This window comes from Streptomyces sp. NPDC001663 (assembly GCF_042893105.1).
Classification (GTDB): Bacteria; Actinomycetota; Actinomycetes; order Streptomycetales; family Streptomycetaceae; genus Streptomyces.
This window is the reverse complement of sequence record NZ_JBIAUR010000014.1, coordinates 1-56991: the sequence shown is the minus strand read 5'-3', so window position 1 is coordinate 56991 and position 56991 is coordinate 1. Positions and strand designations below refer to the sequence as shown.

50 protein-coding genes and 2 pseudogenes (1 of these 52 only partly in view) are annotated in these 56991 nt (G+C 70.0%); 35 read left to right on the top strand and 17 right to left on the bottom strand.

Going from position 1 to position 56991, the window contains the following annotated elements; translation table 11 throughout:
* Nucleotides 1-1801, bottom strand: partial view of a glycoside hydrolase domain-containing protein gene (locus tag ACFY1L_RS37820; RefSeq protein WP_388834912.1) — the 5' portion only. Its footprint begins 380 nt before the window's first position; only the first 1801 of its 2181 coding nucleotides appear in the window; the start codon lies at nt 1799-1801; the stop codon falls past the left edge of the window.
* Between the two features lie 218 nt (nt 1802-2019).
* On the opposite strand from ACFY1L_RS37820, the gene ACFY1L_RS37815 reads away from it, so the two are divergent.
* The 4 genes from ACFY1L_RS37815 (at nt 2020) to ACFY1L_RS37800 (ending at nt 5349) form a co-directional block, all read left to right on the top strand.
* Nucleotides 2020-2760, top strand: coding sequence for a FadR/GntR family transcriptional regulator (locus ACFY1L_RS37815; protein WP_388835594.1), 741 nt, complete (start codon nt 2020-2022; stop codon nt 2758-2760).
* A gap of 106 nt (nt 2761-2866) precedes the next feature.
* Complete coding sequence (locus tag ACFY1L_RS37810; RefSeq protein ID WP_388834909.1) at nt 2867-3487, top strand: bifunctional 4-hydroxy-2-oxoglutarate aldolase/2-dehydro-3-deoxy-phosphogluconate aldolase; 621 nt, start codon at nt 2867-2869, stop codon at nt 3485-3487.
* 41 nt (nt 3488-3528) lie between these two features.
* Nucleotides 3529-4449, top strand: coding sequence for a sugar kinase (locus ACFY1L_RS37805; RefSeq protein WP_388835591.1), 921 nt, complete (start codon nt 3529-3531; stop codon nt 4447-4449).
* 15 nt (nt 4450-4464) lie between these two features.
* A complete protein-coding gene (locus ACFY1L_RS37800) occupies nt 4465-5349 on the top strand; it encodes an SMP-30/gluconolactonase/LRE family protein (RefSeq protein ID WP_388834906.1) in 885 nt (294 codons plus the stop codon).
* A 43-nt stretch (nt 5350-5392) separates the two neighbouring features.
* On the opposite strand, the gene ACFY1L_RS37795 is transcribed toward ACFY1L_RS37800, so the two are convergent.
* The 7 genes and pseudogenes from ACFY1L_RS37795 to ACFY1L_RS37765 all read right to left on the bottom strand — a co-directional run.
* A complete protein-coding gene (locus ACFY1L_RS37795) occupies nt 5393-7228 on the bottom strand; it encodes an RICIN domain-containing protein (protein ID WP_388834903.1) in 1836 nt (611 codons plus the stop codon).
* A complete protein-coding gene (locus ACFY1L_RS37790; RefSeq protein WP_388834900.1) occupies nt 7222-9366 on the bottom strand; it encodes a beta-galactosidase in 2145 nt (714 codons plus the stop codon). The genes ACFY1L_RS37795 and ACFY1L_RS37790 overlap by 7 nt, the downstream gene beginning before the upstream one ends.
* Nucleotides 9367-9395: 29 nt before the next feature.
* Nucleotides 9396-10322, bottom strand: a complete 927-nt coding sequence (locus ACFY1L_RS37785; protein WP_388834897.1) for a carbohydrate ABC transporter permease — start codon at nt 10320-10322, stop codon at nt 9396-9398.
* The gene (locus ACFY1L_RS37780; protein ID WP_388834894.1) at nt 10319-11197 is read right to left on the bottom strand and encodes a carbohydrate ABC transporter permease; all 879 of its coding nucleotides are present in this window, start codon (nt 11195-11197) and stop codon (nt 10319-10321) included. Before ACFY1L_RS37780 ends, ACFY1L_RS37785 begins: the two co-directional genes overlap by 4 nt.
* 1 nt (nt 11198) lies before the next feature.
* Nucleotides 11199-12578 carry an ABC transporter substrate-binding protein gene (locus ACFY1L_RS37775; protein ID WP_388834891.1) on the bottom strand — a complete coding sequence of 460 codons (1380 nt, stop codon included), beginning with the start codon at nt 12576-12578 and terminating at the stop codon, nt 11199-11201.
* 306 nt (nt 12579-12884) lie between these two features.
* Nucleotides 12885-13958 (bottom strand): LacI family DNA-binding transcriptional regulator, encoded by a 1074-nt coding sequence (locus tag ACFY1L_RS37770; protein WP_388834888.1) that lies wholly within the window; start codon nt 13956-13958, stop codon nt 12885-12887.
* Between the two features lie 197 nt (nt 13959-14155).
* Nucleotides 14156-14263 (bottom strand): annotated as a pseudogene (locus ACFY1L_RS37765) (carbonic anhydrase); the annotation flags it as partial.
* Nucleotide 14264: 1 nt separating this feature from the next.
* Between ACFY1L_RS37765 and ACFY1L_RS37760 the strand changes: the two are divergent.
* Nucleotides 14265-14568 (top strand): annotated as a pseudogene (locus ACFY1L_RS37760) (XdhC family protein); the annotation flags it as partial.
* Here the strand turns inward: ACFY1L_RS37760 and ACFY1L_RS37755 are convergent.
* The 3 genes from ACFY1L_RS37755 to ACFY1L_RS37745 form a co-directional block, all read right to left on the bottom strand.
* Nucleotides 14555-16468 (bottom strand): glycoside hydrolase family 15 protein, encoded by a 1914-nt coding sequence (locus tag ACFY1L_RS37755; protein ID WP_388834885.1) that lies wholly within the window; start codon nt 16466-16468, stop codon nt 14555-14557. The pseudogene ACFY1L_RS37760 and the gene ACFY1L_RS37755 sit on opposite strands and share 14 nt — an antisense overlap.
* Before the next feature lie 125 nt (nt 16469-16593).
* Nucleotides 16594-17922, bottom strand: a complete 1329-nt coding sequence (locus tag ACFY1L_RS37750) for a phosphatase PAP2 family protein (protein ID WP_388835588.1) — start codon at nt 17920-17922, stop codon at nt 16594-16596.
* 974 nt (nt 17923-18896) lie between these two features.
* A complete protein-coding gene (locus ACFY1L_RS37745) occupies nt 18897-19778 on the bottom strand; it encodes a helix-turn-helix transcriptional regulator (RefSeq protein WP_388834882.1) in 882 nt (293 codons plus the stop codon).
* A gap of 247 nt (nt 19779-20025) precedes the next feature.
* Between ACFY1L_RS37745 and ACFY1L_RS37740 the strand changes: the two genes are divergently transcribed.
* From ACFY1L_RS37740 to ACFY1L_RS37660, 17 genes are all read left to right on the top strand, one after another.
* Nucleotides 20026-21462 carry an MFS transporter gene (locus ACFY1L_RS37740; RefSeq protein ID WP_388834879.1) on the top strand — a complete coding sequence of 479 codons (1437 nt, stop codon included), beginning with the start codon at nt 20026-20028 and terminating at the stop codon, nt 21460-21462.
* Between the two features lie 286 nt (nt 21463-21748).
* Complete coding sequence (locus ACFY1L_RS37735) at nt 21749-21922, top strand: DUF3500 domain-containing protein (RefSeq protein ID WP_388834876.1); 174 nt, start codon at nt 21749-21751, stop codon at nt 21920-21922.
* A 145-nt stretch (nt 21923-22067) separates the two neighbouring features.
* Complete coding sequence (locus ACFY1L_RS37730) at nt 22068-24347, top strand: MMPL family transporter (protein ID WP_388834873.1); 2280 nt, start codon at nt 22068-22070, stop codon at nt 24345-24347.
* Between the two features lie 117 nt (nt 24348-24464).
* Entirely contained in the window at nt 24465-25670 is a 1206-nt protein-coding gene (locus tag ACFY1L_RS37725) for a sensor histidine kinase (RefSeq protein WP_388834870.1), read from the top strand.
* Nucleotides 25667-26347 carry a response regulator gene (locus ACFY1L_RS37720; protein ID WP_388834867.1) on the top strand — a complete coding sequence of 227 codons (681 nt, stop codon included), beginning with the start codon at nt 25667-25669 and terminating at the stop codon, nt 26345-26347. Before ACFY1L_RS37725 ends, ACFY1L_RS37720 begins: the two co-directional genes overlap by 4 nt.
* A 71-nt stretch (nt 26348-26418) precedes the next feature.
* On the top strand, nt 26419-26853 hold the full coding sequence (locus ACFY1L_RS37715) for a serine hydrolase domain-containing protein (RefSeq protein WP_388834864.1): 435 nt from the start codon (nt 26419-26421) through the stop codon (nt 26851-26853).
* Nucleotides 26854-27145: 292 nt separating this feature from the next.
* A complete protein-coding gene (locus ACFY1L_RS37710; RefSeq protein WP_388834861.1) occupies nt 27146-28207 on the top strand; it encodes an NAD(+)/NADH kinase in 1062 nt (353 codons plus the stop codon).
* Nucleotides 28208-28478: 271 nt separating this feature from the next.
* Nucleotides 28479-29891 carry an alpha/beta hydrolase gene (locus ACFY1L_RS37705; RefSeq protein WP_388834858.1) on the top strand — a complete coding sequence of 471 codons (1413 nt, stop codon included), beginning with the start codon at nt 28479-28481 and terminating at the stop codon, nt 29889-29891.
* An 838-nt stretch (nt 29892-30729) separates the two neighbouring features.
* Nucleotides 30730-31626 carry a TauD/TfdA dioxygenase family protein gene (locus ACFY1L_RS37700; RefSeq protein WP_388834855.1) on the top strand — a complete coding sequence of 299 codons (897 nt, stop codon included), beginning with the start codon at nt 30730-30732 and terminating at the stop codon, nt 31624-31626.
* On the top strand, nt 31623-32513 hold the full coding sequence (locus ACFY1L_RS37695; protein ID WP_388834852.1) for an ABC transporter permease: 891 nt from the start codon (nt 31623-31625) through the stop codon (nt 32511-32513). Before ACFY1L_RS37700 ends, ACFY1L_RS37695 begins: the two co-directional genes overlap by 4 nt.
* Nucleotides 32510-33250 (top strand): ABC transporter ATP-binding protein, encoded by a 741-nt coding sequence (locus ACFY1L_RS37690; protein WP_388834850.1) that lies wholly within the window; start codon nt 32510-32512, stop codon nt 33248-33250. Before ACFY1L_RS37695 ends, ACFY1L_RS37690 begins: the two co-directional genes overlap by 4 nt.
* 109 nt (nt 33251-33359) lie before the next feature.
* The gene (locus tag ACFY1L_RS37685) at nt 33360-34415 is read left to right on the top strand and encodes an aliphatic sulfonate ABC transporter substrate-binding protein (RefSeq protein WP_388834848.1); all 1056 of its coding nucleotides are present in this window, start codon (nt 33360-33362) and stop codon (nt 34413-34415) included.
* A 38-nt stretch (nt 34416-34453) separates the two neighbouring features.
* Nucleotides 34454-35749, top strand: a complete 1296-nt coding sequence (locus ACFY1L_RS37680) for an LLM class flavin-dependent oxidoreductase (protein WP_388835585.1) — start codon at nt 34454-34456, stop codon at nt 35747-35749.
* Entirely contained in the window at nt 35742-36488 is a 747-nt protein-coding gene (locus ACFY1L_RS37675; protein WP_388834845.1) for an ABC transporter ATP-binding protein, read from the top strand. Before ACFY1L_RS37680 ends, ACFY1L_RS37675 begins: the two co-directional genes overlap by 8 nt.
* Nucleotides 36485-37300 carry an ABC transporter permease gene (locus ACFY1L_RS37670; RefSeq protein ID WP_388834842.1) on the top strand — a complete coding sequence of 272 codons (816 nt, stop codon included), beginning with the start codon at nt 36485-36487 and terminating at the stop codon, nt 37298-37300. The genes ACFY1L_RS37675 and ACFY1L_RS37670 overlap by 4 nt, the downstream gene beginning before the upstream one ends.
* 36 nt (nt 37301-37336) lie before the next feature.
* The gene (locus tag ACFY1L_RS37665) at nt 37337-38941 is read left to right on the top strand and encodes an FAD-dependent oxidoreductase (protein ID WP_388834839.1); all 1605 of its coding nucleotides are present in this window, start codon (nt 37337-37339) and stop codon (nt 38939-38941) included.
* Nucleotides 38938-39270 (top strand): 4Fe-4S binding protein, encoded by a 333-nt coding sequence (locus ACFY1L_RS37660; RefSeq protein WP_388834836.1) that lies wholly within the window; start codon nt 38938-38940, stop codon nt 39268-39270. Before ACFY1L_RS37665 ends, ACFY1L_RS37660 begins: the two co-directional genes overlap by 4 nt.
* Before the next feature lie 30 nt (nt 39271-39300).
* On the opposite strand, the gene ACFY1L_RS37655 is transcribed toward ACFY1L_RS37660, so the two are convergent.
* The gene (locus tag ACFY1L_RS37655) at nt 39301-40086 is read right to left on the bottom strand and encodes a helix-turn-helix domain-containing protein (protein ID WP_388834834.1); all 786 of its coding nucleotides are present in this window, start codon (nt 40084-40086) and stop codon (nt 39301-39303) included.
* 70 nt (nt 40087-40156) lie between these two features.
* Between ACFY1L_RS37655 and ACFY1L_RS37650 the strand changes: the two genes are divergently transcribed.
* Nucleotides 40157-40975, top strand: a complete 819-nt coding sequence (locus ACFY1L_RS37650; protein ID WP_388834831.1) for a phytanoyl-CoA dioxygenase family protein — start codon at nt 40157-40159, stop codon at nt 40973-40975.
* Nucleotides 40972-41256, top strand: a complete 285-nt coding sequence (locus tag ACFY1L_RS37645) for a hypothetical protein (protein WP_388834828.1) — start codon at nt 40972-40974, stop codon at nt 41254-41256. Before ACFY1L_RS37650 ends, ACFY1L_RS37645 begins: the two co-directional genes overlap by 4 nt.
* A gap of 96 nt (nt 41257-41352) precedes the next feature.
* Here the strand turns inward: ACFY1L_RS37645 and ACFY1L_RS37640 are convergent, their stop codons facing one another.
* Nucleotides 41353-41994, bottom strand: coding sequence for a TetR/AcrR family transcriptional regulator (locus ACFY1L_RS37640; RefSeq protein ID WP_388834825.1), 642 nt, complete (start codon nt 41992-41994; stop codon nt 41353-41355).
* An 85-nt stretch (nt 41995-42079) separates the two neighbouring features.
* On the opposite strand from ACFY1L_RS37640, the gene ACFY1L_RS37635 reads away from it, so the two are divergent.
* On the top strand, nt 42080-42850 hold the full coding sequence (locus ACFY1L_RS37635) for an SDR family NAD(P)-dependent oxidoreductase (protein WP_388834822.1): 771 nt from the start codon (nt 42080-42082) through the stop codon (nt 42848-42850).
* A 53-nt stretch (nt 42851-42903) separates the two neighbouring features.
* On the opposite strand, the gene ACFY1L_RS37630 is transcribed toward ACFY1L_RS37635, so the two are convergent.
* The 3 genes from ACFY1L_RS37630 to ACFY1L_RS37620 all read right to left on the bottom strand — a co-directional run bounded on the left by ACFY1L_RS37630 (nt 42904) and on the right by ACFY1L_RS37620 (nt 46374).
* Complete coding sequence (locus ACFY1L_RS37630) at nt 42904-44244, bottom strand: jacalin-like lectin (RefSeq protein ID WP_388834815.1); 1341 nt, start codon at nt 44242-44244, stop codon at nt 42904-42906.
* 197 nt (nt 44245-44441) lie between these two features.
* Nucleotides 44442-45455, bottom strand: a complete 1014-nt coding sequence (locus tag ACFY1L_RS37625; protein WP_388834812.1) for an ABC transporter permease — start codon at nt 45453-45455, stop codon at nt 44442-44444.
* A 40-nt stretch (nt 45456-45495) separates the two neighbouring features.
* Nucleotides 45496-46374 carry a substrate-binding domain-containing protein gene (locus ACFY1L_RS37620; RefSeq protein ID WP_388834809.1) on the bottom strand — a complete coding sequence of 293 codons (879 nt, stop codon included), beginning with the start codon at nt 46372-46374 and terminating at the stop codon, nt 45496-45498.
* A gap of 437 nt (nt 46375-46811) precedes the next feature.
* Here ACFY1L_RS37620 and ACFY1L_RS37615 point away from each other — a divergent pair, with 437 nt between their 5' ends.
* Nucleotides 46812-47573: an ATP-binding cassette domain-containing protein gene (locus ACFY1L_RS37615; protein WP_388834806.1), complete on the top strand. Its 762-nt coding sequence runs from the start codon at nt 46812-46814 to the stop codon at nt 47571-47573.
* A gap of 261 nt (nt 47574-47834) precedes the next feature.
* Here the strand turns inward: ACFY1L_RS37615 and ACFY1L_RS37610 are convergent, their stop codons facing one another.
* Nucleotides 47835-48242, bottom strand: coding sequence for a hypothetical protein (locus tag ACFY1L_RS37610; protein WP_388834803.1), 408 nt, complete (start codon nt 48240-48242; stop codon nt 47835-47837).
* A 173-nt stretch (nt 48243-48415) separates the two neighbouring features.
* Here ACFY1L_RS37610 and sigJ point away from each other — a divergent pair, with 173 nt between their 5' ends.
* From sigJ to ACFY1L_RS37565, 9 genes are all read left to right on the top strand, one after another.
* Nucleotides 48416-49366: an RNA polymerase sigma factor SigJ gene (gene sigJ / locus ACFY1L_RS37605; RefSeq protein WP_388834800.1), complete on the top strand. Its 951-nt coding sequence runs from the start codon at nt 48416-48418 to the stop codon at nt 49364-49366.
* Between the two features lie 166 nt (nt 49367-49532).
* A complete protein-coding gene (locus tag ACFY1L_RS37600) occupies nt 49533-49847 on the top strand; it encodes a DUF6400 family protein (protein ID WP_388834797.1) in 315 nt (104 codons plus the stop codon).
* A complete protein-coding gene (locus ACFY1L_RS37595) occupies nt 49834-50091 on the top strand; it encodes a hypothetical protein (RefSeq protein WP_388834793.1) in 258 nt (85 codons plus the stop codon). The genes ACFY1L_RS37600 and ACFY1L_RS37595 overlap by 14 nt, the downstream gene beginning before the upstream one ends.
* Nucleotides 50092-50287: 196 nt before the next feature.
* Nucleotides 50288-52069, top strand: coding sequence for a hydrogenase maturation protein (locus tag ACFY1L_RS37590; protein WP_388835582.1), 1782 nt, complete (start codon nt 50288-50290; stop codon nt 52067-52069).
* 63 nt (nt 52070-52132) lie between these two features.
* Complete coding sequence (locus tag ACFY1L_RS37585; protein ID WP_388834790.1) at nt 52133-53221, top strand: hydrogenase expression protein HypE; 1089 nt, start codon at nt 52133-52135, stop codon at nt 53219-53221.
* Between the two features lie 83 nt (nt 53222-53304).
* Nucleotides 53305-55089, top strand: coding sequence for a nickel-dependent hydrogenase large subunit (locus tag ACFY1L_RS37580; protein ID WP_388834787.1), 1785 nt, complete (start codon nt 53305-53307; stop codon nt 55087-55089).
* Nucleotides 55086-55580: a hypothetical protein gene (locus ACFY1L_RS37575; protein ID WP_388834784.1), complete on the top strand. Its 495-nt coding sequence runs from the start codon at nt 55086-55088 to the stop codon at nt 55578-55580. Before ACFY1L_RS37580 ends, ACFY1L_RS37575 begins: the two co-directional genes overlap by 4 nt.
* Nucleotides 55577-56209: a DUF5947 family protein gene (locus ACFY1L_RS37570; RefSeq protein WP_388834781.1), complete on the top strand. Its 633-nt coding sequence runs from the start codon at nt 55577-55579 to the stop codon at nt 56207-56209. Before ACFY1L_RS37575 ends, ACFY1L_RS37570 begins: the two co-directional genes overlap by 4 nt.
* The gene (locus ACFY1L_RS37565; RefSeq protein WP_388834778.1) at nt 56206-56880 is read left to right on the top strand and encodes a DUF6084 family protein; all 675 of its coding nucleotides are present in this window, start codon (nt 56206-56208) and stop codon (nt 56878-56880) included. The genes ACFY1L_RS37570 and ACFY1L_RS37565 overlap by 4 nt, the downstream gene beginning before the upstream one ends.
* Nucleotides 56881-56991 lie beyond the last annotated feature (111 nt).

Below are 56991 nucleotides of genomic sequence, written 5' to 3'. Positions count from 1 at the left end.
CCACGGCGTCGTCCGCGGCCTTGTCGCCGATGTTGTAGGCCCGGATCTCCCACAACAGCGGGCACTGGATAAGGGCCTTGCGCATGCCGTAGGTACGGGAGAGGGACGTGGTCAGCCAGTCCAGGTCCATCACCGCCTGGAACGACTGGGTGGTGGTGCGGGTACTGAGGGACAGACCGCCGTCACCGCCCTGCTCGGGCACCCCCATAGAGTTGACGAGGTAGTTCTGCACGTCGGCCAGGAGCACGCCCTGGAACGTCTTGTCGAACCGACCGTCCAGGTGGCTGTCGTCGTCTTCCTCGAGGAAACTGCTCTGCCCTTCGTCACGGCCGGAGGCGATGTCGTTGTCGATCGTGATGGCGCCTTCGCCGGTGCCCACGGAGATCGTGGCGATCTGGTCGAACGACCAGTCGACGGGATGGGGGTAGCCGAGGTTCCCGGAGAAACCCGTGGACATGTCGCAGAGGAAGCTTGCCGTGGTCAGCCCCTCGGCGCCGACTCGGCTGCACACGTTGCGCGGGGCGTAGATGCCGATGTGGTACTCGGGTCCGTACTCGTCGACGGTGGCCTTGATGCCCCGAAAGTGGGGCAGGACGCTTTCGGTCACCTCGTGGTCGAGGGCGTCGAAGTCGACGGCGAAGTAGATGCGGGTGCCGGGCCTGAAACCGTAGTGGCGGGCCCGCTGGATCGCCGCGTGGGCGTCGGCGATGCCCTGCGCGCGCCGGAAGTAGGCCGCTTCGCCGCCGTAGGTCTGGTAGATGGGAAAGACGTTCAGGCCATGCGCGGCGATGACCTTGAGTTCGCCGGGCTGGAGCTGCTTGTTGAGGGTGGAGCCCGGCACGTTGGAGAGATAGCGGCCGATGTAGCGGTAGCCGGCCGCGTACAGGGCCGCTGCGCGGGCGGCGGTGACTTCGGTGACGGTGTCGCAGGCGGTGCCGGCGCGGGTGCTGTCGCCCGTGGACACCAGGAGGGAGGCCCAGGTCGGGAAGTCGCCCTGGCCGTTGACGGCAAGCCGTACGAAGCTCTGGAAGTCCCTGACCCGGGCCGCGAGTCCGGCGTCGAAGCTGCCGGTGAAGGAGACGCCGGGTCGCCGGTTGAAGAGCATGGCCGCGCTGAACAGGCTGACCCAGGTGCCGGTGGATCCCTCGGACACCGTGTGCTGGCGCAGTCCCTGTCTCGTGGCGGGGCCGAGGGCGCCGGTGGCGACGTCGTCGCTCATGCCGAGCTCGTACTGGATGGCGCGGACGAGGGCCTTCTGTACGTCCCGCGAGAAGTTGCCGTCGCAGGGGATCACGAAGAAGTCCCGGCGGCCGACGTAGCGGCCGTTGAGCCACTGCTGGACCGTGCGTATGGCGTCCGTGCCGCCCTCGACGACCACGTAGGCGTCCATGGTCAGCAGGGCCTTGAAGACCTTCGGGGTCAGTCCGTCCCCCGGGTAGACACCGTCGACGCCCATGTTCCGCTTGAGCTTGGCTACGGACTGTGCGACGCGATCCGTGTAGTCCCCGTTGATCTCGTCGCCGTCGTATCCCTTGCAGTACAGGCCCGACTGCACGATTCGGTAGATGTTGCCGTGCCGGGTGCCGGCGTCGATGACGGGAAAGCGGGACTGCAGGGCCGCCAGCGTGGCCGGTCCGAAGCTGTCGGCGAGAGTGGTCAGGCCCAGCTCGTACTGGAGTGCGCGGGTCAGCGCGTACATCACCGTCCAGCTGGTTCTGCCGTTGACCTCCACCTTCGGGATGCCGTCGATGTTGTAGGAGTTGATGAATCTCTGAGCCTGTTCCACCATCTCGTCGGCCATGGCCGGCTCCCCCCGCACCGGGCTCGGACGGCTCAGCGGTGCGCCCAAAGCCTCGGCGACGGGCGACGGGGCCGGCAATCAATTCGAACTGGGTCTAACCGTGAGGGACTTGCATCGAGATATATTCGTAATTAATTGAAAGAGCTATGGTGGGGCAGATGCAGGAGTCCTCGTGAGTGGCGCGCACAGCCCGACAGGACCTGGCGGAAACGGAGAACGTGGTGACCCATCCCCCCAAGGGGCTGCACGGCCAGGCCGTGGAGGAGCTGGGCCGGCGCATCATCCGCGGCGACTACCCCCCGGGCTCCGTGGTGGACCCGGTCAGGTTCGAGACCGAGCTCGGCGTCAGCAAGACCGTGGTGCGCGAGGCGATGCGCGTGCTGGCCTCCAAGGGCCTGCTCGAGTCGAAGCAGAAACGCGGTACGACCATCCGGCCCCGCGCCGACTGGAACCTGCTCGACAGCGACCTGCTGCGCTGGCAGGGCAGCAGCGCGCCGACCGACGGCTTCCTGGAGGACCTCGCCGAGGTCCGCGCGATAGTTGAGCCCGCCGGAGCCCGTTTCGCCGCGGCCCGCCGTACCGCTGACGACCTGGACGCGATGCGGCAGGCACTGGAGGCGATGGCGGCGGCGGGGACCGACGCGGACGCGATGGTCGAGGCCGACCTGGCCTTCCACCGCGCCCTGCTGGAGGCGGCGCACAACGAACTGCTCAGCCGCATGGAGGTCGTCATCGAGGCCGGTCTGCGCGTCCGCGACCGGATCGTGCACGGCGCCCGGCACTTCTCCGACTCCATCCCCGTCCACCAGGAACTGCTGGACGCGGTCGAGGCGGGCGACCCGGACGCCGCCGTGGCCGCCGTCGAGTCACTGCTGGCGCAGGCCTCCGACGACCTGGCGGCCGTACGGGCGGACCAGGACGAAGTCGGGACGGACCCGCTGCCGAAGGAAGGTCCTTGAAAACAACGGGACTTGAGACGTTCCTGGTGGCTCCTCGCCGGCTGTTCACCGAATGGTGAGTCACCGACCGCTCCCTGATCCGCACACACAAGGAAAGCCCGCTCCCATGAACCTCGTGGAATCCCTCCGATCCCACCGCCTGCTGGCGATCGTCCGCGGCAAGGACGCCGCCGCCGCCCTGCGCACCGTACGCACCCTCACCGAGGAGGGCATCGCGGCCGTCGAGGTCTCGCTGACCACCGCCGCCGCCCTGAGCGTGATCCGGCAGGCGCGCGCCGAACTCGGCCCCGACGCGCTGCTCGGTGCCGGCACCGTGCGCACGGCCGCGGACGCCGCCCGCGCCGTGGACGCCGGCGCCTCGTACCTCGTCACCCCGGCCCTGGTCGACGGGCTGCAGCCGTACGGCATCCCCGTGCTGATGGGCGCGCTGACGCCGACCGAGATCGAAACGGCCCTCGCGCGGGGCGCCGACGCGATCAAGCTCTTCCCCGGTTCCCTCGGCGGACCCGGGTATCTGCGTGCCCTGCGCGACCCGTTCCCCGAGGTGCCCTTCGTGCCCGTCGGCGGCGTGGACGCACAGGCCGCCCGCGACTACCTCGACCGGGGCGCCCTCGCCGTCGGCGTCGGCTCACCGCTCGTCGGGGACGCGGCCGACGGCGGCGACCTGGACCAACTCCGCGCCCGCACGGCCGAGTTCCGCAAGGTGGCCGCCGGGGAGACGCCGTGACGACACCGGTTCCACCCGAGGTGGTGACCTTCGGCGAGACGATGGCGGCGCTACGGGCCCAGGGCGCGCTGCGACTGGGCGGCAGTCTCGGACTGTCCGTGGCGGGAGCCGAGTCCAACGTCGCGATCGGTCTCGCCCGGCTCGGGCACCAGGTGCGCTGGGCCGGCCGGGTCGGCGCGGACGAACTCGGCGCCCTGGTGCTGCGCACGCTGCGCGCCGAGAGCATCGACACCGACCACGCGGTCGCCGACGACACCGGCCGGCCCACCGGACTGCTGCTGACCGAACCCCGCCTCGGCACCCTGACCCGGGTCAGCTACTACCGCGCCGGTTCGGCGGGTTCGGCCGTCTCGCCGGCCGACGTACTGCCCGCGCTGGCCCCCGGAACCCGCGTCCTGCACCTGACCGGCATCACACCGGCGCTCGGCCCGTCGGCGGCCGAGGCCGTCCTGGCCGCCGCCGCGGCAGCGCGCGAGGCCGGCATCACCGTATGCCTCGACGTCAACTACCGCTCCCGGCTGTGGACTTCGGACCACGCCCGCACGGCCCTGCGGCCGCTGCTGGCCCACACCAACTTGCTCATTGCCTCCGAGGACGAGCTGCCGCTGGTGCAGCAACGGCCCGAGGCCGGCGAACCCGAAGCCGTGCAAGACCTGTTGGCGGCAGGCATCGACGAGGTGGTCATCAAGCGCGGTGGACGCGGCGCGACCGCCTTCACCGCCGACGGGGCAACTGACTGCGAGGCTCGACAAGTTGACGCCGTCGACCTGGTCGGCGCCGGCGACGCCTTCGTGGCCGGATACCTCTCCGGACTACTCGACGGCGCGGACATCCCGGCCCGTCTGCACCGGGCCGTCACCACTGCGGCCTTCGCCGTCGCCACCCGGGGCGACTGGGAGGGCCTGCCGACGCGGGACGAACTCGGCCTGTTCGACCAGCCCGACGGCACGACCATCCGCTGACCCAGGAGACCGAGCATGACATTCACGGCAGCGCCCGCGACGGTCGTCGTGGACGGGGGCTACGAACTCGCCGAGGGCGGCCGCTGGATCGACGGCCGGTATGTGTACGTCGACATCCTCAGCGGCCGCCTCTTCGAACTGCGCGACGGCACGGTCCCGCACCAACTGGCCGGCCTGGACATGCCGTTGGGCGCCGTCGCCCCAGTGGCCGACCGGCCGGGCACCTGGATCGCCGCAGCGGGTACCGGGATTGCGCTGCTCACGGCCGACGGCGCAGTGGAGTGGCTGGACCGCCCCGAGGACCGTACGCACGTCCCCAGCCGGATGAACGACGGCGCCGCCGACCCCGCCGGTCGCTTCTGGGCCGGCAGCATGGCCTACGACGGCAGCCCCGGCGCGGGCTCGCTCTACCGAACGGATCCCGACGGCACGGTCGTACGCGTCCTCGACGGCCTCACCATCGCCAACGGCCCGGCGTTCACCGCCGACGGCACGACCCTGTACTTCGCCGACACGGCCGCCGGCACCATCTTCCGTTGCCGGGTCGACCTCCTCTCCGGCGACCTCTCCGGCGGCCCGGAGACTTTCGCCCAACTGCACCACGGCGAAGGCAGTCCCGACGGAATGACCGTCGACGCCGAGGAGGGTCTGTGGGTCGCGATGTGGGGCGCCGGCGCGGTCCGCCGCTACCACTCCGACGGCCGCCTCCTCCACACCCTGACCGTGCCCGCCCCGCACCCGACCTCGGTGTGCCTGCACCCCGGCGAGGACCGGCTCTTCGTCACCACGGCCCGGTACGGGGTGACAAACCCGACCGTGGCTTCCGGCGCGGTGCTGAGCGTCCCCGTACCGGTCCGGGGAACGGCGGCCTGCTCCTGGCGCGGACGTGGGGTGAGCTGACGGACGCCCACCCCACGTCGGATCACGCTCACCCCACGTCAGGTCAACGGTGGGCCCGTTTCACGGATGCCGTGGTCTGCCGGACGAGCTGCCACTCCTGCGAGCCGTCCGTGACCGCGTTCTGCAAGGTCAGCGCCGCCCCGCGGGACGCACCGGTCACGTACAGGCTCGTGTTCTTGACCGCCTGGAACTTGTAGTAGCCGTCGGCGGTCTTGATGAGGTTCCAGCTGCCGGTCGGGCTGTTGTCGACCCACTGGCCGATGCGCTGGCCGACCGTGGCGTTCCCCGTCCAGATCGCCGCCGCGCGCCCTCCGGACTTGTTCAGCAGCGTGGTGCCGCCATTGGGTTCGGTCACGACGTGCCAGTACTGGGTGTCCTTGTTCGCCGCCGAGCCGGCGTCCTCCAGCACGACGTCCGGCACGTCGCCGTTGCCGATGTTCGCGTCGTTGGTCTTGCCGCCGGTGCCGATCACCTGGCCGGTCCTGCGGTTCACCAACTGGTAGTAGGCGCCCGCCGAGTGGCCGAGATCGACCTCGGCGTAGGCGATCGTCGACGCGCCCTGGTTGTTGAGGATCGCGATACGGCCGGTGCCCTGCACGTACTGCAGGTTGCGGCTGTAGCCGGCCGGCGACGTCGTCTGGTACTCCGTCCACACGCCGTTGCTGCGCCCGCTGTCGTTGACCCAGACGTTGCCGCTGCCGGCCGCGTTGTACACCAGGCGCCCGTCGGGAAGCCGGACGATGACCGGGCTGCCGTTCACCGCGAGGGGATGGGAACCGCCGGTGACCGGAAGCGAAGTGACGGGGTTGGCCGACGAACCGGCGTAGAACTTCAGCGGATTGTCCGCGACGGCGTACCGGATGTTGACCCCGCCGCCCCAATACTCGTACGTGAGAAGCCACTTGCCGTCAGTCATCGGCACGACGTTCGTCATGCCCGGCCGCCCGCCCCCGATCTCCGTCTTGCCGCCGCCCATGTCCTGCGTCAGGCCCGCGACGTCGACGACCGGCCCGCTCCACTGCGCACTGCGGCCGTCCCAGGTCCGGTGGGCGAGAATCTGCCCGCGCGAGTCCGTGGCGGTGTCGTTCGCGGGGTCAAGGGTCGGGGCTCCGGTGGTCGGGTCGAAGCCGGTGTAGTCGTTCTCGTCGGAGTAATAGCAGACGAGTCTGCCCTGGTAGACCATCAGATACGGCTCCCAGAGGGGATCCACCTGCTTGTATGTGTTCGCGGTGGCGACGTTCTGCCCGATCGCGCCCGCGCTGCCGCCCTGCCAGCCGCCGGTCGCGATGACGTTGACGACCTTCCAGGTGGCACCTTGGTCGGTGCTGGAGTACAGGGCGATGGCCAGGTTCTTGCGGTCTCCGTCGTTGGACGGCGTCCAGTTGGGGTCGGCCGCCTTGTGCTCCTTGTAGTAGTAGTCGTCGCCCGACACCACGTCGGCGAGAAGCAGCGTCCCCGCCTTCAGATTCCCCACGTCCTGCGGCAGCGTGTAGAGGTACGGGTTGGTCCAATTGCTCGTGTATTTCGCGTACTTGGGGTCGCTGGAGAGGTAGGCGGGAGCCTTGACCTCCGACAGCGGCTGCCACGACGTCCCGTTGTCGTCGCTCTTGTAGACGGGGAGCGTCTGTTCGTCGGCGCTTCCCGTCGCCGGTACGACCGTGGACTTCTCGAACGCGGCCACCAGTCGCCCGCTCGGCAGCTGCGCGGACTTGGGGTAGATCGCGCAGTTGCCCCGGCCCTTCAGGCACGGTTCGTTGCCGAGCTGATAGAGGATGCCGCCCGTCGGGTTGTACGCCTGTGCACTGGCCAGGGGCACCGCCACCAGCGCTGATGCCGCGGCGAAGGTTCCCAGCGTCCTGCCCAGTCTTCTCTTCAGCATTGACCCTCCTTCTCGGTGACGAAGACCCGCACGTCCCAGGCGCCGAGCTCCAGCGCGCTGCCTGCGGGGATGTGGCTGCCGTCCAGCACGTCGGTCAGGTCCAGCGGGGCGTGCACGGTGGCCGGCTCCCAGCTCCAGTTGTGGAGCACGTGGACGCGGCGCCGGTCGGTGGAGGTGCCGGTGGTCGCGGTGACGGACGCCGGCAGGTCCTGCCACGGGGTGCGCGCACTCGGTGCCAGCCAGGTGGCCAGGGCCTGGGCGAGGTCGCGGCCGGGCACGGTGCCGACGTAGGTGATACGGCCCTCGCCGTGGCGCCGCGTGGTGACGGCGGGCCAGCGGCCGAAGTGCGGGTGGTCGTACGTGACCAGCACGTCGGCGTCGGTGACGGTGAGGCCGTCGGCCCAGCGGGTGGCGGTGGCGTTCTCCGGCAGCCGCAGCGGGCCGTCGGGGACGGCGCGGACGGGGACGTCCCGCACGAGGTTGCTGAACTCGTCGTACGTGACCCCCGCGGCCTCGGCGAGGCGGCCGGGCGCCGGTTCGGTACGGGCGCGGGCCTCGTGGTCGGCGTAGCCCGTGCGCGGGCCGAGGACCAGGTGGCCGCCCGCCGCCGCGTAGGCGCCCAGCCAGTCGAGCGTGGAGTCGGCGGCGACGTAGAACGCCGGGACGACGAGGACCGGGTGGCGGGAGACGGCCTCCTCCGGCGAGAGTCCCTCTCGCTCACCGCGCGGGTCGTGCAGCTGTCGGGCGTGGACGATCCGGACCTGACGGCCGGTGTCGAAGGCGCCGCGGTAGAAGGGGTCGAGGATGCGGTGGTAGGCCGCCGGGTCCGGGCCGCCGTCCGGCTTGGCCAGCGGCGGGTACTTCTGCATGAGCCACTTGCTCGGCGTCGAGTACACCAGCGTGATGTCGGCGTCCGGTTCGAGCCCGGCGACGAGCGGGCCGGCGGCCTCGAACTCGGCTCCCAAGCGGGCGAGTTCGGCGTACGTCCGTCCGGGCCGGCCGGTGTGCGGGAGAATGCCGCCCCAGTAGGTCTCGGCGCCGAAGTGCAGCGTGTGCCAGTGCCAGTACTCGATCATGCGCGCGCCGCGTGCGACGAGCGCCCAGGCGGCCTGGCGCCACTGGCCGTCGTAGGCGGGCCGGTTGTGCCACGGTTCGCCGATGGAGCCGGCGTTGGTCTCGGTGACCAGGAAGGGTTCCTGGCGGGAGGAGAACATCCAGTCGGCGGTCTGGTACAGCGCCCAGACGCCGGTGGTCTTCCAGATCTGCTCGTGGCTCTCGGGCGTGGGGTCGGGCAGCAGCAGGCCGTCCTGCATGTCGTAGTAGGGGTTGCCGGAGGCGATGTCGAGGCGGTCGGTCAGCTCGTCGTCCTCCACCGCGGCGCGGGTGTAGGAGATGCAGGTGGTGACGTACTGTCCGGGGCGGGCGTACTCGCGGACGATGTCGGCCTGCCAGCCGATGAACTCGGTGACCTGACGGGCCTGGAACTCCCGCCAGGCGACGTCGTACTGGGGCTGCGCGTTGCCGTCAGGGGTCCACAAGTCGGCCCAGGTGGACAGCCGGTGGGACCAGTACACCAGGCCCCATTCGCGGTTGAGGGCCTCGACGTCGCCGTACTTCTCACGCAGGTGGTCCACGAAGCGCTGGAAGACGCCGTGGTTGTGGAAGAGCTCCAGACCGGGCTCGTTGTCGACCTGGAAGCCGATGACCGCGGGGTGGTCCGCGTACCGGGCGACAATCCTGCGGATGATCCGCTCGGCGTGGAAGCGGAACGCGGGGTGGGTGAAGTCGACCTCCTGCCGGGCGCCCCAGCCGATGCGCTCGCCGGTGCGCCGCTCGCCCGTGACCTCGGGGTACTGCCGGGCCAGCCACGGCGGCACCGCGTACGTCGGGGTGCCGAGGACGACGGAGATGCCGCGCTCGTGGGCGCCGTCCAACACCGGTTGCAGCCAGTCGAGTTCGAAGCGGCCGTTCTCCGGTTCCCAGGTCGACCAGACCGACTCGCCGACCCGGATCACGGTGAAGTGCGCCGCAGCCATGAGGTCGAGGTCGGTCTTGAGGCGATCCTCGGGCCGTTCGTACGGCTGGTATTCGTGGTAGTACGCGGCACCGAACAGGACGCGGGCAGGCAGAGCCGCCATAAAGGGAACCTCCGGAAAAGTAGGGGGAGTTACTGCTTGACGCCACCCGCGGCCAGACCGCTCTGCCAGTACCGCTGGAGCACGAGGAAGGCCACGACGAGGGGAACGATCGAGATCAGTGAGCCGGTGACGACGAGCGCGAACATGTCGGTGCTGGCGCCGCCTCCGCCGTTCTGCGCCTGCGCGGCCCAGGAGGAGAGGCCCACCGTGATCGGGTACAGGTCCGTGTCGTTGAGCATGATCAGCGGCAGGAAGTAGTTGTTCCAGGTCGCCACCAGCGTGAACAGCAGGACCGTCACCAGGCCCGGTGCCAGCAGCCGTAGCGCGATCCGGAAGAAGATCCGCGCCTCGCCCGCGCCGTCGATGCGGGCGGCCTCCAGAAGGCTGTCCGGGACGGCGTCGGCCGCGTAGATGCGCATCAGGTACAGGCCGAAGGGGTTCACGAGGGACGGCAGGATCACGGCCCACGGAGTGTTGACCAGGCCCGCCTTCGCGAAGAGCAGATACGTCGGGATCGCCAGGGCCGTGGCCGGGACCATGACGGCCCCGAGGACCAGGTTGAAGGCGAACCGGTCGCCGCGGAAGCGGAACTTGGCGAAACCGTACCCGCCGGCCGCCGCGAGCAGCGCGGCCCCGACCGCGCTGACACCGGCGTACAACGCTGTGTTCAGCAGCCAGCGCACGAAGACCCCGTCGTCCTGGGTGAACGTGTCCTTGACGTTCGTCAGCAGTTGCGGGGTGTGCGAGAACCACAGGCCGAAGCTGTTGAACAGGTCCTGGGTGCTCTTGGTCGAGGCGATCAGCAGCCAGAACAGGGGGAGCAGGAAGTAGGCCAGGGCGGCCAGCATGGCGATGGTGAGGGGAGTGCTGCGCCCGGCCCTGCGCTTTCGTGCAGGTGTGGTGCGCACCGGTTTCGCAGCCGTCGGCGCGATCGCCTCGGGAGCTGTGGTCGTCACGGTGTCCTCCTGCGGTTCGCGGTGAGCAGGACGCCGTAGGAGACGATCACGATGACGAGGCCGAGGAGGAAGGACACCGTGGCCGCGTAGTTGACCTGCTGGCCGGTGAAGGCGAGGGAGTAGGCGTAGAGGTTGGCGGTGTAGGAGCTGCTGATGACGTCCGGGGCGATCTTCATCAGCAGGCTCGGCTCGTTGAACAGCTGGAAGCTGCCGATCACGGAGAAGAGGAGGGTGAGCAGGAGTGCGGGTCGCAGCGCCGGGAGTTTGATGGACCAGGCGATCCGCCAGGCGCCGGCCCCGTCCATCGCGGCCGCCTCGTACAGCTCCTGAGGGACGGTGCGCAGGGCGGCGTACAGGATGATCATGTTGTAGCCGACGAACTCCCAGGTCACGATGTTGGCCAGGCTGCCGAGCATCCAGCCGTCGCTGAGGAAGTGCGGGACCGGCAGGTCCAGCTTGCGGCTCAGCTGGGCGAACGGGCCGAAGTCCGGGCCGTACAGATAGCCCCACATGAGCGTGGCGACCACGCTCGGCACGGCGTACGGCACGAAGATGCCCAGCCGGATCACGCGCGCGAGTCGCAGCAGGCCGCTGTCGAGCGCCAGGGCGAACAGCAGCGCCAGCAGCAGCATCACGGGGACCTGGACGACGAAGAACAGGGCCACCCGGCCTACGCCGTGCAGGAGTTGGGAGTCGCCCAGGGCCTGGACGTAGTTGTCGAGTCCGACGAAGACGGTGCCGCCGATGAGGCGTTCCTGGAAGAGGCTGAGGTAGGCGGCGTAGCCGAGCGGGGTGAGGAAGAGCAGCAGGAACAGCACCAGGAACGGGGCGACGAACAGCGGCCCCGCCGAGCGGTGACGGCGCGTGGCGGCCATCTCAACTCCCCTTGACGGTGAAGCCCTGCTTCTTGGCGTACGTCGTCAGCCGCTGCTGCCAGGTGCCGAGCGCGGCGACCGTGTCGGACTTGTCGGCGAGGGACTTGCCGACCGTCTCGGTCCAGTCGGTCGCGGCCTGGTCGAGGAACGGCGGCCACTGGAACGACGTCGAGACCGTGTCGCTGATCTCGGCGAAGACCTGGTTGACCTTCTGGCCGCCGTAGAAGGAGGGCGCGGCGCCGGTGAAACTCGCGTCCGCCAGCAGGGACTTGGTCGCCGGGAAGAAGAGCTGCTTGGTGGCGAACAGTTCGGCGCTGGCCGGGTCGCTGTTGAGGAACTGGGCGAACCGGGCTGCCGCAATGGGGTTCTTGGTGGAGCGGATGACCGCGGTGGTGGAGCCGCCCCAGTTGCCCGAGACCGGGTTGGACGCGTCCCACTGGGGCAGCGGGGCCGCACGCCACTTGCCCGCGGTGGACTTGGCGGAGCCGGAGAGGAAGGCCGGGCCCCAGGCGGCGGTGAGCCAGGTGGCGTACTTGCCCTTGTTGAAGCCGGCGTACCAGGCGTCGGTGAAGTCCGGGTCGGTGCTGATGACGCCGTCCTTCGCGAGGCCGCCCCAGTAGGCGGCGAGCTTCTTGGAGACGGCGTCGTCGACGTCGATGGAGAGGGTGCTCTTGCCGGAGACCGCGTACGGCTTGGCGCCCGCCTGCCACAACAGGCCGTGCCAGGCGGCGGGTTCGTTCGCCGAGAGGTTGGTCAGGTAGACGTCCGGGGCCGCCTTGTGGAGCTTGCGGGCGGCGGCCGCGAACTCGTCCCAGGTCCCCGGGACTTGGATGCCGTGCTCGTCGAAGATGTCCTTGCGGTAGAGCATTCCCATGGGGCCGGTGTCCTGGGGGATCGCCCAGACCTCGCCGCCGGGGCCGCTGACCTGCCCCCAAGTCCAGTCGACGAACTTGTCCTTGAGTGCCGAGGCGCCGTACGGGGCCAGGTTCAGCAGGCTGTTGGTGATCGTGTACGTGGGGATCGCCTGGTACTCGATCTGCGCCAGGTCCGGTGCACCGGTGCCGGCCTTCAGGGCCGTGCGCAGCTTGGTGTAATGGGCCACGCCCTGACCGGCGTTGACGACCTTGACCTTGATCGCGGGGTACTTCTTCTCGAAGAGCGCCACCTCTTGCTCGATGTTCGGGGCCCAGGTCCAGAACGTCAGCTGGGTCGGCGTCTTCATCGCCTTGTCGATGTCGGCCTGGCCGACCGGCTTGGCGGAGCCGGACGAACCGCCCGAGTCACCGCCGCCGCAGGCGGTCAGGGCGGCGCCGAGTGACACGGCTCCCGTGGTGGCCAGGAACAGCCGACGGCTCATGGGTGAAGGACTGGATGTGGGCATGGTGAACTCCCGCCGGTGGCAAGGGTGGAGGCACGCCTGGCGAGGGCGTGCGCAGGCATGGGGAGGGAACGGCTCGCGCGAAGAGGCGGACGCGGCCGGAGAGAAGGGGTGGTGACGGCTCCGAGGCAGGTGCGCGGGTCTGGCTGACGGACCTACTGGATCAAGCGCCCACCGGGCTCAGGGCACGCCCGCGGTCACCTGTGTGATGCGGGTGCCCGGACGGGCTTGGACACGAACGATGCGGCGGCCCGTCCCGGGGCGGCGCAAGGGGCCGTGACTCACAACTGTGCGGGCTGGTAGGCGTGTTCAGTGACTGGTGGAGGCACCTCCGTTCGGGCGAGGTGGCGCGGTCGAGGCGCGGACGATCAGGTCGACCGGTGGGTTGGTCGAGGTCAGGGGGTCGCCGTCCGGGTTCTCGATGGCGTGCACCAGGCGCTTGAGTCCTTCCTGGGCCACGGCGTCGAAAGGCTGTCGCACGGTGGTCAGGGGAGGAGTCACATATGCGGCGACCGGGATGTCGTCGAAACCCACGACGCTGATGTCCTCCGGTACCCGGCGCCCCGCCTCCGCCAGCGCACGGATCAGGCCGATCGCCATGTCGTCGTTGGCGGCGAACACCGCGGTGACGTCAGGGTTTTCGGCGAGTTCGCGGCCCGCCGCGTAGCCGGACGCGGCTGACCAGTCGCCCTCGACGACCGCAGGCACGTCCCGGCCCTGGGCGGTCAGCGTCGTGCGCCACCCCTCCAGGCGGTCCCGGGCGGCGTACCAGCGCTGCGGACCGGCCAGGTGATGGACCGTCACATGCCCGAGCGCCAGCAGGTGTTCGGTGGCAATACGGGCCATCAGGTCGGCGCCGACCCCCGCGGTGAGCACCGCGGGCGCGGTGACGGGCGGTGGCGGTGCGCCGAGGATGAGCACCGGTACGTCGGCGCGGAGCGGATGGGCTGCGCCGGCCCCCTGCTCGTCGATCGGCTCGGAGATGACGATGCCGTCCACGCCCTGGTCCAGGAGCGAGTCCACGGCACCGGCGATGCCCGCCGGGTCGCCCTCCATCGTGTTGACCACGCGCAGCGCGTAACCCGTGTCGCGGACGACCCGCTCGACGCCGATCAGGAGCGAGGCCGGCCCGTACAAGGCGGTCCCCAGGGTGACGACGCCGATCGAGCGGGTCCGCCCGGACGCCAGGGCCCGGGCGGCGTTGTTGCGCCGGTACCCGAGCTGTTCGGCGGCGTCCAGCACCCGCCGGCGCACGTCGGCGGAGACGTACGGCTCGTCGTTGAAGACCCGCGAGACGGTCTTCTGCGAGACGCCGGCCAGACGGGCGACGTCCACACTGCGCGGCGCGGCGGAGTTCCCGCCCCGTCCTGTCCCTCGCGTCATGGCATCTCCCGGTGACCGCACGATCCAGCGCAATCATGTCAGACCGTCGCCGGTCTGACTGCGCAGTCATGTCTGCGCTGTCATGTCTACGCAGTCAGAAGAGTGCCGTCAAGAGTCCGGAACGCATCCGTGACAACGACCCACGGCGCTGCCACGGCGAAATGCCTGCCGGGCGGCGTCGTGGGCCGTTGTCGCCGTCAGGCGGACGGAGCGCCGGTGAGGACCTCCACGCGGCCGGTGTCGAGCGAGTAGTAGGCGCTGACCACGGCCAGTTCGCCCTTCTTCACCATCGGGGCGAGGTCCTTGGCGGTCGACTTCGCGGCCGCGCTCAGCTAGGCCGGCCGCTTCCTTGGCTGCCGGGTCACCGTGTGCGACGCCCGTCCCGTCTTTGCCGTACCGCAGTCTGCGTCCTCACCCACGACGCCAAGTTCGACATTCCGTTGCTGCGGCTGGCACTTGACCTGCCCCGCGGCTATGTCGGCGCGCGCACGCCCGAGGAGACGGCATCTCGATCACCGCGGAGATCATCGCCCACGCCAACCAGGGCACGGGCCTGCCGCTGACCCTGGGCACGGGTCCGATCCACCGGAGCCCCGTCACTGTCGGCTGACGGAGGGCGATGGATCCTCGGGCACCGTGAGGCCATGTGTGACCGGGTGGCCGTGGTCGCCGTAGCCCGGTCCGGTCTGCTCCTTCTCCAGTTCCTCGTCGAGTGCCATGGCAGCGGTGACCAGGGCGAGGTGGGTGAACGCCTGCGGGAAGTTGCCGAGTTGTTCGCCCGAGGGGCCGATCTCCTCGGCGAAGAGGCCGACGTGGTTGGCGTAGGTGAGCATCTTGTCGAAGGCGTGGCGGGCCTGGTTGAGCCTGCCGCTGCGGGCGAGTGCCTCGACGTAGAAGAAGCTGCACAGGTTGAAGGTGCCCTCCGAGCCGCGAAGGCCGTCGGGGGATGCCTGCGGGTCGTAGCGGTAGACGAGGCTGTCGCTGACGAGTTCCTCGTCCATGGCGTCCAACGTGCTGAGCCAGTCCGGGTCGTGGGGGGAGACGAAGCCGACCCTCGGCATGAGCAGGAGTGAGGCGTCCAGGACCTCGGTGTCGTAGTGCTGCACGAAGGCCTGCCGCTTCTCGTGCCAGCCGCGCTCGACGATCTGGCGGAAGACCGCGTCCCGCACACCCCTCCAGCGGTCGAGGTCGGCGGGGCGGGAGAAGGCGGTGGCCGCTCGGACACCACGGTCGAACGCCACCCAGGTCATCAGCCGGCTGTAGGTGAAGTTCTGCCGGCCGCCGCGCGTCTCCCAGATGCCTTCGTCGGGCTGGTCCCAGTTGTCGGCGAGCCAGTCCAGGACGCTGGTCAGTGCACTCCAGCCACGGAGTGCACCCATGTCACCACCCACGCTGAGCGCGTCCGAGGCCTCGCCGTAGATGTCGAGTTGGAGCTGGTCGGCCGCCGCGTTGCCCGCCCGTACCGGACTGGACCCCATGTAGCCCTCCAGGTGGTCGAGGGTCTCCTCCGTCAGGTGGGGATCGCCGTCGACCCGGTACATGATCTGCAGCGGGTCCGAAGAGGCGGCGGCACCCGTGGCCTCGATGCGCCCGCGCAGCCAGCGGCGGAAGGCAAAGGCCTCCTCCTTGAAGCCCAGGTCGATCAATGCCCTGACGGACAACGACGCGTCACGGATCCAGGTGTAGCGGTAGTCCCAGTTGCGCTCACCGCCGACCTGCTCGGGCAGGCCCATCGTGGCAGCGGCGATCGGCGCACCGCTGGGGGCGTACGTGAGCAGTTTGAGCGTGATCGCCGAGCGGTTCACGATGTCCTGCCAGCGGCCCCGATACGTACACGAACGCAGCCACGACAGCCAGAAGGTGCGGCACGTCTCGAGCGCGTCCGCGATGTCCCCGAGGGCGGGTCGGGCCGGGGCGGGGGCGCCTCCCGCCGTGCTGGTCAGCACGATTGCGGCCGCCTGGCCCGCGGACAGGGTGAAGCGGGCGGTGATGTCATCGCCGTCCGGGCGGAGGATGACCCCGGAGCTGGACTGCACATGCAGATCCGTCCCCGGGCCACGGAAATGGGCCGAGTGGTCGTCGGTCTGCGAGAGCGTGTGCGAAGCGCGCCCGTAGTCGAAGCGCGGCCGGCAGGTGAAGGAGAAGGGCAGACTGCCCCGGACGACCCGTAGGACCCTCAGCAGACGGTGCGTGTCCGTGGGGGCCGAGGAGTCGATGGGCACCATGAAGTCGGCCACTTCACCGACTCCGCCGGGCGCCATGAACCGCGTGACCAGAATGGCCGTGTCGGACAGGTACAGCTGTCGTACGGTCATGCCGTCGTCGTCCGCGAGCTCCGCGGCCAGACGGCAGTGCCCTCCGCGCTCGCTGTCCAGGAGTGAGGCGAAGACACTGGGCGAGTCGAAGCGGGGCGTGCACCACCAGTCGATGGTTCCGCCGGACGACACCAGGGCGGCGGTCTGAAGATCGCCGACCATGCCGTGTTCCGCGATGGGCGGGTATCGGTTCACGGGGTCTCCCTGCTCGGTCCGAGACGCCGTGGCGGCACGCGCAAGCGCCCGTCAGCGACCTGTGCAGGCCAAGCTTTCGGCAGCGCCGTGGCCCTCGCCTCACCCAGGGCGGGTGAAAGGGCGACTCAGACCGATTCGGGTTGCGGTTCCAACTGCCGCGCCGGTGCGATCCTCGGCTCCCACGCTGTGATGGTCCGTACGTAGCCGTAGATCACTGAGATCATCGCCAGCAAGAGAACTGGTCCGAAGACCCACGGGTGTTCGGCCATCTCCAACGGCAGATAGCGGTACGACAGCAGGAGTGCCGTGAAGACCGTCGTGCCGTAGGCGACGAGTTGGATCCCTGATCGATCCCAGCCGCGGTTGTGCGAGCGCAGAGCCGCCTCGATGGTGAGTGAGAACACCACGCCGGCGATGAGATCCACGCCGTAGTGGTAGCCGAAGCCCAGCGTTGCGGTGAGCGTGGCGATCAGCCAGAAGGTGCCCCCGATTCGCAGAACCCTCGAGCCCTTCCGGGAATGAATGAAGATCGCGGTGGCCCACGCGGTGTGCAGGCTGGGCATGCAGTTTCGTGGGGTGATTCCGTCGAACGGCATGTGGTGCGGGGCACCCACCGGCGGCAGCGATTTCGGCCACAGATCGGCCACCGCCCATTGCACGCTGGGCTGCGGTTCCGACCACAGGCTGAGCGACGCCCAGTGCTCGGTGCCGGTGCCGTAGGCGAAGACCGGTCCGACCACCGGGAAGATCATGTAGATGGCCGGCCCGAGGAGGCCTATCGCCAGGAAGGTGTGCACCAGATGGTGGCTCGGGAAGCGGCGCTCGACCGCCACGGTGCGCAGTTGAAACAGCATGACGACGACCGCGGCCAACGCGAGCTGACCGTAGACGAAGTCGAGGAAATTGAATCCGACCCGGCCGGTGGCCGTGACGATCCGGCCCACCAGCCACGACGGTTCGCCCAGCGCGTGATCGGCGGTCGCCACGTACTGGTCGAGCACCACCGGCCGGGATTGCGAGGTGATGAACAGCCAGGTGTCCCCGGCCTTGCGGCCGGCCACCACCAGCAGGCCCAGGCCGACGCCCTTCAGCAGCAGAACACGTTCCTGGCCGGTACGGCGGGTGATGGCGATGACCCCGTAGCCCAGAAGCACCCAGAACGCGCCGTTGCCGAAGGGGTGGCCGTCCGTCATGTCGGCGTCGACTGCCCACCGGACCACCAGGAAGACGACGTCGATACCGATCGCGACACCGAACGCGATGAAGCGTTGTCGCCAGGTGAGCACCATCGCCATCAGTGCCATACCGGTGTACAGCAGAAAGCCTGATTTAGGAGGGTAAATCAACTCTCGTGCTTGGTTGGTGATCGGTCCCGGCAGGCCGTAGTGGCGTGCGGCGATCTCCAGTCCGAGGAGAAAAACGAGGGTCACCAGGGCCACTGCGGCCCACAGTATGGCCCGTGGCTTTATTCGCGAAAACACCCGCGATGAGATAGGTATCAACGATTTGACCGGTTTGTTAGATGTTGAAGGGACGGGTTACTTATCTCGCTCGACGGCATGGCTTTCTGGTGAAGGGCGGACGAAGAGGGTGTACGTGGCGAGTTCGAACATGTTATCGGAGTGGGGCGCGTTTCTCTGAGGTCTCTGTGCTGTTTCTAAGTACGTAGAGCCGGATCACCGGTGGGTTGGTTGCTCGGTCGGCCGAGCTGGACGCCTGTGTGGCCCTCCAGGGCCTGGATCGGGCGAGCTTGGGGGCGCTTAACCGGGGTCGACTGCATGTCTCGAGGTCCCTTCCCGGCGGGACGGGACGAACGCCGCGCCATCAAGACCCTCCTCAAGCCCTGACCCGCCCAAGTCCCCTCGTGGGCGTGAGCCTGCCTTCGCCCTCGTCGGCCCCGGCCTGGCCGCTGCCCGCCGCTTCGCCCCCGTCGGCCACACCGTCACGCTCATCTTCCGCAACGCCCGGAAGTGGGAGGAGCTGACAGGCGAACTCACCCGCGACGGCACCCAGACCTGAGGCTGCTGCGGCGCCACGGTTCGAGGGGCACACGGCAGCGGTGGGCGGTAACTGCCGTGTGCGGACAGGGACAGAGAGGGGCACGGGTCGTCACGTGTGTGCCGCGGGTGCTGCCGGGTGTCGGGCGGCGCGAGCCCGTCCGGTCTTCGTCGCTGGCCCTTGCCGCGCCCGCCGACGGGTCACGCGGATCGACATGGGAACGCGCCGTGTCCCGCTTGGTCGCGGGCCTCGTCAGACAGGACGCGCACTACGACACCGATCAGCTGCCCGGGCCGAAGTTCGGGTATCTCGGACGCGGTGTGAGCCATGGCCACCGCTGCAGTGGCCTGCCCCTGCTGATCGAGCCCGGGGAGGGGCGGTACCCTCCCGGCCGTACCTCTTCCGGGCGTTCCCCTCCGGCCAGTCGGCGTCACACCGCCGCGGACGCGTCCTCGGCCTCCGGTTCGGCAAGGCTGCCCAGCAGTCGCAGAGCGGCCTCGGAGGGGGAGCCGGGCTCGGCCGTGTAGGCGATCAGGCGCTGGCCGGACGAGCCGGGGATGACGAGGTTCTCGAAGCTGAGGTCCATGGCGCCGACCAGCGGATGACGCAGTTGCTTCACTCCCGAGGTGCAGGTGCGCACCGGGTGGCGCGCCCAACGGGAGGCGAACTCGTCGCACTGGAGGGTGAGTTGACCGACGAGCTCGGCCAGGCGGCGGTCGTCCGGGTGCCGTCCGGCGACCAGCCGCAGCGAGGCGACGGCGAGCTGGGCCTCCTCGTCCCAGTTGATGTACAGCTCCCGGTAGTGATCGTCCAGGAAGAGCATCCGCGTCACATTGGGGCGGTCGCCCTGGGTGCCGGGGCTCTCGGCCGGCAGGTGACCGGCGAGCAGGGCGTGGCCCAGCCGGTTCCAGGCGAGGACGTCGTTGCGGCGGTCGAGGACGAGCGCCGGCACCTCCGCCATGGCCGCCAACAGCTGGCGTGCCGACGCACTGGCGTGCTCGACGCGGGGTGTGGCAGGGCGGGAGACGGCGGCGGCAGGGCGGGCGAGGGCCTTCAGATGCGCCGTCTCATCGTCGGTCAGGCGCAGGGTGCGGGCGATCGCGCCCAGCACGCCGTCCGAGGCGCTCATGGCGCGGCCCTGTTCGAGGCGGGTGTAGTGGGTGATGCTGACGCCGGCGAGCATGGCCAGCTCCTCCCGGCGCAGACCGGTGACGCGGCGGCGGGTCGGATGCGGCGAGATGCCGACGTCCTGTGGGCGCAGCGCGGCGCGGCGGGACTTGAGGAAGTCCCCGAGCTCGGACGGAGCGTCCATCGATGCCTCCGGTTTCCTGGGCGTCCGGCCGCGCGGCTCCCGGCACCGGTGTCCGGCGGGCGCGGGTCGTTCCTTCATGATGCCCGCCCGCCGCTGGGCTGATGAGCCGTAAGGGTGGTCATGTCATGACCACCCTTGTGGTGGCTGCGCGAAACAGGGTTCTGGTTGGGGCCCTCAGCGGAGGCCAGCCTCTTTCTCACGCGGTGCGTGACCGACGCCCGCGCACGAGAGAAAGGGTCTCGACCTCATGTCCGTCACTGATTCGGAGACGGTCGGCTCAGCTGTCGGCACGGCACCGGACGTCCTCACTCCCCGTCTGCGACTGGTCCTGGTGCTGCTGCTCGCCGCCCAGTTCATGCTGGCGGTGGACTTCTCCATCCTGAACGTGGCGCTGCCGGTGATCGGTGAGGGCCTGGGCTTCTCGCTGGCCCATCTGCAATGGATCGGCACCGCGTTCGCCCTGTGCGCGGCGGGCTTCACCCTGCTGTTCGGCCGGGTCGCGGACCTGTTCGGCCGCCGCCGGCTGTTCCTCGGCGGTCTCGTGGTGCTGGGCGCCGCCTCGCTGGTGGGCGGCCTGGCACAGAACCCGGAGGTGCTGATCGCGGCGCGGGTCTTCCAGGGCCTGGCCACCGCTGCGGTGACCCCCGCCGGGCTGTCACTCATGACGACCTCGTTCCCCGAGGGCCCGCTGCGGGAGAAGGCGCTCGGCCTCAACGGGGCACTGATGTCAGCCGGGTTCACCACCGGGGCGATCCTCGGCGGTCTGCTGACCGACCTGCTCTCCTGGCGCTGGGCCTTCTTCATCAACGTGCCGGTCGCCCTCGCCGTGCTGGTCGTCGCCCCGACGGTCATCAGGGAGTCCCGGCCCGACGAGCGCCCGAAGCTGGACGTGCCCGGAGCCGTCAGCGTCACGCTCGGCCTGCTGGCCATCGTCTTCGGCCTCACCCAGGCAGGTGAGGCCGGCTGGGGCTCGTCGTCCGCGCTGCTGCCGTTGGCGGCTGGAGTGGCGTTGCTGATCGTGTTCTGGGTTGTCGAACGCAAGGTGGCCGCACCGCTGGTGCCGCTCAGTGTGCTCGGCAAGCGGTCGGTGGCCTGGGGCAATGTCGCCGGTCTGATCGCGTTCCTCACCGAGACGTCCCTGGTCTTCCTGCTGACCCTGTACCTCCAGGAGGTGCTCGGCTTCTCCCCGCTCGCCGCCGGTCTGTCATTCGGTGTGCTGGGCGTCGGCACGGTCGTCGGCGGCTCTGTCGCCCCGAAGGTCATCGGGAAGTACGGCAGCAGGCAGACGCTGATCGTCGGTGGCATCCTCCAGACCGTGTTCACCGCTGCCCTGCTCGGCCTCGGTGACGACCGCTCCTGGATGTGGCTGCTGCTCGTCGCCACCTTCGCCGGCGGCGTCGGCAACATGCTGGTCATTGTCGGCTTCATGGTCACCGCGACCTCCGGGCTGGCCGACCACGAGCAGGGCCTGGCCACCGGGCTCGCGACCATGACCCAGCAGATCGGCATCACCATGGGCACGCCGATCATGAGCGCCATCGCCACCGCCACGATGACCGGGACCGGTGCCGTGGCCATCCTCGGGGGTCTGAAGGTCGCGATCGCGGTCAACGCCGGCCTCGTGCTCTTCGGCGCGCTCACCAGCGCCCTCTTCCTGCGCGGTGCCCGGTCGAGTGCGCAGTGACTCACGGTCGACGGCAAGCGGATCGACGACCTGTTCACGACCCACTCCACCGGCGTCGCGACCGCCCCCGTCGTCACCGCGGCGAACGCGTTCCTGGCCGGTCTGTCCGACGCCCAGACGAGCCAACGTCGATGGAGACCGACGGTGAGACGGTGACGGTCTGCCACGAGGAGGTCGCTGCGAGCCTGGCCTTCGTCAACTCGCTGACCGAGGCGCAGCAGAAGGCCGCCATCGAGTCCGCGACCAAGACGAACGAGTCGATGAAGGCGGACGCCACGCCTTCAACGTGCGGGTGCACAGCCCCGTCGTCTGGGTCGAGGTCGACTGCCAGGACCCGGGCCCGCTGCGCGGCGCCTACGGCGGCGGCACCGAGGGCGCGCCCACCCAGATGCACGTCCACTCGATCATCCGTACCCCCAACGGCAACGACTACGGGGAAGCCGTCATACCGGAGCGGTAGCCGGCGACCGGGCGCGTACTGCGGTTTCAGTAGCCGGTCCTCCGGATGCGGTGGGTGGCAGTGCCAGTAGCAGCACGACGACGGGAGGGCCCCCGCCACGGAAGCCTTGTCGAGGTAAGCGAGAGCAGATGTGGAGTTCCCCGACGTGGCTACTTTTCTGTATCGACTGGGCCGTCTGGCCTTCCGGCGGCGCGGTTACGTCGCCTTGATGTGGTTGGCCGTCCTGGCCGCCGTCGGACTGGGTGCCCTGCAGGCGCCGAGCGCCTCCGACGAGGAGTTCTCGATGCCGGGCATCGAGTCGCAGAAGGCGTACGACCTGATGCAGGAGCGCTTCCCGGGCGCTGCCGCCGACGGTGCCACCGCCCGGGTGGTGTTCTTCGCCCCCGACGGACAGAAGGTCACCGCGACCGCCGGCAAGAAGGCGATCGAGGAGGCGGTGGACGCCCTGGGCGACGGCTCGCAGGTGGCCGGCGTCGCCGATCCCTTCAAGGCGAGGGCGGTCAGCAAGGACGGCTCGACCGCGTACGCCACCGTCACCTACAAGGTGAAGTCCTCCGAGGTCACCGACGCCAGCCGTACGGCGCTGGAGAAGGCCGTCGACCAGGCCCGGGACGCCGGTCTGACAGTGGAGACGGGCGGCTCCGCCATGGACAGCGGCGGCGGGCCCGGCGGTGTCGCCGAGATCGTCGGCATCTCGGTGGCGGCCGTCGTCCTGCTGATCACCTTCGGCTCGCTGGCCGCCGCCGGGCTGCCGCTGCTGACGGCGATACTCGGCGTCGGCGTCAGCATGTTCACCATCACGATCCTGGCCGACGCCTTCGGTCTGTCCACCAGCACCGGCACCCTGGCGATGATGCTGGGCCTGGCGGTCGGTATCGACTACGCGCTGTTCGTGGTCTCCCGATACCGCGAGGAGCGCGCCAAGGGACACGCACCGGAGGAGGCGGCCGGTCTCGCCGTCGGGACGGCCGGTTCGGCGGTTGTCTTCGCGGGCCTGACCGTGGTGATCGCGCTCGCCGGCCTGACCGTCGTCGGCATCCCGATGCTGACCAAGATGGGGCTGACCGCGGCCGGTGCGGTCGTCGTCGCCGTGGTCGTCGCGCTGACCGTGGTGCCGGCGCTGGTCGGCTTCTGGCCGAACGCCGTGCTGTCGGGCGCCGTACGCAGGCAGGGGAGGGGCGGCCGTCTGCACCGGATCCGTCTGCTCCGGGTGCGTCTGTTCCGGTCGAGGAAGCCGTCGAGGCAGAGCGAGGGTGCCAACCGCGGAACCCGCTGGGCCCGCTTCGTGCTGCGCCGCCCGATCCCTGTACTGCTGCTCGGCGTCGTGGGCCTCGGCGCTCTCGCGATCCCCATGACCCAGTTGGAGCTCGGCATGCCGGGCGACGAGGCCAAGTCCACCTCCACCACCGAGCGCCGCGCCTACGACGCCCTCGCCGAGGGCTTCGGTCCCGGCTTCAACGGGCCCTTGACCATCGTGGTCGACGCCAAGGGAGCCGACGACGCCAAGGCCGCGGTGAGCACGATCAGCGAGCGGATCGCCGATACCAAGGGCGTCGTCTCCGTCGCCACACCCCACTTCAACGACGCCGGGGACACCGCCGTGTTCACCGCGACACCGTCCACCAGCCCGACCGACGAGAAGACCAAGACCCTCGTCAAGACCATCCGCGGCGAACGCACCGCAATCGCCTCGACGTCCGGTGCCTCCTTCGAGGTCACCGGAACCACGGCCCTGAACATAGACATCGCGGCCAAGGTCCAGGCAGCGCTGGTGCCGTATCTCATCACCGTCGTCGGTCTCGCCGTCATCCTCCTGCTGGTTGTCTTCCGGTCCGTGCTCGTCCCGCTCAAGGCGGCGCTCGGCTTCCTGCTCTCGGTGCTCGCGGCGCTGGGCGCGGTCGTCCTGGTGTTCCAGCAGGGCCATGGGGCGGGCGTGTTCGGGGTGGAGCAGACCGGGCCGATCATGAGCCTGATGCCGATCTTCCTCGTGGGCATCGTCTTCGGCCTCGCCATGGACTACGAGGTCTTCCTCGTCTCACGCATGCGGGAGGCGTACGTCCACGGAGAGCCGGCCGAGCAGGCAGTCGTCGAAGGGTTCCGGCACAGTGCACGGGTCGTCGTGGCCGCCGCCCTGATCATGATCGCCGTCTTCGCGGGCTTCATCGGCGAGAGCGACTCCATGATCAAGATGATCGGTTTCGGCATGGCGACCGCCGTGCTCCTCGACGCCTTCGTCGTCCGGATGGCGATCGTACCCGCGGTCCTCGCGCTGCTCGGCGACCGGGCCTGGTGGCTGCCGAAGTGGCTGGACCGCAGGCTGCCCCGGGTCGACGTGGAGGGGGAGGCCCTCATCCGGCGTCCGTTCGAGACCATGGCCGGCCACCCCGACCCCACCCCGGACGAGCCGGTCGAGGCGCGCGTCTGAGCGGGCGTCCCGGCCGTACCCAAGGCCGCCCGTGGTGAAGGCCACGGGCGGCCCGCGCAGCACTATGTGCCGTATGTCGTCCACCATGGGGCTCGGACCCTTGACCCGGAGAGACAGATGACCACCAGCCTGGAGCGCTACACAGGGCGTCGGCACTTCGCCACGGACGTGGTCCTGGTCCTGGGGCTGCTCGGCACCGTCACCCTCGGTGCCTCGATCGCCATCCCCGGCATCAGCCAGCCTCGCGCGGGCTGGCCCGCCGAAGCCCTCGCGGCCGTCTCCTGCCTCGCCCAGCTCAAGGCACGCACCTACCCGCGCAGCGCTCTCGTCGTGGCCACGGTCTGTACGGTGATCACCGTGGCCCTGGGCTACCTGGTGACACCTCTGCTGCTCGCCCCCCTGATGATCGCGCTGTACCGGCTGGCGGCCGGTACCGACCCCAGGACCACGCGTGTGTACGGTGCCCTGACCATGGCCGTGGTGGTCACAGCGGCCGTGTTCGACACCCACACGACCGGGATGATCCTGCTGCGCACGGTCGGCCCCGTGCTGTGGCTGATGCTGCCTCTGGTCGGCGGCAGCCGGGAGCGCCTGCGCCATGCCTACGTGGACTCCGTGCAGGCGCGCGCCTCGTACGCCGAGCGCACCCGCGAGGAGGAGGCCCGGCTGCGGGTCGCCGAGGAGCGGATGCGGATCGCCCGCGAGCTCCACGACGTCGTGGCCCACCACATGGCCGTCGCCAACGCGCAGGCCGGCACCGCCCGCCACCTCGCACCCACCCATCCCGTACAGGCGCAGAGGCTGCTCGACGAGCTGACCGCCACCACCTCCTCCGCGCTGCTCGAACTCCGCGCCACGGTAGGGGTGTTGCGTCAGACCGGCGACCCCGACACCGACTCCCTGGAACCCGCCCCCGGCCTGGACCGCCTCCCCGAGCTGATCGCGACCTGCGAGACCGCCGGCGTCGAGGTCACCGTCACCACCGAGGGCGAGCCCCGGTCCCTGTCACCGGGTGTGGACCTGACGGCGTACCGGATCATCCAGGAAGCCCTCACCAACGTCACGAAGCACGGCGCGGGCAAGGGGGCCTGCGTCCGGCTGACGTACTCCGACTCCCGACTGCTGATCTCGGTCACCAACGACGGCACCGCCGCCGCTCCGTCGGTCCCGGGTGGCGGATACGGTCTGATGGGCATGCGTGAGCGTGCCCACTCGGTCGGGGGCGACCTGCATGCCGGCCCGCGCCCCGAGGGCGGCTTCGAAGTCGCCACCGCACTGCCGCTGCACCCCCTCGCCCCGGAAGAAGACGAGGCAACCCTTTGAGCATTCGTGTCCTGCTCGCCGACGATCAGGCCCTGCTGCGGGGCACGTTCCGGCTGCTGATCGACTCGTGCGAGGACATGGAGGTGGTCGGCGAGGCCGCCAACGGCCAGGAGGCGGTGGACCTGGCCCGCACTCACCACCCCGACATCGTCCTGATGGACATCCGCATGCCCGGCACGGACGGCCTCGCCGCGACCGCCGCCATCTGCGAGGACCCCGAGCTGGCCGGCACCAGGGTGCTGGTGCTGACCATGTTCGAGACCGACGAGTACGTCGCCAAGGCATTGCGCGTCGGCGCCAGCGGCTTCCTCGGCAAGTACGTCACTACGGACGCCCTGCTGGCCGGCATCCGCACCGTCGCCGCCGGCGAGGCCCTCCTCTCGCCCGGTGCCACCCGCGCCCTCATCACCCGCTTCCTCACCGCCCCGGCCCCCGGCGCCCTCCTGGCACCTCCGGAGCGCCTGAAGGACCTCACACCGCGGGAACGCGAAGTCACCGCACTGGCCGCCCGGGGCAAGTCCAACGACGACATCGCCGAGGAACTCGTCCTGAGCGTCCTGACCGTACGCAGCCACATCCAGCGCGCCCTGACCAAGCTCGGCGCCCGCGACCGTGCCCAACTCGTGGTCATCGCCTACCAGACGGGACTGGTGCGGCCCGCATCACCGCGGCCCTGAAGCCTGATCAGTACTGCGAAACACCGTCTGCGGGAGACAACCCGAGGAACCGGGCGGGGGACAGCAGGCGTGTGCCGGACGGTGCCGGTTTCTACCACTCGAGCACGAACTACGTCCTGGCCGGCATGCTCATCGAGAAGGTCACCGGTCACCCGTACGGCGAGGAGATCGACCGGCGCGTCATCCGGCCGCTCGGCCTGCGCGACACCACCGTCCCCGGCGACGAGCCGGACATCCCGGGCACGCACCCGAGGGGTTACGTCAGGCCGAGAGACTCCGGCCTCGTCGACGTGACCGAGTTCAACCCCTCGGTCGCGAACGCCTCCGGGGCGATGATCTCCAGCGGAGCCGACGTCAACCGCTTCGTCGGCGCGCTCTTGAGCGGGCGGCTGCTGCGCCCGGCCGAGCTGCAGGCGATGACGACCACGCGGCCGACTGGAGGCTCGTCCGACCGCGCGTACGGCCTGGGGCTGCAGAGCAGGTCGCTGCCGTGCGGCGGCGTGTAGTGGGGACACGACGCCCGTGTCACGGCCGACGGTCGCCAGGTGACCGTAATGGCGAATCTCGACCCGAGCGGCAGCGACGCACGGGCCGCCGACCTGCGGGCCGCCGTCACCCCGGCCCTGTGCGCGGGCGCGAAGCCCGTCGCGTGACGGCCGAGACCACACACTCAGGCCGGGGCGCCGCGCAGGATGAAGGCCGAATGGCTGGCAGAGGTGGGACAAGGCCGGTTCGTCTGCCACACCATCGACGAGAAGAGCACGACCCGCGAGATGCACGAAACTTCCGGAGGCGGATGTGACAGTGAACCGGCTGGGCCTGGTCGTGCACGGCGGGCGCCCGGAGGCCGTGGCGGCGGCCGGCCTGGTCCGCGCGTGGTGCGAGGAGCACGCCGTGCGGTGCACGGACATCGACGTGTGGCACGACGGCGGGCGGCGCAGTGCCCATGAGGAGGTCGCGGCCGCGGGCGACCCGGACCTCGTGGTGACCCTGGGCGGCGACGGCACCTTCCTGCGCGGTGCCCGGCTGGCCGCCGCCAACGACGCGCTGGTCCTGGGGATCGACCTGGGCCGGGTGGGCTTTCTGACGGAGGTGTCGGCCTCCGAGGTGCGTTCGGCACTGGACGCGGTGCGGGAGGACCGGTTCGAGGTCGACACCCGCATGCTGCTCGCCCTGCGCGCCTCGCGCCGGCTGGAGGTGCCGGCCGGCATGGAATCCCTCATCGAGTACGGCCGGGGGCCGCTGCTGCCGCCTCCGCAGGTGCGGCCCGACTGCGAGGTCGACAAGGACTGGGGCATTCCCCTGGACGTCACCGCGCTCAACGACATCGTGCTGGAGAAGCTGGTGAGGGACCGGCAGGTCTCGGTAGGGGTCTACGTCTCCGGCAGGCTCCTCGCCTCGTATTCGGCCGACGCGCTGCTCGTCGCCACGCCGACCGGCTCGACGGCCTACAGCTTCGCCGCGGGCGGACCCGTGGTCTCGCCGCGCGCGGAGGCCCTCGTCTTCACGCCGGTCGCCCCGCACATGGCCTTCGACCGCTCGGTCGTCACCGCCCCCGACGAGCCCGTCGGGCTTCGCCTCCTGGAACGTTCGGGACCGGCCGCGGTCAGCATCGACGGCCAGCTGCGGGGCGTGCTCGATCCGGGGGACTGGATCGGCGTGTACGCCGCCCCGCGCCGCCTCCGGGCCGTCCGGCTCGGCCCGATGGACTTCTACGGCCGCCTGCGCGAACGGATGAACCTGACCGACGCCCCGGCCGCGATCGCCGACGGTTCCCCGGCCCCATTGTGGTCGGTCACGACACCGCCGCCCGGTGACCTCGCCCATCTGACCCTGCTGACGGCCCCGGACGGTTCCTGATCCCCGCAGTGCCGATCCGCCGTCGGCCAGCCGGCCCTCCTCGCCGCTACGGCTGCGGCGCGCAGGTCCTGTACGGCAGCCATGCGCCGCCACAGTTCGGTGCCGGCGTGCAGGGTTGATTTCTCACGTCGACTGAAGACATGTAGTTGAAGTTGTGCATTCTCTTGACTGCCGCAAGAAAATAGCCCTACATTCCTCGGCGTCTTGGTTCAGTGCATCGAGCATCCGCTCGTGTTCCCGCTCCGCAGCCGCCCCCCAGGGAGCCACCTTCATGCCTGCCAGCACCCGCCCCCGCACTCGCCGCACCCGTCTGCGTATCGCCCTGGCCACTCTGGCCACGCTGACGTCCGCGGCCCTCACTGCCCTCCCCTCGCCGGCCGCCCACGCGGACCCGGCGGTCACCGGTCACCTCACCGGCACCCTCTCCGACGGCGCCACCTGGATCGCCGACGTCCCGGAGAACTGGAACGGCACGCTGCTGCTGTTCAGCCACGGCTTCGGGCCCACCGTCGCCAGGGACGCCCCCACCGACGCCGTACGCACCGAACTGCTCGCCGAGGGCTATGCGATGGCCGGGTCGTCGTACGACCCCAACGGTTCAATGTGGGCCCTGAACAGCGCGGAACGCGACCAGTTCGCCACGATCGACGCCGTCACCGCGAAGCTCGGCAAGCCCCGCCGCACCCTCGCCATCGGCCAGTCCATGGGCGGTCTCGTCAACGCCCAACTCGCCCGGGACGGCGGCGAACGCATCGACGGCGCGCTCGGCCAGTGCGGCCTGGTCGCGGGCGGCACGGACCTGGACAACTACCAGCTCGACGCCGAATACACCATCGCCCGGCTGCTCCTGCCGGAGCAGGACGTCAAGCTGGTCCGCTTCGGCTCCTCCGACGAGGCCGCCGCCACCGCCAAGAAGCTCACCGACGCCGTCACCGCCGCGCAGGCCACCCCGCAGGGCCGCGCCCGGGTCGCGCTGGCCGCCGCCTTCCTCAACCTGCCCGCGTGGTCGCCCGGAAAGGACCGGCCCGCCGCCACCGACTGGGCGGGCCAGGAGGCGCAGCAGTACGACTGGTTCGCGCAGGGCATCCTGTCGTTCGTCGAGGGCGGCCGGTACGCCATCGAGCAGTCCGTCGGCGGCAACAACTCCTGGAACCGGGGGGTCGATTACGCCGGCCTGCTCGCCGGTTCCGAGCACGCACCCCAGGTCCACGCCCTCTACCAGGCGGCCGGCCTCGACCTGCGCTCCGACCTGCGCGCGCTGACCAAGGGCGCCACGGTCACTGCCGATCCCGCCGCCGTCCGCACCGCGCAGCGGACATCCTCGGCGGGCCAGCGACTCGAGGTGCCCCTGCTCGACGTCCACACCACCGCCGACAACCTCGTTCCGGTGGAGCAGGAGAACCGCTTCGCCGCCCGTGTGCGCGCCTCCGGCGACGGCGCGCTGCTGCGGCAGGCGTACGTCGAGCGGCAGGGCCACTGCGCCTTCACCACCGCCGAGACCGTGGCCGCCCTGCACGCCCTCGAACACCGCGTAAACACCGGCCACTGGGACGGCGCCGCGACCCCGGCCGCACTCCAGCGGGCCGCCACCGCGCTCGGTCTGGACGGAGCGGCGTACGTCCCGTACCGCCCCGCACGGCTGACGGTCGGCCGCGACGGCCCGGCGCACGCCCCCCGCCGCTGACGTTCGGGCCCGCTCAAGGACATCACCCGCATGCCGCCGAAGGGGGGCGAGTCCCCTTCGAGCATGTGGGTGATGTGCGGTTCGGGTCCGGTGAACTTGCGGAAGGCGTCGGCCACTTGGCGGACGAGCATTCCTCCACGGTGCAGCACCCGCCAGCTCCGCTTCGACCAGCTCGGGCAGCCAGGCATCGCCTCCTTCTGCCGGTGCCACTCTGTGTCGGCCCTCTCACTCCGCACGTTGCTTCCCCCTGGCCGTCGGAGGCCCCGTTCCCCCGCGCCGAGCAGCTCCACGTTTCCGCAATGTGAGACCTGTCCGGAACTTATTGACCGACGGGGTGGGCGTCTGCTCAACTCACGTTCCATGACCCCGCGCGTGGATTTGACTCGGCGGCGCCACATCGACCTGGCGCACGTCTCCAGCGCGTTCTGTTGTCGTTGACCCGGAAGGCGTGTCGCTGATCCGCTAAGCGGGCCCCGGCAGCGGCCGGTGACCGCGGGATCCACCGCACGACCGCCTACTTCCCCCGCTCCTCTCTCCGCTCCTGCTCTCCCCGTGGGGAGAAGTCTGCGTGGCTCAACTCGAAGTCGGCGAGGGGACGTTGCCGTCAGCCGCGCACCAAGTGCCCGTCGGGCAACTGGTGCGGGCTCGGCGGGACTTCCGTAGGACTCCCCGGACAGCCGTGCGCTGACCTGGGTGGTCGCACGACCTCCACTACACGGCTCCACCCTCGTCCGGCACTCCTCGCGCAGCCGTCGGGCCTCGCATCGCTGCCCATCACCCGTTCACCCCGACTCTCAGCACCCGGCAGTGCGCCCAATTCCTTGAGAGGGACCTCCTCATGCCTCCGTCCATCCGCAAGCTCACGGGCCGCATCGGCGCGCTCGTCGAGGGAGTAGACCTCGCCGCGCCCGCCGACCCCTCGACGATCGCGACGCTCCGTCATGCCCTCAACGAGCACAAGGCGATCGTGTTCGACCAGGTGAACCTCGACAACGCCGCTCAGGAGCGTGTGGCCGGGTGGTTCGGCGACCTGACAACCGCCCACCCGAACGTTCCGGCCGCCGACGGCACGACGAACGTGCTCGCCGTCGACAGCGAGACGTCGAAGGCGAACGAGTGGCACACGGACGTCACCTTCGTGCTCAACCCGCCGCAGCTCACCACGCTTCGGTCCATCGTGACCACGCCGTACGGCGGCGAGACGCTCGTCGCCAATGCCGCCGCGGCCTATCGCGACCTGCCCGAACCGCTGCGCGCGCTCGCCGATTCGCTGCGCGTCGTGCACACCAACCAGTACGACTACGCCCGCCCCGCCGCCACGACAGCCGAACGGCAGGAGTACGACCGGGCCTTCGTCTCGACGCCGTACGAGACCGAGCACCCTCTCGTGCGGGTGCATCCGCTGACCGGTGAACGGGGGCTGTTCATCGGCGGGTTCGCCAAGCGGATCGTCGGACTGCCGAGCAGCGAGTCGGCCGATCTGCTGCGCATCTTCCAGTCGTACGTGACCCGCCCGGAGAACATCCTGCGCTGGACCTGGGCACCCGAACAGCTGCTGATCTTCGACAACAGGATCACCCAGCACTACGGGGTGGACAACTACGACGACCACCCGCGCCGCCTCAACCGTGTGACGGTGGCCGGAGACGTGCCGGTCGGTGTCGACGGCCGCCGCAGCGAGCAACTCCTCGGCGACGCCTCGCACTACAGCAAGGTGCTGGAGGTGGCGGCATGACCGACGTCAGCCTCAAGAGACCGGCCATCGACGCGCCGGTCGCCGAGAGGGCGAGTGCGTCGGGACGCGAGGTCTTCCTGCCGCGCGACGCCCGGCGTCAGACGCCGCTGCACTCGCTGCGCGAGCGGCTGCGCTGGCCGCTGGGGATCTACACCACCCCGGTCGTGATCCTTATCGCCTGGGAGATCCTCGCCAGGGCCGGAGTGCTGAAGAAGACCTACGCTCCCGCCCCGACGTCCATCGTCAAGTCCGCCGTCGACCTGTGGCAACAGGGTGTTCTCGGGCCGGACTTGGCCATCTCGCTGCAGCGTGCCGGCATCGGTCTCGCGATCGGTCTGACGGTTGGCATCGTCAGCGGGGTGCTCGGCGGGCTGCTGCGCAGCGGCGAGTACCTGTTCAACGGCGTCGTGCAGATCCTGAACACGATCCCGCTGCTGGCGGTGCTGCCGCTGATGATCGTGTGGTTCGGCATCGACGAGCTCACGAAGGTGCTGCTGATCTCCTTCGGCGCCGGCGTCCCGATGTACGTCAACCTGTTCGCCGCCATCCGCGGTGTCGACCAGCGGCTGATCGAGATGGCGCGGACCACGGGCGCGGGCAACTGGCGTCTGGTGACACGGGTGTTGGTGCCCGGCGCCCTGCCGGGCTTCCTCGTGGGCCTGCGCTTCTCCCTCGCGTACAGCGTCCTGGGGCTGGTGGCCGCCGAGACGGTCAACGCTGACAAGGGGCTCGGCTTCCTGATCACCCAGGGACAGACCTACCTGCAGACCGGCCAGGTCTTCGTGGGGCTGGTGATCTACTCGCTCCTCGGTCTGCTCGCCGACCAGTTCGTCCGGGTTCTCGAGCGGGTGCTGCTGCGGTGGCGTCCCAGTTATGAGGCGTCATGAGCAGCACGGTTGTCACACAGGAGACGCAGCCGAGGCAGCAGGCCGGCGCCGTCGTCGAGCAGGTCGTCCGCCGCTTCGGCGACCGGGTGGTTCTCGACCACCTCGATCTCACCATCGCCGCCGAGGAGTTGGTGGTCCTGCTGGGGCCCTCCGGCTGCGGCAAGAGCACCCTGCTGCGCCTGCTCGCCGGCCTCGACCGGCCCGACGGCGGCCGGGTCGAGGTCCCGGCCAAGCGCGCGATCGTGTTCCAGGCCGACCGGCTGCTGCCCTGGCAGCGGGTGCTGCGGAACGTCACCCTCGGCCTGCACGGACCGGACGCCGACCAGCGGGCCCTCGACGTCCTCGCCGAAGTCGGACTCGCGGGACGCGAGAAGGCCTGGCCCAAGGAGCTCTCCGGCGGCGAGGCCCAACGTGTCTCCCTGGCGCGGGCGTTGGTCTCGGAGCCCGAACTCGTGCTGCTGGACGAGCCGTTCGCGGCACTCGACGCGATCACCCGGCTGCGCATGCACGACCTCGTGCGCGCACTGCGCAGCAAGCACCAAGCGGCCATGCTGCTCGTCACCCACGACGTCGACGAGGCCATCGCGCTCGCGGACCGGGTCGTCGTCATGAGCAACGGCCGCATCGGCGCCTCCCACCTCGTCGAACTGTCCGCCGCCGCCCGCGAGGCGAGCATCGCCCGCGAGGAACTCCGCTCGGCGCTCCTGGAGGATCTCGGCCTCGCCAACCAGCACTGAGACCGGCGCGGACCCTCGACACCTCCCGCCACCCCAACTGCTCTTGCCACCCCCCGACTTGCCCTGCATCCCGGCTCTCCGCCACCGCACAGAAAGCACGTGAGAACCCATGCCCACAAGATCCTCCCGAATCGTCGGCGCCCTCGGCCTGCTCGCCCTCGCGGGTCCCCTCGCCGCCTGCGGAACGGAGTCGGAGGCGGCGGCACCGCTGAGCAACGCGAGCGGATCCAGCGCCGACAGCCACCCCGAGTGGAAGAAGTACACGTTCACCATCGGCGACAACGGCGGTGACGGCAGCGAGGAGCTCGCGAAGATCACCGGCGTCTTCGACAACGCGCCGTACAAGGTCAAGTTCGCCCGCTTCACCTACGGCCCGCCGCTCGTCCAGGCGGCCGCCTCAGGCGACATCGACCTCGGCAGCGTCGGCGACGTCCCGCCGATCACCGGCGCCGCGAAGGAGTACGGCTTCAAGGTCGTCGCCGTCAACCGCTCGCTCAGGCCCGACCAGGCGAACGAGAACATCATCGTGCCCAAGGGCTCGAAGCTGAAGTCGCTCAAGGACCTCAAGGGCAAGAAGCTCGCGGTGCCGCAGGGCAGTTCGGCCCACGGCCTGGCCCTGAACGCCCTCAAGAGCGTGGGCCTCACCCCCAAGGACGTGAAGCTGGTCTTCCTCGACCCGGCGGCCGGCGCCACGGCCTTCAACACCGGCAAGGTGGACGCCTGGTCGATCTGGAACCCCCAGTCGGCGATCGCGGTCAAGAACGGAGCGCGGATCCTGGCGAAGGGCCTCCCGCCCATCGACCAGACCAGCAGTTACTACGTCGCGAGCGAGAGTTCGCTGAACGACAAGACCAAGCGGGCCGCCCTCACGGACGTACTCAAGCGCCTGGCCCACGAGTTCGCGTGGGCGATCAAGCACGAGGACAAGTACGCCGAGGCCATCTCCAAGGAGGAGGGCATCCCCCTGGACGACGCCAAGGCGTCCCTCAAGGCCTTCGAGACCCGGGTGACCCCGGTGGAGAAGTCGGACATAACGGCGGAGCAGAAGCTCGCCGACGCCTTCCTGGAGGCGGGCCAGATCACCAAGAAGGTCGACGTCGCGTCGATCACCGACAACCTCCTCCCGGCCGGCTACGACAGCTCGAAGCTGGAGGTCGAGCAGTGAGCGGCAGAAGACGCAGACTCCACCTCAACGCCTTCCTCATGGAGGCCGGCCACCACGAAGCCGCCTGGCGCCTCCCGCGCAGCAACCCGCGGGCGGACTTCGACCTCCAACACTGGATCAGGCTCGCCCAGTTGGCGGAGAGCGCCAAGTTCGACTCCCTGTTCCTGGCCGACGGCCCGGCGCTCATCGGCACCGGCGAGTTCCGCCCGCCGGGCCAGCTGGAGCCGCTCACCCTGCTGACCGCGCTGTCCCAGGCGACGAGCAGGATCGGTCTCATCGCCACCGTGTCCTCGACGTACAACGAGCCGTACAACCTGGCCCGTCGCCTCGCCTCCGTCGACCACGTCAGCGGCGGCCGGGCCGGCTGGAACATCGTCACCTCGGCGGGCGCCGACGAGGCAGCCAACTTCGGTCTCGTCGACCGCCCGGCCCACGCCGAACGGTACGCCCGGGCCGACGAGTTCCTGCACATCGCCAAGGCGCTGTGGGACAGCTGGGAGTCCGAGGCCGTCGTGGCCGACAAGGCGACAGGTCGCTATGCCGACCCGGCCCGGCTGCACCGGCCCGACCACCGGGGCAGGTACTTCTCGGTGGCCGGACCGCTCAACGTCGAGCGTCCGCCGCAGGGTTACCCGCTGCTCGTCCAGGCCGGCTCCTCCGAGGACGGCAAGGACTTCGCGGCCCGGCACGCCGAGGCGATCTTCACCGCCCACCGGACGTACGAGCGCGCGGCCGACTTCTACGCCGACATCAAGGCAAGGACGAGGGCCGCGGGCCGTGACCCGGACGGCGTGATCGTGCTGCCGGGCATCGTCCCCTACATCGGCTCCACCGAGGAGGAAGCCCGGGCGCTGGCAAAGGAGTTCGACGACCTGCGCGTCCCGGAGTACGGGCTGCGCCAGCTCGCCGCGGTCTTCGAGACCGAGCCGTCGGTGTTCCAACTCGACGCGCCACTACCGGACTTCATCCTTGCTCGACCCAAACTGGAGGGCTCCCAGAGCCGCTCCGACCTGATCATCGAGCTCGCCGTACGCGAGAAGCTGACGGTCCGCGAGATCATCTCGCGGCTTGGCGGCGGCCGCGGCCACTTCGAGTTCATCGGAACGCCCGAGCAGGTGGCGGACGCGATCATCAGCTGGTTCGAGGGCGGTGCCGCGGACGGCTTCAACATCATGGCGCCGGCCCTGCCGTCGGGTCTGGAGGCCTTCATCGAGCACGTCCTGCCGATCCTGCGCGGCAAGGGCCTGTTCCGGGAGGAGTACGAGGGCACGACCTTGCGCGAGCACTACGGGCTGCCGGTACCGGCCAACCAGTTCCACCGCTCCGGTGACTGACATCAAGCCGCCCGCCCTGCGCGTCGAGGGGCTGAGCAAGACGTACGGAGACGGCTTCACCGCCGTCTCCGGGCTCGATCTGGAGATCCCCGACGGGGCCTTCTTCGGACTGCTCGGCCCCAACGGCGCCGGCAAGACCACACTCATCGGCTCGGTGTGCAACATCGTCCGGCCCACCACCGGCACGCTCACCGTCTTCGGCCACGACCACCGCAGCCGCGAGGCCCGGCGGCTGCTGGGCCTCGCCGAGCAGGAGATCAACGTCGACCGGTTCCTGTCGATCCGCCAGATGCTCATCTACCACGCCGGATACCACGGCATCGGCCGACGGGCGGCGGTGCGGCGCGCCGACGAACTGCTCGGCGTGTTCCGCCTCGACGCCAAGGCCGACGCCCGCGCCTACGAGCTGTCCGGCGGCATGCAGCGCCGGCTCGTCATCGCGCGGGCGCTCATGCACCGCCCCCGTCTGCTCATCCTCGACGAGCCGACGGCCGGCGTCGACGTGGAGCTGCGCTCGGAGATATGGCGGCTGGTCAAGGGCCTCAACGCGGCCGGCACCACCGTCCTGCTCACCACCCACTACCTGGAGGAGGCGGAGACCTTGTGCGACGAGATCGCCCTGCTGCGGGCTGGCCGGATCGTGGACCGCGGCTCCGCGGCATCCCTGCGGGACCGCTACGCGGCACGCGACATCTCGGAGGTCTACGACCGGGTGATCACGGGGGAGGAGGTGGCATGAGCAGCACCACCGACACGGCGGTCCTCCCGTCGTACGACGAACCATTCAAGCCCGAACGCTCCCCGTTCCTCTGGCTGTTGGAGCGGGAGATCCTCCGCTTCCTGACCATCTGGCGCTACAGCGTCGTCGGCCCGGTGCTGTCGACCGTGCTGTTCGTCGTCGTCTTCGGCTCGGCCCTCGGCGGGCACGTCGACACCATCGACGGCGTCTCCTACGGCCGCTTCATCGTGCCCGGCCTGTTCGCGCAGGCGATCGTCAACGTTGGCTTCTTCAACGGGACGACCAGCCTGTTCGAGGCGCGGCGCGACCGGTACATCCACGACGTGTTCGCCAGCCCGCTGCGCTGGTGGGAGATCAACGCGGCGCTGGTGAGCGGCGGAATCGCCCGAGGAGCCGTCGTGGGAGCGGGAGTTCTGGCGGTGGCCCTCCCGCTCACCGGAAGCGCCGGCGTCGCCCGTCCCTTCGTCCTCCTCTTCGGCACCCTCGGCGTCCTCCTGGTCGCCGCGCAGGTCGGCGTGATCGCGGGGAGCCTCGCCAAGTCCCTCGACCACGTCTACTCCATGGAGTCGATCGTCCTGCTGCCACTGGGCTTCCTCGGCGGCGTCTTCTACTCGGTCCACCAACTGCCGCCGGTCTGGGCCGTCCTGAGCCATCTCGACCCGGTCTTCTGGCTGGTCCAGGTCGAGCGGATCGGCTTCCTCGGCCAGGGCGACGTCGACGCCGTATGGGCCCTGCTCGTGGTCTGGGCCCTCGCCGCCGCGCTCTCGGCGTGGTCCGCCGCCATGTTCGCCACCGGCCGCCTCAAGCCCTGATCCCCTGATCTCCCGGCACGGGAAGGAACGCACGCCATGACGAGCACCGATTCCGAACAGACCCTGTCCACCGACGTGTTGGTGATCGGCGGCGGCCCCGCAGGCACCTGGGCCGCGATCAAGGCGGCGCAGGCCGGCGCCAATGTCGTCCTGGCCGACAAGGGCTACACCGGTGCGAGCGGCGCCACCGCATCCGTCGGCACCGGCATCTGGTACGTCGACGATGACCCGGAACTGCGCGAGGCCGCCATGGCCAGCCGCGAGGGTCTTGGCGGCTACCTCGCCGACCGGGACTGGATGGCGCGCGTCCTCGACGAGACCCACGCCCGCATGGACGAACTCGCCCGGGTGCAGCGCTACCCCTTCCCCGTCGATGTCCATGGGCGCCAGATCCGCAACGACCTCCAGGGGCCGGAGTACATGCGCAGGCAGCGAACTCGGGTGCAGCGCCTGGGAGTTCGCATCCTCGACCACACCCCGGCGCTGGAACTCCTCGTCGACGCCGACGGAGTCGTGTCGGGCGCACGGGCGCTGGACCGCAGGACCGGTGAGACCGTCCGTATCGAGGCGGGCGCGGTCGTGCTCGCCGCCGGCGGCTGCGCGTTCCAGTCCAAGACCCTCGGCTGCGACGTCAACACCGGGGACGGTGCGCTGCTGGCGGTCGAGGCGGGTGCGCGGCTGTCAGGGATGGAGTTCTCCAACGCCTACGCGATCGCTCCCAAGGGCACGTCACTGACCAAGACGGCGTACTACTCCTGGGCGAGCTTCTACCGCGCCGACGGCTCGGTCCTCGAAGGCGCGGCCAGCAAGGGCGGCCGGTCGGCGATCGCGCGGGCGCTCCTCAACGAACCGGTATACGCCCGCTTCGACCGGGCCACACCGGAGGACCAGCGGGCCATGCGCAAGGGCCAGCCCAACACCTTCCTGGTCTTCGACCGGCTCGGCATCGACCCGTTCACCGACCTCTTCGAGATCACCCTGCTCGCCGAGGGCACCGTGCGCGGCACCGGCGGGGTGCGGATCGCCGACTACGACTGCTCGACCGACGTCCCCGGCCTGTACGCGGCCGGCGACACCGCCACGCGCGAGCTGATCTGCGGCGGCTTCACCGGAGGCGGCAGCCACAACGCCGCATGGGCGGCCTCGTCCGGCAGTTGGGCGGGCCGGGGTGCCGCGGACTTCGCCACGCGGCGAGGTCGTCCGGGGCGTGCGCTGCGGGCGGTGGGTACGGCGGGCCTGCGCCCGACCGGCGCGGTCACCGTCGGCCACCGCGAAGTCGTCGCCGACGTACAGCGGCAGGTGCTGCCGTACGACCGCAACTACCTGCGCCACCCGGACCGTCTGGCCCCGGCCCTGCGCTCGCTGCACACGACGTGGTCGGCGGTGCGCGAAGGGCTGGGGGCGAGTGGCGAGGACGTGTTCCGGGCCAGGGAGGCGGCCGCGATGGTGGCGCACGGCCGCTGGATGTACCACGCGGCCCTGCAGCGAACCGAGTCGCGCGGCATGCACAAGCGCCTCGACCGGCCCGCGCAGGACCCGGCCCAGCACCACCGACTGCTCACCGGCGGTCTGGACGCGGTCTGGAGCCGTCCCGAGTCGGTGCCGCAGGCTACGGCCGTGTCAGGAGGTCGAGCGGCATGATCGAGATCGTCGAGCGGGACCGCTGCATCGGATGCGACCTGTGCATTGACGTGTGCCCGACGCGCGTGTTCGACCGAGGGCCCGACGGAATCCCGGTGATCGCGAGGCAGGACAACTGCCAGACCTGCTTCCAGTGCGAGGCGTACTGCCCCACCGACGCGCTCTTCGTCGCGCCGCTGGTGACGGCGGTTGCCCCGGGTTCACGATTCCATGATGTACGGGAGCTCGAGGAGTCCGGCCAGCTCGGCGGGTACCGTCGCGAACTCGGCTGGGGCAGGGGAAGGGCTCTCGGCGCCCGTACGGCGGTCGGGCCCGAGTACCCCGACTGAACCATGGCCCTGGGGACGTCACCGAGGCCCTCATCGGTGCCCTGAGTGCCTGACGGCTCGTGGTGAGGCGCCCAGTTCCCTGCGGCAGGTCTTGTTGAACGCCTGGAGGTCGGGAATGCCGACGGTTGCAGCAATCGCCGGGATGGCGAGCGTCGAGGCGATCAGGAGGTGTCGGGCGCGCTCCATGCGGCGGCGGCGGATGTAGCCGACGACCGTGAGCCCGGTGTCCTTGCGGAACAACCGCGTGAGTTGGGTGTGCGAGATCCCGGCGGCGCGAGCGATGTCCGGGACGCCCAGCGGGTCGGCCAGGTGCTCCTCGATATGGGCCATGGCCGCCCGCAGGGCGGGATGCCGGTACCCCGCACGGTCTGCGGAGGCACCTGCCAGTCCGGTGGTGCGCCACAGCACGGTCCACAGTTCCGCGGCGGCCCGCGCCGGGGACTGCGTGCCGGCCGCGACCGTCTGCCGCAGCAGCGCACTGAGCACCGTTGCGTCCGTGCCTGCGTCCTGCATCACCGGGACGCGGCGCCGCTCACCCTCGCCCGGCAGCCTGAAATGGGCGTACAGGTGCTCACAGGGCGTGGTGTCGTAGTGGAAGTGCACCTCGGTGTCGGGCGGCACGAGGCTGATGTGCCCGGGGCGGATCGGGTGCCGAACGCCGCCGAACTCCAGGGTGCCGGAGTAGCCGTACAGATGGAGCTGCCACAGGCGCGGCAGCCGGAACACGTCGTGAGGGCCGGCGTGCCCGTGTACGCCCACCCCCGCGTTCTCCACCTGCGGAGGCAGGTCGAGAGCGAGCTCCACGGAATGCACCATGGTGGAAAATTACCAGTGCTCGCTGATTACAGCCCACGACTTGTGGACCCTTCCTATCTACGGTTGCCGTATGCCAACCACACGACAACTGCTGGGTTCTGCTCAGGTGGCGCGGTTCGTGGCACAGGGTTTCCTGCGCCTGGACGGCATCGTGCCCCGGGAACTCAATGAGGAGGCGCTCGGCGTCTTCGCCACAGGGCTGCCCTCCGTGCCGTACGGCACCCCGGTGCCGAAGGCGTTCCCCGAGGGATCCTTCGCGAGAAGGCTCGTCGAACTCCCCGGCGTCGCAGGCGCGTTGGAGAGCCTGGTGGGCCCGGATCCGACCGTCGATCACCACCATGTGCACACCCGCGAGCCGCGCGAGGGCAGTGCGCAACCGCTGCACGCCGACGCCCTCATCGATCTGCGGACCGACGCCTTCGACGTGCAGCTCATGTACTACCCGCAGGAGGTCACCGCGGACATGGGCGGCACGCTCATCGTCCCGGGCAGTCATCTGCGCCGGATCAACGAGTCGGACACCGGCCGCTACCAGAACCTGCGCGGGCAGACCCGGCTGACCTGCCCGGCCGGGACGGTCATCCTGCTGCACCACGGCATCTGGCACGGAGGGCGGCGCAACGACAGCGACACCGTCCGCCACATGTACAAGATCCGTTTCAATCCGACCGTGCCGCAGGTACGGCTCTGGGACACGGCGGACCTGCACGACCCGGCTGTGCATGAGGAGTTGGGGCGCACCTTCCCCTGGTACGAACCCGCCACCGGCCGGTTGGAGATCCACAACCGGATCAGGCTCTGGCGCTTCCTGTCCGCCGACCCCGACTTCGACATCGAGTACTGGGCCACCCGAATCTCCAACCGACCTGCGCAGAGGAGCCACGCGTGACCATTTCGAACACCGTGCGACAGCAGGTCCTCGTCCTGTACCTGGGCACGTCCGCCCTCGACTCCCCGGTCATCGGATGGGCCCGCTACGACGGCACCGGCGCGACGCGACCCACCACCGGGGACAGTGATCAACCGCCGTACGAGACAGGCGTCGCCGCGCTGGAGGACGGCTGGCGTCTCATCCAGGCCGCCCAGCTCATCCCGCCGTACCCGGGGGCGGAACACGAGACGTCGTTCCTCAAGCACGAGTTCTTCTTCGAGAGACTCGTGGCCGTGTGAGTCGGCCCCTGGAGCCACCGGCATTCGCCTCGACGCGGCCCCGCCGGCCGGCCGGCTGACCGGCCTGCGCCGGGCCGCATGGTGATGTCCGGGCCGTCAGCCCTGTGCAGGCTCGCCCTCGGTCGCTGCCGTCCCTGCAGCCGCGGTCGTCGCCCGGAGGTGTTCGATGCCGGTGTCGAGCGCCGCCCTGAGGTGGGTCGAGTCGCCGGTGGACATCATGATGGCCACGCCTCCCTGGATGCCCGCCAGCAGTGCGGCGGCCGTCCGGTCCACGTCGAGGGACGGCGCCACCAGGCCGTTCGCCTGAAGGGCGCGCATACCGCGGGCGAGCTGCTCCTGCCACTGACGCATCAGCTCCGTCACGATCGCCCGGGCGCCAGGGCGGGACCGGCCCACCTGAAGGAACAACGACCCCAACGGGCAGTGGTCGCCCTGGAGTTCATAACGTTCCACCACCACGTCCCGCCACTGCTGCCAGGACTCCCACGAGTCCAGGCGTCCGAGGTGCGGCTGCTGGTCCTCCAGGACGCGGTCGGCCTCGAACCGGGCCACCGCCAGCAGCAGTTCGTCCTTGCCGTCGGGGAAGTAGTGGAAGAGCTGGCTCTTGCTCGTGCCTGTGCGGCTGCGGATGTCGTCGAGCGTCGCAAAGGCGACACCCTGCTCGCGCAACACCGCGGCCGCCCCCTCGACGATGCGGGCCCCTGTGGCGCGGCCCTTGGCGGTCGGCGCGTTCGGCATCTCTCCTCCTCCTGTTCTGGACTTGCCGGTCCATTTTCTACAACGCACAGTGGTCCGCACGTTGCGACACAGGGGAGATCACGTCATGAGCGAACGACTGCGGAACAAGACGGCACTGGTCACCGGGTCGACCAGCAACATCGGGCAGGCGATCGCCGAAGCGTTCGCCGCCGAAGGAGCCCACGTCATCGTGTCCGGGCGCAATCGGGAACGGGGGGCACAGGTCGTCGAAGGGATCCGCGCATCCGGCGGCCGGGCCGATTTCCTGGCGGCGGACCTCGACGGCAGCGCGGAGGCCTCCCGCGACCTGGCCGACCGGTCCTGGGAGATCTTGGGCGGCCGGATCGACATCCTGGTGAACAACGCCGGCGTCTACCCGGCGCCCGGCACCACCGCCACCGACGAGAAGACGTTCGACCAGGTCTACGGAGTGAACGTGAAGGCCCCGTTCTTCCTCACTGCCGCCGTCGTCCCGGCCATGACCGAGTCCGGCGGCGGGGTGATCATCAACCTCGGCTCGTGGATCGCGCGCCTGGGCGTTCCTCTCGGCGCGCTCTACAGCTCCACCAAGGGAGCCATGGAGACGCTCACGCGGGCCTGGGCCGCGGAGTTCGGCCCGCTGGGCGTGCGGGTCAACGCCGTCTCCCCGGGCGTGATCCTGCCGCCGGCCCCGGAAGGCGGCGAGCCCCATCCGGGCGAGATCATGATGAAGGGCACCCCGGCCGGCGGCATCGGCACACCGGACGCCATCGCCCATGCCGCGGTCTGGCTGGCCAGCGACGAAGCGGCCTTCGTGCACGGAACCGTGGTGGACGTCGACGGCGGCAGGACGGGAGTGGCCGTCATCGCTGCGTAGGGGCACGTCCGGCACGCCCCGGGGCGCAGGGGCGCGCCCCGGGATCGAGTCGGTCAGCGCTGGGTGTAGATGAAGCCGATCTTGTCGACCTCGTCGCCGGAGCGGCCGTGGAATCCGGCGATCTGCCAGCCGGAGGGTGCGGTGCGGGTGACGCAGTCGGAGGTGGTGGTGCCGCCGGCCAGGGTGCGTCCCAGGTTCGTCGTGAACTTGGCGTAGAAGATCCGGGTGTGGGCGTTGTACTCGCCCTGGCAGAGCTGGGCGGTCGTCACGTACTCGCTGCTGCCCAGGGTAAGGGAGGAGGCGGTGCCGCCGGTGCCGCCGTGGGCGAGCGTCGTGCCGCCCGCCAGGGTGAGGCTCAGCTGGTCGACGCGGGAGCCGGAGCGCAGGGCGATGGTGGTGGCGCGGGCGCCGGCGGGCACGCTGTCGATGTCGTTGTAGTAGTCGCCGTGCGGGCCGCCGAACTGGTCGCTGAGCTGGAATGCGGCGTTGCGGGACCAGGTGAAGCCGACGGTGATCGGGTCGTGGTCGGAGAGCATCAGACCGTCGTCGGTGAGGAACTTGGCGTGCTCGTTGTTGTAGGACGTGGCGTTGAGCGAGACGAGCTTGCTGCTTCGGTAGAGGACCTTGTCGACGACCTCGCACGTGTTGGGCACGGTGGCCCCGGACTGGTCGCAGACCAGGGCGTCGCTGCCCTTGGCCGGCGCGCTGCCGCCGCGGATCAGCTGGACCCAGGCGTCGGTGAGCCCGTTGGCCGCGCCGAACTCGGCGATGGTGTCGGCGGTGCGGGTGTAGCGGGTGTTGGTGTCGCCCATGACCACGACGGCGTTGCCCGCGGAGTGGGTCTTGATGAAGTCGGTGAGCTGGTTGAGGTTGTCGGCGCGGGAGGCCTCGTCGCCGTCGTTGGTGCCGGCGTTGGTGTGCAGGTTGTAGAAGTCGACGTACACGCCCTCGGCCAGGCGCTCGCGCATGAAGGTGAAGCCCTTGGGGGTCAGGCAGTCGCCCGAGTCGACCTGGCAGGAGTTCCAGTGCACCCGCTCGAAGTCGTCCGCGTCGTAGGGGATCTTCGACAGGGTGTTGAGGCCGCTGCCGATGCCGGCGCCGCCGCTGGTGGGGGTGCGGTAGGCGTGCGCGGTGTCGGCGGCGTAGAGGTAGGCGTGGTAGTTGAAGTCCTCCTCGACATGGACGATGTCGTACGGGGCTATCCGTTGGCCGATCGCCGTGGTGCTGGTGTCGCGCGGTGTCGGGGCGCTGGAGAGGCTCTCGGGCAGGCCGGCCACGTTGTAGCTGAGCACGCTGAAGGTGCCCGAGTCGGCGGCCGCCGCGGACGGGGCGGTCGCCGTGAGCCCGCCGAGGGCGGCGGCCGCCGCCGCGAGGTAGGTGAGGAGTCTTCGCATGGGGGTGTGTCTCCTGGGGGAGTGAAAGCGGTTGCGGTGGGAGCAAGTTACCGCTGGTTACCCCAGGCGTGTCGAGGGGTTGGGCGCACTTGCGAAAAGCAGTCGCCGACCGTACGCGGATCGTTGGGGAGTCCGCCGTGGCGGATTCACCGCACGGATCCTGCCCCTCCCGGCCCATGAGCGATCGCGCATCGGTGTCAACGCGTGGTGCCGCTGCGCAGAACCTTGTCGACGGCGACCGTGACGACGACGAGGGTCCCGGTTGCGACGTCCTGGTAGAGGCTGTCGATGCCCGCCTGGGTGAGGCCCGAGCGGAGCACGGTGACGATGAGCGTTCCGATGAGCGTTCCGGCGACGCCTCCCCGGCCGCCGAAGAGGCTGGTCCCGCCGATGACGACGGCCGTGATGCTCTCCAGATTCGCCGTCTGGTAGGAGTTCGGGTCGGCGTTGGGGATGCGGCCGAGGGCCTGCCAGGCGGCGATGCCGTAGAGGAGACCGGCGGTGATGTAGACCGACAGGATCGTGCGCCGCACGTTGATGCCGGTCAGGCGGGCGGACTCCGGTGCGTTGCCGACGGCGTAGATGTGCCGGCCCCACGCCGTCTTGGCGAGCACGTACCAGAAGAACGCGTACAGACCCACGAGCAGGAACGTCCCCCAGGTGACGAGGACGCTGCCGAGATGGATGCCGTTGCCCCAGAAGACCAGCAGGTCGGCGGTCACCGGATAGCTGCGGGAATCGGAGTAGAGCCTGCCCACGGCGTAGGCGACGGTCAGCGCACCCAGAGTCACGATGAAAGGGGGCAGGCCCAGCTGGGCCACGAGCAGGCCGTTGACCAGCCCCAGGAAGGTCGCCACGGCCAGCCCGAGCAGCAGCGCCGCCGCGGGGCTGTGCCCCTCGAAGACGAGCTTGGCCATGACGAGTGTGCCGAGGACCGCGATGGCCCCGTTCGCCAGGTCGATGCCCGCGGTCAGGATGATCAGGGTCTGGCCCAGTGCCAGCGTGCCGATCACGATGGACTGCTGCAGTACCAGGGAGAGGTTCTCCGGCGTCAGGAACGTGTCCGTCGTGAGAGAGAAGACCAGAACGGCGATGGCCAGGGCCGTGAGGGGGCCGACGGTCGGTGTGCGCAGGGCGTACCGCAGGGCGTCTCGCAGCGCAATGCCGGGCTCGCTGTCGGCGGAGGGACTGGTGGTGACGGGAGATTTCATGATCCGCTACTGATCCCTTCGCCCGGTCGGCGCCACAAGGTCACCCCCAGCAGTGCTGAAGTCCCCAGCTCGTGTTCCGCGACGCAAGTCCCCGCACCGGCTTGTCCGTGATGAGTACCGTGCCGGTGTCCGTGAAGCCGGACGGCTTCTTCCCGTCCCTGGCCGAGTCGGTGACCGCGTCCACCCCGAGGCCGGCCATCCTGACCGGGAACTGCATGACGGTGGCCGCGTACTTGCCGGATCTGACGTCGCGCACACCGTCGCAGCCGCCGTCGATGGAGCCGACGGTCACCTTCCGGGTGAGACCGCGTGCCGCGAGGGCCGTGTAGGCGCCGTCGGCCACCGGTTCGTTGATCGTGTAGACCGAATTCACGTCGCTCGTGCGCTGCAGCAGGTTCTCCATCGCGGTCTGCGCCTGATTGCGGTCACCGTTGGTGATCGCCCGTCCGCGGATCGCCGGTGACGAGTCCTTGATCCCGAAGCCCCTGAGGAAGCCGTCGTGGCGCTGTTGGCTGACCGTGGAACCCGCCGTGCCGTCGAGCATGAACAGCTTGGGGGCCCGGTCGGCGAGCACGGCCCTGACATAGGCGCCCTGGAGGCGTCCGGCCTTGAAGTTGTCGGTCGCGTACGTGGCGTTCGCCGCGTCCTCCGGGTCCGTCGCGGTGTCCAGCGCGATCACCAGGATGCCCTGCCGGCGGGCCTCCGCGATGGCGCCCAGAATCCCGGTGGTGTTCGACGGTGTGATCAGGATTCCCTCCACATCGCGGGCGATGAGGCTCTCCACCGCGGCGACCTGGCCCTCGTTGTCGCCGTCGAACTTGCCGGACAGGGCGATGAGCTTGGCGTCCTTCTTCTTCGCCGCAGCCTCGGCGGCCTTGCGCAGGGTCACGAAGTACGGATTGGTCTCGGTCTTGGTCACCAGGCCGATCGTGACCTTCCGTTTTCCGTCGCCACCCGCGGAGTCCTGACTTTCAGCACAGGCGGCGGCGCCGAGCAGCACTGCTCCCGCCAGGAGAAGCGTCGCTCCTTGTCGGGAACGCCGTGGTCGGCTGTGCTTGCGGACGGTGTGGTGGTGTGCCATCGGTGACACCCTCCTCCGGCCGGGTCCTGCGTCGTGTATGCCTCTGCGATCTACGTCATTTGTCCAGATTGTTAATACATATCGCACTGTGCCGCTTCAGTCTCGTCTTCGTTGGCCTCATCTGATTTCCCGGGCGTGCCGACGTCGGGCGTGAGATGTCGCGTCGGTCGGAGGGCTTCTTGCGTCCTGCGTTGCGTCCGTCCCGACGGGGACGAAAGATGGCGAGCGGGGAGCCGTGCGGCGTCACCTCGGCCGCGCGGAGAAGGGAGGTTCGCGTGACTGGTCCGCCCCTCCTCGCCCTTCGCGGGATCTCCAAGCGTTTCGGTGCCGTCCAAGCCCTCAAGGACGTCGACCTGACGGTCCACGAGGGCGAGGTCGTCGCTCTTCTGGGTGACAACGGTGCAGGCAAGTCCACCCTCATCAGGGTCATCGCGGGTGTCGCCCCCGCCGACAAGGGCGTCATCGAGTGGGAGGGCCGGGTCGTCCAGATCAGGACCCCTCGGATCGCCCAGCGCCTGGGCATCGCGACCGTGTACCAGAACCTGGCTCTGTGCGACGACCTCGATGTCGCCGAGAACCTCTTCCTGGGGCGGGAGCGACGGTGCGCCGGTGTACGGGGCCGCCTGTTCCGGCTGATGGACGACGGCGGCATGCGCAGGGAGGCACGCGGGCAGCTCGACACACTGGGCATCCGCGTCCCCGATGTGCGTGCTCCGATCTCTTCGCTGTCCGCCGGCCAGCGCCAGACCGTCGCGATCTCCCGCGCGCTCCTCGGCCACCCGAAGGTCGTCCTCCTCGACGAGCCCACCGCGGCGCTCGGCGTCGCGCAGGCCGGCCACGTCCTGGACCTCGTCGACGAGCTCCGCGAGCAGGGCATCGGAGTGATCCTCATCAGCCACAACCTGGGAGACGTCAAGGCGGTCGCGGACGAGGCGGCGGTCCTGCGGCTCGGCTGCAACAACGGCTTCTTCCATGTGCCGACCACCCCACAGGACCGGATCTTCTCCGCCATCGTCGGCGCCACGAGCAATGCCTGATGCCCACCGCAGTGCCCGCGCCAAGGCGGCGTGCTCGAAGACGCTGCGGATCGCGTCCGGATCGGCACGGGGCTCCTCGGTGCAGGTAGGTCGTACCGCCGGCCTGGCCGTCCTGCCCCGCAGCCGTCGGCCCGAGTTCCTCGCCGGGTGCTCGATCAGAACTGCCGGGTGCGGACCCCGCTTGGTTCGGCGTCGAACGGTGTGCGAGTGGAGGCCCCGCCGACCGTCAGGTCAGCGGGCCCCCTCACCGCTTGGTGAGCGTCACGTGGTGCGTCGCATCCGGTTGACGTCGGAGGCGCCGGACACGGCCCGACCCAGCGCCAGCACGCTCAGGCCGAACATCAGGACTCCCAAGGGGACATGGAGCGCAGGTATGTGCGCGATGCCGAGGGCCACCTGCACCGAGGCGAGTGCGAGGAAGCCCGACGCGTACAGGATGGGGCGCGGTGAACCGCCGCCGGGTCGCCAGGCCAGGATCGCGGCGAGCACGTACAGCATCGACGCGCCGTACATCACGCGCGCTCCGACGCTGTGCAGCACCTCGCTGTGGGACGAGGACAGCAGTAGTCCGGCGGTGACCGCTTGAAAGAGGAGCGCCAAGGTCTGCAAGGCGATCGCCACGTGCAGGAACGTGAATCTGCCCGGTGCTGCCGTCGTCTGTTCGGCCATGACGTGGCCCCCACTTCTGCCTTGCGGCGCCTGGATCGGTAGTGTCCTGACGGTTCGACGACACAGGCCCGCGAAACGTCAGGCGGGGTGCCCGGGCCCATGGTCCGGTGCGGTGTTTCGCCGAAGGGGCGAGAGCGGAAGCGGACGAGAAGAACCAGGGAGCGGTCGCGATCATGAGCACCTCGTCCGAGTCGGTGCACGACCGTTCCGAGCCGGACCCGAGCGCGATCGTCGGGGAGCGGCGCCGGCTGATCAATCTCGCCTACCGGCTGCTCGGTTCGCTGACCGAGGCCGAGGACGCCGTGCAGGAGACCTACACCCGCTGGTACGCGATGTCGTGTCACCAGCAGGAGGACATCGCTTCGCCCGGCGCCTGGCTGACGACCGTGACCGGCCGCATCTGCCTGGACCAGCTCGGCTCGGCGCGGGCCCGGCGCGAGCGCTACGTCGGCACCTGGATACCCGAGCCACTGCCCGACCGTACGGAGTGGATCAGCAGTCGGGCCGTCGGCAGGACCGAGCCGGCCGACCCCGCCGACTGGGTCACCCTCGACGAGTCGGTGAACATGGCCTTCCTCGTCGTACTGGAGTCGATGACGCCGGCCGAACGCGTGGCGTTCATCCTGCACGACGTCTTCCGCTACCCCTTCGCCGAGGTCGCCGAGGTCCTCGGCCGGACACCTGCCGCGTGCCGGCAGCTGGCGTCCTCGGGCCGCCGGCGTATCCGCGCCGCGCGGACTCCGGCGGTTCCGGCAGCCGGACAGGCCGGTCTGGTACGGCACTTCAAGGAGGCCTGGGAGGCCAGGGACATCGAGGCCCTCGTCGGTCTCCTCGACCCCGACGCCACGATGAGCGCCGACGGCGGCGGCCTGGTCGGCACCGTCCTGCGCCCGGTCGAGGGCGCCAAGAGCATCGCTCAGTACCTGATCCACATCGCGGGCGTGTCCCGCGGGCTGTCGCTCCTGGAGCGGACGGTCAACGGCCGGCCCGGCCTGGTCGCCCAGCACGCCGGCATCCCCGTGACCGTGGCCGCGTTCGACATCACCGGCGGCCGCATCAGCCGCATCTGGGCGGTCCGCAACCCGGAGAAACTCCGTGCGTGGACCGCGAGCGGCCAGACCTGAGATCAACAGTTCCAGACCGTACTCGCGTGCGCCCGGATCCGGTCCTGCCGGGCTGCTCCCGTCTTCTGCTCCAAGTCCGCCTCGGGCCGTCCCGGGCCGCTGACCTGTTGTGACTTCTCCCACCTGCTCTTGCCGCGGCGACCAGCGCTTACCTACGTTCGACCGCATGTCCCCCCATGGCCGTGCCCTTCCTGGCGAACCGGACGACTCCTCGGCAGCGAGCAGGCCTGCAGCGGACCGTCCCGGCGCCCATTCGACGGTGGACTTCGACGTCGACCTGAGCTCCCACGAGATGCTCCGGCGCGCTCATGTCCTGGACGCCGTCGGCCCCGACTGGGACCCCGTCGCCGCGCTGCGCGGCGAGGAAGCGGCGTACGAGCTGCTGTACTCCGGCCTCAGCGCGGAGCAGCAGCGGGTGTACGACGAGCTCGTCTCGGCCGGTGTGCTGCCGCGGAGAGGGGGCGGCGATGCTGCCGCTTGACCCGCAGGCCGACATCGGGCGTCGCGCCTGGGTGGCCTGCCCGAACTGCGACGACCGTCGCGGGTGCGCCACCTGCGAGCAGGAGCGCACCTGCTCCGAGCATTGGCGCTACCTGCTCTCCAACGTCGGCAGCCTGCTCCACCTGCAATGCCGCTCGTGCACCCATATCTGGACGCACGAGACCCACTTCGGTGCCACCCGTTCCCGGTGGGAGCGCATCACCAGCGGCCTGCGACGACGGTGATCATTCACAACGGCTGATCCGGTGAGCCGGGTCGTCGGTGCCGCTGCGGGCCGTGGCCGGTGCGGCCGGACGGCGGAGCGGCGCCCGCTTTTCGGATGACCTCACCGTCATGTCGTCGGAGAACGGCGGGCCGCCCTGGCCGACGATCGCGGTCGGCGGCCATTTCTGCCTGCCGTTCGTCCGCCCGGAGGCAGCCGTGCACATCCTGCTCCTAGCCAGCGCGTTCAACAGTCTCACCCAGCGCGTTCACGCCGAACTGCGCGACCGCGGCCACACCGTTGCGGTGGAACTCGCCCTGCCCGGCAGCCCGTTGGCGCAGGCCGTGCGGCGCCATGCACCGCAGCTCGTCGTGGCGCCGATGCTGAAGACGGCGATTCCCGAGGAGGTGTGGGCGGCGCACACCTGCCTCGTCGTCCACCCGGGGCCGGTGGGCGACCGTGGACCGTCCTCCCTGGACTGGGCGATTCACGAGGGTGTCGACCAGTGGGGCGTCACCGTCCTGCAGGCCGACGGGGAGATGGACGCCGGTGACGTGTGGGCCTGTGTCCCGTGCCGGGTTCCTCCGGTGTCCAAGAGCGAGCTGTACCGGGGCGAGATTGCCGACGCCGCGCTCGAGGCCGTCGTGCTCGCGGTGGAGCGCTTCGCCGGGGGCACCTACGTACCGCGCAGGCAGGACGCGGCAGGCACGGCCGACCCCCGTTTCCGGCCGCGCCCGTACCTCGACCAGAGCGTCCGGCGGATCGACTGGGCCGAGGACTCCACACAGGACGTCGTGCGCAAGCTGAGAGCGGCGGACTCGCAGCCCGGCGTGCTGGACGTCCTGCTCGGCGGTGAGTGGTACCTGCACGGCGGCCATCCCGAGAGCGTGTTGCGCGGCCGCCCGGGCAAGCTGCTCGCCACCCGGGCCGGGGCGGTGTGCCGGGCCACCAGGGACGGTGCCGTGTGGATCCCCGAACTGCGGCCCCGGCGCCGGCCCGGCGGACCGCCCACGTTCAAACTGCCTGCCGTGCTCGCGCTGGGTGACCGGCTGCCGCCGCTGCCCGAGAACGCCCCGCCCCTGTTGCCCGAGGTGCGGCATCGCACCTGGACGGACATCTGCTACCGGGAGGAGGGGAACGTGGGCTTCCTGTCGTTCTCCTTCCCCGGCGGCGCCATGAGCACGAAGCAGTGCCGCCGTCTGCTGGACGCCTACCGGGAAGCGTGCGCGCGGCCCACATCGGTGCTGGTGCTGGGCGGTGAACGGGACTTCTTCTCCAACGGGATCCACCTCAACGTCATCGAGGCCGCCGACGACCCCGCCGCCGAGTCCTGGGCGAACATCAACGCCATCGACGATCTGGTCGAGGCGGTGCTGACGACGACGGACCGGCTGGTGGTCGCGGCGGTGGCGGGCAACGCCGCGGCGGGCGGGGTGATGCTCGCCCTGGCGGCCGACGAGGTGTGGTGCCGCTCGGGCGCCGTGCTGAACCCCCATTACCGTCTGATGGGCCTGTACGGCTCGGAGTACTGGACGCACACCCTGCGGCGCAGGGTGGGTGACGCGACGGCCGAACGGCTCATGCGTGAGGCACTGCCGGTGAGCTCGGCGGGCGCCCTGCGCCTCGGGCTCGTCGACCGGGTGGTCGAGTGCCGTCCTGACGAGTTCGCGCGGGAGGTCGGCGGACTGGCTGCGCGGCTGGCGTCGCTTCCGGCGACGGCGTCACGGATCACCGCGAAGAAGACGGAGCTGGACCGGCTGGAGAGTACGACCCCGCTGGCCGGCTTCCGCGAGCAGGAGCTGGCCCGGATGCGCCGGACCTTCGACGACCCGGACGCGCCGTATCACGCGCTGCGCCGTTCCTTCGTCCACAAGGAGCGGCCGGCGTGCACCCCGCCGCACCTCGGTCCGGCGGCGGTTGCGCAAACCGGTCCGATCCCCATGGCCACGGATGTCACTGGAACGGCCCCCGATGGCGTCTCGTCACGGCCGAACGGCTGATACGAAGAAGACGATGGTCGAAATGCAGGCCTTCATCCCTTACCTCCCCGGGAGGCGGTCCCCATGACTGAGGCGACGCCGGACACGGTCGGCGCTGCGGACGCAGACGGCGCGCCCGCCGACGAGACACCCACGATCCACATTCTCTGGATCAACGCGGGGCTGAGCTGCGACGGCGACTCGGTCGCGTTGACGGCGGCCATGCAGCCCAGCATCGAGGAGATCGTGCTCGGTGTGCTGCCGGGTCTTCCGAAGATCGCCGTGCACTGGCCGCTCATCGACTTCGAGTGCGGTCCGGTGGGCGGCGCGGACACGTTCATCGAGTGGTTCTTCAAGGGGGAGCGGGGCGAGATCGACCCGTTCGTCCTGGTCGTCGAGGGCTCCGTCCCCAACGAGGCGATCAAGCCCGAGGGCTACTGGTGCGGCTTCGGCGACAACCCGGAGACCGGCCAGCCGATCACCACCAGCGAGTGGATCGACCGGCTCGCCCCGAAGGCACTTGCGGTCGTCGCCATCGGCACCTGCGCCACCTACGGCGGCATCCACGCCATGGCGGGCAACCCGACCGGCGCGATGGGCGTGCCGGACTACCTCGGCTGGGACTGGAAGTCCCACGCGGGCATCCCCATCGTGTGCGTCCCCGGCTGTCCGATCCAGCCCGACAACTTCTCCGAGACGCTCACCTATCTGCTCTACCAGGCGACCGGCGCCGCCCCGATGATCCCGCTGGACGACAAGCTGCGCCCGACCTGGCTGTTCGGGGCCACCGTGCACGAGGGCTGCGACCGGGCCGGCTACTACGAGCAGGGCGAGTTCGCGGAGACGTACGACTCGCCGAAGTGCCTGGTCAAGATCGGCTGCTGGGGCCCGGTGGTGAAGTGCAACGTGCCCAAGCGCGGCTGGATGAACGGCATCGGCGGCTGCCCCAACGTCGGCGGCATCTGCATCGCCTGCACCATGCCCGGCTTCCCCGACAAGTTCATGCCGTTCATGGACGAACCCCCCGGCGCCAAGGTGTCCAGCACGGGCAGCACCGTCTACGGCGCCGTGGTCCGCAGGCTGAGGGACATCACGGCCAGGACGGTGGACAAGGAGCCCAAGTGGCGCCGTACCGGAGAAAAGATCACCACCGGATACCGGCCCCCGTGGTGAACATCCGCCGCACGTAATCCGCACCCCGCTTCGCGCATTCCCCCCACATGATCCGACCGCGCAACGAAGGGCACGACACTCAGATGGCACCGACGACGAAGGCGGCCGGCGACGGCAGTGGCCTGGTGGAGATGGCCTGGGACCCGATCACCCGGATCGTGGGCAGTCTGGGCATCCACACCAAGATCGACTTCAAGCAGAAGCGGGTCGCGGAGTGCTACAGCACCTCGTCGGTCTTCCGCGGCTACAGCGTCTTCATGCGTGGCAAGGACCCCCGCGACGCCCACTTCATCACCAGCCGCATCTGCGGCATCTGCGGTGACAACCACGCCACCTGCTCGGTGTACGCGCAGAACATGGCGTACGGCGTGAAGCCCCCGCACCTCGGTGAGTGGATCATCAACCTCGGTGAGTCCGCGGAGTACATGTTCGACCACAACATCTTCCAGGAGAACCTGGTCGGGGTCGACTACTGCGAGAAGATGGTCAAGGAGACCAACCCCGGCGTCCTCGAACTCGCCGAACGCACCGAGGCCCCGCACGCCGCGGAGCACGGTTACCGCACCATCGCCGACATCATGCGCTCGCTCAACCCGCTGGAGGGCGAGTTCTACCGCGAGGCCCTCCAGGTCAGCCGGTACACGCGGGAGATGTTCTGCCTGATGGAGGGCCGCCATGTGCACCCCTCCACGCTCTACCCGGGCGGCGTCGGCACGGTCGCCTCCGTGCAGCTCTTCACGGACTACCTCAGCCGCCTGATGCGCTACGTGGAGTTCATGAAGCGCGTCGTGCCCCTGCACGACGACCTGTTCGACTTCTTCTACGAGGCGCTGCCCGGGTACGAGGAAGTGGGCCGCCGGCGTGTCCTGCTCGGCTGCTGGGGAGCGCTCAACGACCCCGAGTACTGCGACTTCACCTACGCCAACATGACCGACTGGGGCCGACGCATGTTCGTCACCCCCGGCATCATCGTCGACGGCAAGCTCGTCACCAACGACCTCACCGAGATCAACCTCGGCATCCGCATCCTGCTCGGCAGCTCCTACTACGAGGACTGGCAGGGCCAGGAACAGTTCGTCACCCACGACCCCCTCGGCAACCCGGTGGACCCGCGCCACCCGTGGAACCAGCACACCATCCCCGCCCCGCAGAAGCGGGACTTCGACGACAAGTACAGCTGGGTCATGTCGCCGCGCTGGTTCGACGGCAAGGACCACCTCGCCCTGGACACCGGCGGCGGTCCCATCGCCCGCCTGTGGTCCACCGCCCTGTCCGGGCTCGTCGACATCGGCTACGTCAAGGCCACCGGCCACAGCGTGGTCATCAACCTGCCCCGCACCATGACCAAGCCGGAGACCACCTTCGAGTGGAAGATCCCGCAGTGGTCCAACGCGCTGGAGCGCAACCGCGCCCGCACCTACTTCCAGGCGTACTCCGCCGCCGTGGCGCTGCACTGCGCGGAGAAGGGCCTGGAGGAGGTCCGCGCCGGACGCACCCAGACCTGGGAGAAGTTCGAGGTCCCGGAGGAGAGCATCGGCGTCGGCTTCACCGAGGCGGTCCGAGGCGTCCTCTCCCACCACATGGTGATCCGCGACGGCAAGATCGCCAACTACCACCCGTACCCGCCCACCCCGTGGAACGCCAGCGTCCGCGACTCCTACGGCACCCCGGGCCCCTACGAGGACGCCGTGCAGAACACGCCCATCTTCGAGGAGAACCCCCCGGAGAACTTCAAGGGCATCGACATCATGCGCGCCGTCCGCAGCTTCGACCCCTGTCTGCCCTGCGGCGTCCACATGTACGTCGGCGGCGGCAAGACGGTGAAGTCGATGCACGTGCCCACCGGCCTGAGCGGACTGGGCGGATGAGCGCGGCAGTCTCGGCGGAGCAGACCGGGCGCCGGGTCGAGGAAGTCCTCGACCGGTTGGCCGCGAGCGGCGAACCGGCCGCCGCCGCGGCCGCCGAGGAACTCGTCCGCTCCCTCATGGACTTCTACGGCTCCGGCCTCGCCCGCATCCTCCACCTCCTGTCCGCCGCACCCGGCGAACCGGCGGCAGATCTCCTGGGCGACGAACTGGTCGCGAGCCTGCTCGTCCTGCACGACCTGCACCCCGAGGACCGCGACACCCGTATCGCCCGGGCCCTGGACGGTGTCCGTGACCAGGACCTGGAGGTCGCCGGCTTCGACGAGGACAGCGGCACCCTGACTCTGCGGACCGCCGGGGGCGGCGGCTGCGGCTGCGGGTCCGGCGGTCAGGAAGCCGTGGAAGCGGCGCTGGCCTGCTTCGCGCCGGAGGTAAGGACGGTCGAACTGCAGCAGGCGCCGGCCCTGCTGCAGATCGGGACGAAGACCCGGTGACCGCGCCCGCCGCCGGTCTGCGCCGGTTCCTCACCGAGCGTCCGCCCCGGCCCGAGCGGTGCGAACTGTGCGCGGTGGCCGTGCCCGAGGCCGACCACCGCCACCTGGTCGACACCGAGAAACGCGCCCTCGTGTGCGCCTGCACCCCCTGCGCGCTGCTGATGCAGCAGCCGGGCGCCGCCGCGGGCCGCTTCCGCGCGGTCCCGGCCCGCTACCTCACCGACCCCGGCCACCGCCTCGACGAGCGGGCGTGGGAGGCGCTGCAGATCCCGGTCGGCGTCGCCTTCTTCTTCCGCAACGCCGCCCTCGACCGGCTGGTCGCCCTCTACCCCAGCCCGGCGGGCGCCACCGAGAGCGAACTCGACCCGGCCACCTGGACCGAGGTCCTCGGCGGCAGCCCCCTGGCCGAACTCCTCGAACCGGACGTGGAGGCACTGCTCCTGCGCCGCACCGACGGCGCCTTCGAGTGCCACCTCGTACCGATCGACATCTGCTACGAACTCGTCGGCCGCATGCGCCTGTTGTGGCAGGGCTTCGACGGCGGGGCCGAGGCCCGCGCCGCACTCGACGCGTTCTTCGCGGACGTCCGGCGCCGCGCCCGGCCGGTGGACGGGGCGGGGCGCCCGTGACCGAGTTCTCCTTCACCTGCACCGGCGTCCGCGCCGACCGCTACGCCGCCGGACCGACCCTCGTCTTCCGGCTGCGGGTCACCGCCTCCGGCGACACGCCCGTGCACGCCCTCGCGCTGCGCTGCCAGATCCGCATCGAACCCGCCCGCCGCACCTACGGGTCCGCCGAGGCCCACGGGTTGAGCGACCTCTTCGGTGAGCGCTCCCGCTGGGGCAGCACCCTGCACCCGGTGCAGTTCGCCCAAGTGCCGTTCATGGTCCCGGCGTTCACCGGCGAGACCGAGGCCGACCTCGTCGTGCCCTGCACCTACGACATGGACATCGCCGCCACCCGCTACCTCGACGCCCTCACCGACGGCGAGGTCCCGCTGCTGATGCTGTTCTCCGGTACGGCCTTCACCGGCACCGGCGGCTTCCAGGTGGAGCCCGTCCCCTGGGACCGGGAGGCGGCCTTCCGCATGCCGGTCACCACCTGGCGGGCGATGGTCGAGCAGCACTTCCCGGGCTGCGGCTGGATCCGGCTGCCCCACGACACCATGGACGCCCTCCTCGCCTACCGCTCCCGGCACGCCCTGCCCTCCTGGGAGGCGACGGTCCAGGCGCTGCTGGACCTGGACAGGGCCGAGTTGCCCGCGCACGACCCGCTTAGAGGTCCTAACAGAAGTTGTTGATCATGTGACTGTTGGTTTGCCCGCTCGTTGGTCTGGTCGTGGGAAAGCGACAGTCACGGCCTTGGATCGTGTCGGATGAACTGTGGGCGTTGATCGAGCCGTTGCTGCCCC

Excerpts from the sequence above, each read along its gene's own strand:
- ACFY1L_RS37810 (WP_388834909.1), top strand. The coding sequence starts at position 2,867 with ATGAACCTCGTGGAATCCCTCCGATCCCACCGCCTGCTGGCGATCGTC.
- ACFY1L_RS37805 (WP_388835591.1), top strand. The coding sequence starts at position 3,529 with ATGGCGGCGCTACGGGCCCAGGGCGCGCTGCGACTGGGCGGCAGTCTC.
- ACFY1L_RS37800 (WP_388834906.1), top strand. The coding sequence starts at position 4,465 with ATGACATTCACGGCAGCGCCCGCGACGGTCGTCGTGGACGGGGGCTAC.
- ACFY1L_RS37795 (WP_388834903.1), bottom strand. The coding sequence starts at position 7,228 with ATGCTGAAGAGAAGACTGGGCAGGACGCTGGGAACCTTCGCCGCGGCA.
- ACFY1L_RS37790 (WP_388834900.1), bottom strand. The coding sequence starts at position 9,366 with ATGGCGGCTCTGCCTGCCCGCGTCCTGTTCGGTGCCGCGTACTACCAC.
- ACFY1L_RS37780 (WP_388834894.1), bottom strand. The coding sequence starts at position 11,197 with ATGGCCGCCACGCGCCGTCACCGCTCGGCGGGGCCGCTGTTCGTCGCC.
- ACFY1L_RS37775 (WP_388834891.1), bottom strand. The coding sequence starts at position 12,578 with ATGCCCACATCCAGTCCTTCACCCATGAGCCGTCGGCTGTTCCTGGCC.
- ACFY1L_RS37770 (WP_388834888.1), bottom strand. The coding sequence starts at position 13,958 with ATGACGCGAGGGACAGGACGGGGCGGGAACTCCGCCGCGCCGCGCAGT.
- ACFY1L_RS37745 (WP_388834882.1), bottom strand. The coding sequence starts at position 19,778 with ATGGACGCTCCGTCCGAGCTCGGGGACTTCCTCAAGTCCCGCCGCGCC.
- ACFY1L_RS37740 (WP_388834879.1), top strand. The coding sequence starts at position 20,026 with ATGTCCGTCACTGATTCGGAGACGGTCGGCTCAGCTGTCGGCACGGCA.
- ACFY1L_RS37725 (WP_388834870.1), top strand. The coding sequence starts at position 24,465 with ATGACCACCAGCCTGGAGCGCTACACAGGGCGTCGGCACTTCGCCACG.
- ACFY1L_RS37705 (WP_388834858.1), top strand. The coding sequence starts at position 28,479 with ATGCCTGCCAGCACCCGCCCCCGCACTCGCCGCACCCGTCTGCGTATC.
- ACFY1L_RS37700 (WP_388834855.1), top strand. The coding sequence starts at position 30,730 with ATGCCTCCGTCCATCCGCAAGCTCACGGGCCGCATCGGCGCGCTCGTC.
- ACFY1L_RS37695 (WP_388834852.1), top strand. The coding sequence starts at position 31,623 with ATGACCGACGTCAGCCTCAAGAGACCGGCCATCGACGCGCCGGTCGCC.
- ACFY1L_RS37690 (WP_388834850.1), top strand. The coding sequence starts at position 32,510 with ATGAGCAGCACGGTTGTCACACAGGAGACGCAGCCGAGGCAGCAGGCC.
- ACFY1L_RS37685 (WP_388834848.1), top strand. The coding sequence starts at position 33,360 with ATGCCCACAAGATCCTCCCGAATCGTCGGCGCCCTCGGCCTGCTCGCC.
- ACFY1L_RS37680 (WP_388835585.1), top strand. The coding sequence starts at position 34,454 with ATGGAGGCCGGCCACCACGAAGCCGCCTGGCGCCTCCCGCGCAGCAAC.
- ACFY1L_RS37670 (WP_388834842.1), top strand. The coding sequence starts at position 36,485 with ATGAGCAGCACCACCGACACGGCGGTCCTCCCGTCGTACGACGAACCA.
- ACFY1L_RS37665 (WP_388834839.1), top strand. The coding sequence starts at position 37,337 with ATGACGAGCACCGATTCCGAACAGACCCTGTCCACCGACGTGTTGGTG.
- ACFY1L_RS37660 (WP_388834836.1), top strand. The coding sequence starts at position 38,938 with ATGATCGAGATCGTCGAGCGGGACCGCTGCATCGGATGCGACCTGTGC.
- ACFY1L_RS37655 (WP_388834834.1), bottom strand. The coding sequence starts at position 40,086 with ATGGTGCATTCCGTGGAGCTCGCTCTCGACCTGCCTCCGCAGGTGGAG.
- ACFY1L_RS37650 (WP_388834831.1), top strand. The coding sequence starts at position 40,157 with ATGCCAACCACACGACAACTGCTGGGTTCTGCTCAGGTGGCGCGGTTC.
- ACFY1L_RS37640 (WP_388834825.1), bottom strand. The coding sequence starts at position 41,994 with ATGCCGAACGCGCCGACCGCCAAGGGCCGCGCCACAGGGGCCCGCATC.
- ACFY1L_RS37635 (WP_388834822.1), top strand. The coding sequence starts at position 42,080 with ATGAGCGAACGACTGCGGAACAAGACGGCACTGGTCACCGGGTCGACC.
- ACFY1L_RS37630 (WP_388834815.1), bottom strand. The coding sequence starts at position 44,244 with ATGCGAAGACTCCTCACCTACCTCGCGGCGGCGGCCGCCGCCCTCGGC.
- ACFY1L_RS37625 (WP_388834812.1), bottom strand. The coding sequence starts at position 45,455 with ATGAAATCTCCCGTCACCACCAGTCCCTCCGCCGACAGCGAGCCCGGC.
- ACFY1L_RS37610 (WP_388834803.1), bottom strand. The coding sequence starts at position 48,242 with ATGGCCGAACAGACGACGGCAGCACCGGGCAGATTCACGTTCCTGCAC.
- sigJ (WP_388834800.1), top strand. The coding sequence starts at position 48,416 with ATGAGCACCTCGTCCGAGTCGGTGCACGACCGTTCCGAGCCGGACCCG.
- ACFY1L_RS37600 (WP_388834797.1), top strand. The coding sequence starts at position 49,533 with ATGTCCCCCCATGGCCGTGCCCTTCCTGGCGAACCGGACGACTCCTCG.
- ACFY1L_RS37595 (WP_388834793.1), top strand. The coding sequence starts at position 49,834 with ATGCTGCCGCTTGACCCGCAGGCCGACATCGGGCGTCGCGCCTGGGTG.
- ACFY1L_RS37585 (WP_388834790.1), top strand. The coding sequence starts at position 52,133 with ATGACTGAGGCGACGCCGGACACGGTCGGCGCTGCGGACGCAGACGGC.
- ACFY1L_RS37580 (WP_388834787.1), top strand. The coding sequence starts at position 53,305 with ATGGCACCGACGACGAAGGCGGCCGGCGACGGCAGTGGCCTGGTGGAG.
- ACFY1L_RS37575 (WP_388834784.1), top strand. The coding sequence starts at position 55,086 with ATGAGCGCGGCAGTCTCGGCGGAGCAGACCGGGCGCCGGGTCGAGGAA.